This window comes from Pseudomonas sp. 14P5.3.2, from assembly GCF_057799175.1.
In genome coordinates, this window is record NZ_JBYOKU010000028.1 from 1 (window position 1) to 55,468 (window position 55,468).

The 55,468-nt window shown below is 60.5% G+C and carries 58 protein-coding genes (1 of these 58 cut by a window edge); 33 read left to right on the plus strand and 25 right to left on the minus strand.

Features of this window, described 5'->3' with window-relative positions:
* Window positions 1-14: 14 nt before the first annotated feature.
* Together AC27VU_RS20460 and AC27VU_RS20465 are read right to left on the minus strand one after the other, a co-directional pair.
* Window positions 15-416, minus strand: a complete 402-nt coding sequence (locus AC27VU_RS20460) for a hypothetical protein (protein ID WP_488724790.1) — start codon at window positions 414-416, stop codon at window positions 15-17.
* Window positions 417-540: 124 nt separating this feature from the next.
* Window positions 541-1,110, minus strand: a complete 570-nt coding sequence (locus tag AC27VU_RS20465; RefSeq protein WP_201137985.1) for a chorismate mutase — start codon at window positions 1,108-1,110, stop codon at window positions 541-543.
* A 126-nt stretch (window positions 1,111-1,236) separates the two neighbouring features.
* On the opposite strand from AC27VU_RS20465, the gene AC27VU_RS20470 reads away from it, so the two are divergent.
* Together AC27VU_RS20470 and AC27VU_RS20475 are read left to right on the plus strand one after the other, a co-directional pair.
* Window positions 1,237-2,595, plus strand: a complete 1,359-nt coding sequence (locus tag AC27VU_RS20470; RefSeq protein WP_262142393.1) for an MATE family efflux transporter — start codon at window positions 1,237-1,239, stop codon at window positions 2,593-2,595.
* A gap of 98 nt (window positions 2,596-2,693) precedes the next feature.
* Window positions 2,694-3,254, plus strand: a complete 561-nt coding sequence (locus tag AC27VU_RS20475) for a YceI family protein (protein WP_488724791.1) — start codon at window positions 2,694-2,696, stop codon at window positions 3,252-3,254.
* Between the two features lie 15 nt (window positions 3,255-3,269).
* On the opposite strand, the gene AC27VU_RS20480 is transcribed toward AC27VU_RS20475, so the two are convergent.
* Both AC27VU_RS20480 and AC27VU_RS20485 read right to left on the minus strand, forming a co-directional pair.
* Window positions 3,270-3,482 (minus strand): YXWGXW repeat-containing protein, encoded by a 213-nt coding sequence (locus tag AC27VU_RS20480; protein ID WP_003223909.1) that lies wholly within the window; start codon window positions 3,480-3,482, stop codon window positions 3,270-3,272.
* A 41-nt stretch (window positions 3,483-3,523) separates the two neighbouring features.
* Window positions 3,524-3,847 carry a YXWGXW repeat-containing protein gene (locus AC27VU_RS20485; protein ID WP_097088058.1) on the minus strand — a complete coding sequence of 108 codons (324 nt, stop codon included), beginning with the start codon at window positions 3,845-3,847 and terminating at the stop codon, window positions 3,524-3,526.
* Window positions 3,848-4,041: 194 nt separating this feature from the next.
* Here AC27VU_RS20485 and AC27VU_RS20490 point away from each other — a divergent pair, with 194 nt between their 5' ends.
* The gene (locus tag AC27VU_RS20490) at window positions 4,042-4,728 is read left to right on the plus strand and encodes a GNAT family N-acetyltransferase (RefSeq protein ID WP_488724792.1); all 687 of its coding nucleotides are present in this window, start codon (window positions 4,042-4,044) and stop codon (window positions 4,726-4,728) included.
* A gap of 192 nt (window positions 4,729-4,920) precedes the next feature.
* On the opposite strand, the gene AC27VU_RS20495 is transcribed toward AC27VU_RS20490, so the two are convergent.
* Window positions 4,921-5,559 (minus strand): TetR/AcrR family transcriptional regulator, encoded by a 639-nt coding sequence (locus AC27VU_RS20495; protein ID WP_488724793.1) that lies wholly within the window; start codon window positions 5,557-5,559, stop codon window positions 4,921-4,923.
* Between the two features lie 86 nt (window positions 5,560-5,645).
* On the opposite strand from AC27VU_RS20495, the gene AC27VU_RS20500 reads away from it, so the two are divergent.
* Window positions 5,646-6,233: an NAD(P)H-dependent oxidoreductase gene (locus AC27VU_RS20500; RefSeq protein ID WP_488724794.1), complete on the plus strand. Its 588-nt coding sequence runs from the start codon at window positions 5,646-5,648 to the stop codon at window positions 6,231-6,233.
* Window positions 6,234-6,331: 98 nt separating this feature from the next.
* On the opposite strand, the gene AC27VU_RS20505 is transcribed toward AC27VU_RS20500, so the two are convergent.
* The gene (locus AC27VU_RS20505; protein WP_488724795.1) at window positions 6,332-7,450 is read right to left on the minus strand and encodes a DmpA family aminopeptidase; all 1,119 of its coding nucleotides are present in this window, start codon (window positions 7,448-7,450) and stop codon (window positions 6,332-6,334) included.
* A gap of 173 nt (window positions 7,451-7,623) precedes the next feature.
* A complete protein-coding gene (locus AC27VU_RS20510) occupies window positions 7,624-8,739 on the minus strand; it encodes a polyamine ABC transporter substrate-binding protein (protein ID WP_488724796.1) in 1,116 nt (371 codons plus the stop codon).
* 111 nt (window positions 8,740-8,850) lie between these two features.
* On the opposite strand from AC27VU_RS20510, the gene AC27VU_RS20515 reads away from it, so the two are divergent.
* On the plus strand, window positions 8,851-9,630 hold the full coding sequence (locus AC27VU_RS20515; RefSeq protein WP_488724797.1) for a helix-turn-helix transcriptional regulator: 780 nt from the start codon (window positions 8,851-8,853) through the stop codon (window positions 9,628-9,630).
* Between the two features lie 127 nt (window positions 9,631-9,757).
* Here the strand turns inward: AC27VU_RS20515 and AC27VU_RS20520 are convergent, their stop codons facing one another.
* The gene (locus tag AC27VU_RS20520) at window positions 9,758-10,699 is read right to left on the minus strand and encodes a class I SAM-dependent methyltransferase (protein ID WP_488724798.1); all 942 of its coding nucleotides are present in this window, start codon (window positions 10,697-10,699) and stop codon (window positions 9,758-9,760) included.
* Between the two features lie 199 nt (window positions 10,700-10,898).
* Between AC27VU_RS20520 and AC27VU_RS20525 the strand changes: the two genes are divergently transcribed.
* Complete coding sequence (locus AC27VU_RS20525; RefSeq protein WP_003223923.1) at window positions 10,899-11,312, plus strand: response regulator; 414 nt, start codon at window positions 10,899-10,901, stop codon at window positions 11,310-11,312.
* A 78-nt stretch (window positions 11,313-11,390) separates the two neighbouring features.
* Window positions 11,391-12,059: an HAD-IA family hydrolase gene (locus tag AC27VU_RS20530; RefSeq protein ID WP_488724799.1), complete on the plus strand. Its 669-nt coding sequence runs from the start codon at window positions 11,391-11,393 to the stop codon at window positions 12,057-12,059.
* Between the two features lie 142 nt (window positions 12,060-12,201).
* Here AC27VU_RS20530 and AC27VU_RS20535 read toward each other — a convergent pair whose 3' ends face one another.
* Both AC27VU_RS20535 and AC27VU_RS20540 read right to left on the minus strand, forming a co-directional pair.
* Window positions 12,202-12,861, minus strand: a complete 660-nt coding sequence (locus AC27VU_RS20535) for a methyltransferase family protein (RefSeq protein ID WP_488724800.1) — start codon at window positions 12,859-12,861, stop codon at window positions 12,202-12,204.
* 202 nt (window positions 12,862-13,063) lie between these two features.
* Complete coding sequence (locus AC27VU_RS20540; protein ID WP_488724801.1) at window positions 13,064-14,026, minus strand: LysR substrate-binding domain-containing protein; 963 nt, start codon at window positions 14,024-14,026, stop codon at window positions 13,064-13,066.
* A 113-nt stretch (window positions 14,027-14,139) separates the two neighbouring features.
* Between AC27VU_RS20540 and AC27VU_RS20545 the strand changes: the two genes are divergently transcribed.
* Genes AC27VU_RS20545 through AC27VU_RS20555 form a run of 3 tightly spaced genes read left to right on the plus strand, consistent with a single transcriptional unit; the run spans window position 14,140 to window position 16,397 of the window.
* On the plus strand, window positions 14,140-15,162 hold the full coding sequence (locus AC27VU_RS20545; protein WP_488724802.1) for an aldo/keto reductase: 1,023 nt from the start codon (window positions 14,140-14,142) through the stop codon (window positions 15,160-15,162).
* Complete coding sequence (locus AC27VU_RS20550; RefSeq protein WP_226501639.1) at window positions 15,159-15,956, plus strand: SDR family NAD(P)-dependent oxidoreductase; 798 nt, start codon at window positions 15,159-15,161, stop codon at window positions 15,954-15,956. Before AC27VU_RS20545 ends, AC27VU_RS20550 begins: the two co-directional genes overlap by 4 nt.
* Window positions 15,957-15,986: 30 nt before the next feature.
* Window positions 15,987-16,397 (plus strand): SRPBCC family protein, encoded by a 411-nt coding sequence (locus tag AC27VU_RS20555; RefSeq protein WP_103520255.1) that lies wholly within the window; start codon window positions 15,987-15,989, stop codon window positions 16,395-16,397.
* Window positions 16,398-16,641: 244 nt separating this feature from the next.
* Here AC27VU_RS20555 and AC27VU_RS20560 read toward each other — a convergent pair whose 3' ends face one another.
* Together AC27VU_RS20560 and AC27VU_RS20565 are read right to left on the minus strand one after the other, a co-directional pair.
* Complete coding sequence (locus AC27VU_RS20560; protein ID WP_045122392.1) at window positions 16,642-18,036, minus strand: sensor histidine kinase; 1,395 nt, start codon at window positions 18,034-18,036, stop codon at window positions 16,642-16,644.
* The gene (locus tag AC27VU_RS20565) at window positions 18,014-18,697 is read right to left on the minus strand and encodes a response regulator transcription factor (protein ID WP_003223938.1); all 684 of its coding nucleotides are present in this window, start codon (window positions 18,695-18,697) and stop codon (window positions 18,014-18,016) included. The genes AC27VU_RS20560 and AC27VU_RS20565 overlap by 23 nt, the downstream gene beginning before the upstream one ends.
* A gap of 306 nt (window positions 18,698-19,003) precedes the next feature.
* On the opposite strand from AC27VU_RS20565, the gene AC27VU_RS20570 reads away from it, so the two are divergent.
* The 5 genes from AC27VU_RS20570 (at window position 19,004) to hcnC (ending at window position 23,939) form a co-directional block, all read left to right on the plus strand.
* Window positions 19,004-19,945 carry a hypothetical protein gene (locus tag AC27VU_RS20570; protein WP_488724803.1) on the plus strand — a complete coding sequence of 314 codons (942 nt, stop codon included), beginning with the start codon at window positions 19,004-19,006 and terminating at the stop codon, window positions 19,943-19,945.
* A gap of 237 nt (window positions 19,946-20,182) precedes the next feature.
* A complete protein-coding gene (locus AC27VU_RS20575; protein ID WP_103520252.1) occupies window positions 20,183-20,722 on the plus strand; it encodes a hypothetical protein in 540 nt (179 codons plus the stop codon).
* Window positions 20,723-20,966: 244 nt separating this feature from the next.
* Window positions 20,967-21,281, plus strand: coding sequence for a cyanide-forming glycine dehydrogenase subunit HcnA (gene hcnA, locus AC27VU_RS20580; protein ID WP_047602019.1), 315 nt, complete (start codon window positions 20,967-20,969; stop codon window positions 21,279-21,281).
* Window positions 21,278-22,687, plus strand: a complete 1,410-nt coding sequence (gene hcnB / locus AC27VU_RS20585) for a cyanide-forming glycine dehydrogenase subunit HcnB (RefSeq protein ID WP_488724804.1) — start codon at window positions 21,278-21,280, stop codon at window positions 22,685-22,687. Before hcnA ends, hcnB begins: the two co-directional genes overlap by 4 nt.
* Entirely contained in the window at window positions 22,680-23,939 is a 1,260-nt protein-coding gene (hcnC, locus tag AC27VU_RS20590; RefSeq protein ID WP_103520250.1) for a cyanide-forming glycine dehydrogenase subunit HcnC, read from the plus strand. Before hcnB ends, hcnC begins: the two co-directional genes overlap by 8 nt.
* Window positions 23,940-24,089: 150 nt before the next feature.
* Here the strand turns inward: hcnC and AC27VU_RS20595 are convergent, their stop codons facing one another.
* A complete protein-coding gene (locus tag AC27VU_RS20595) occupies window positions 24,090-25,898 on the minus strand; it encodes a monovalent cation:proton antiporter-2 (CPA2) family protein (RefSeq protein WP_003223951.1) in 1,809 nt (602 codons plus the stop codon).
* A gap of 1,264 nt (window positions 25,899-27,162) precedes the next feature.
* Between AC27VU_RS20595 and AC27VU_RS20600 the strand changes: the two genes are divergently transcribed.
* From AC27VU_RS20600 to AC27VU_RS20650, 11 genes are all read left to right on the plus strand, one after another.
* Window positions 27,163-30,810 carry an indolepyruvate ferredoxin oxidoreductase family protein gene (locus tag AC27VU_RS20600; protein ID WP_488724805.1) on the plus strand — a complete coding sequence of 1,216 codons (3,648 nt, stop codon included), beginning with the start codon at window positions 27,163-27,165 and terminating at the stop codon, window positions 30,808-30,810.
* Between the two features lie 60 nt (window positions 30,811-30,870).
* Window positions 30,871-31,947: an AfsA-related hotdog domain-containing protein gene (locus AC27VU_RS20605; RefSeq protein ID WP_488724806.1), complete on the plus strand. Its 1,077-nt coding sequence runs from the start codon at window positions 30,871-30,873 to the stop codon at window positions 31,945-31,947.
* On the plus strand, window positions 31,944-33,125 hold the full coding sequence (locus AC27VU_RS20610; protein WP_488724807.1) for an oxidoreductase: 1,182 nt from the start codon (window positions 31,944-31,946) through the stop codon (window positions 33,123-33,125). Before AC27VU_RS20605 ends, AC27VU_RS20610 begins: the two co-directional genes overlap by 4 nt.
* The gene (locus AC27VU_RS20615) at window positions 33,122-33,895 is read left to right on the plus strand and encodes an SDR family NAD(P)-dependent oxidoreductase (RefSeq protein WP_003223958.1); all 774 of its coding nucleotides are present in this window, start codon (window positions 33,122-33,124) and stop codon (window positions 33,893-33,895) included. The genes AC27VU_RS20610 and AC27VU_RS20615 overlap by 4 nt, the downstream gene beginning before the upstream one ends.
* Window positions 33,895-34,713, plus strand: a complete 819-nt coding sequence (locus AC27VU_RS20620; RefSeq protein WP_488724808.1) for an SDR family oxidoreductase — start codon at window positions 33,895-33,897, stop codon at window positions 34,711-34,713. The genes AC27VU_RS20615 and AC27VU_RS20620 overlap by 1 nt, the downstream gene beginning before the upstream one ends.
* 41 nt (window positions 34,714-34,754) lie before the next feature.
* Entirely contained in the window at window positions 34,755-35,069 is a 315-nt protein-coding gene (locus AC27VU_RS20625) for a hypothetical protein (protein WP_473019353.1), read from the plus strand.
* 18 nt (window positions 35,070-35,087) lie between these two features.
* Window positions 35,088-36,443 (plus strand): long-chain fatty acid--CoA ligase, encoded by a 1,356-nt coding sequence (locus AC27VU_RS20630; protein WP_488724809.1) that lies wholly within the window; start codon window positions 35,088-35,090, stop codon window positions 36,441-36,443.
* A 36-nt stretch (window positions 36,444-36,479) separates the two neighbouring features.
* Window positions 36,480-36,722, plus strand: a complete 243-nt coding sequence (locus AC27VU_RS20635; protein WP_488724810.1) for an acyl carrier protein — start codon at window positions 36,480-36,482, stop codon at window positions 36,720-36,722.
* Window positions 36,719-37,774 (plus strand): ketoacyl-ACP synthase III, encoded by a 1,056-nt coding sequence (locus AC27VU_RS20640; RefSeq protein WP_488724811.1) that lies wholly within the window; start codon window positions 36,719-36,721, stop codon window positions 37,772-37,774. The genes AC27VU_RS20635 and AC27VU_RS20640 overlap by 4 nt, the downstream gene beginning before the upstream one ends.
* A 97-nt stretch (window positions 37,775-37,871) precedes the next feature.
* Window positions 37,872-38,495, plus strand: a complete 624-nt coding sequence (locus tag AC27VU_RS20645) for a hypothetical protein (RefSeq protein ID WP_488724812.1) — start codon at window positions 37,872-37,874, stop codon at window positions 38,493-38,495.
* Between the two features lie 60 nt (window positions 38,496-38,555).
* The gene (locus AC27VU_RS20650) at window positions 38,556-39,470 is read left to right on the plus strand and encodes a LysR family transcriptional regulator (protein WP_045122393.1); all 915 of its coding nucleotides are present in this window, start codon (window positions 38,556-38,558) and stop codon (window positions 39,468-39,470) included.
* Here the strand turns inward: AC27VU_RS20650 and AC27VU_RS20655 are convergent.
* The 5 genes from AC27VU_RS20655 to AC27VU_RS20675 all read right to left on the minus strand — a co-directional run bounded on the left by AC27VU_RS20655 (window position 39,460) and on the right by AC27VU_RS20675 (window position 45,521).
* A complete protein-coding gene (locus AC27VU_RS20655; protein WP_003223971.1) occupies window positions 39,460-40,227 on the minus strand; it encodes a substrate-binding domain-containing protein in 768 nt (255 codons plus the stop codon). The two genes, AC27VU_RS20650 and AC27VU_RS20655, sit on opposite strands and share 11 nt — an antisense overlap.
* A gap of 12 nt (window positions 40,228-40,239) precedes the next feature.
* Complete coding sequence (locus AC27VU_RS20660; protein WP_488724813.1) at window positions 40,240-41,532, minus strand: MFS transporter; 1,293 nt, start codon at window positions 41,530-41,532, stop codon at window positions 40,240-40,242.
* A gap of 355 nt (window positions 41,533-41,887) precedes the next feature.
* Entirely contained in the window at window positions 41,888-43,828 is a 1,941-nt protein-coding gene (locus AC27VU_RS20665; protein WP_488724814.1) for a M48 family metallopeptidase, read from the minus strand.
* A 58-nt stretch (window positions 43,829-43,886) separates the two neighbouring features.
* A complete protein-coding gene (locus tag AC27VU_RS20670; RefSeq protein ID WP_488724815.1) occupies window positions 43,887-44,900 on the minus strand; it encodes a M48 family metallopeptidase in 1,014 nt (337 codons plus the stop codon).
* A gap of 24 nt (window positions 44,901-44,924) precedes the next feature.
* Window positions 44,925-45,521 (minus strand): LemA family protein, encoded by a 597-nt coding sequence (locus AC27VU_RS20675; RefSeq protein ID WP_410017541.1) that lies wholly within the window; start codon window positions 45,519-45,521, stop codon window positions 44,925-44,927.
* A 211-nt stretch (window positions 45,522-45,732) separates the two neighbouring features.
* On the opposite strand from AC27VU_RS20675, the gene AC27VU_RS20680 reads away from it, so the two are divergent.
* The gene (locus AC27VU_RS20680; protein WP_003223974.1) at window positions 45,733-46,041 is read left to right on the plus strand and encodes an RcnB family protein; all 309 of its coding nucleotides are present in this window, start codon (window positions 45,733-45,735) and stop codon (window positions 46,039-46,041) included.
* A gap of 9 nt (window positions 46,042-46,050) precedes the next feature.
* Here AC27VU_RS20680 and AC27VU_RS20685 read toward each other — a convergent pair whose 3' ends face one another.
* Window positions 46,051-47,130: a diguanylate cyclase domain-containing protein gene (locus AC27VU_RS20685; protein ID WP_488724816.1), complete on the minus strand. Its 1,080-nt coding sequence runs from the start codon at window positions 47,128-47,130 to the stop codon at window positions 46,051-46,053.
* Window positions 47,131-47,293: 163 nt separating this feature from the next.
* Here AC27VU_RS20685 and AC27VU_RS20690 point away from each other — a divergent pair, with 163 nt between their 5' ends.
* Complete coding sequence (locus AC27VU_RS20690) at window positions 47,294-47,632, plus strand: FKBP-type peptidyl-prolyl cis-trans isomerase (RefSeq protein ID WP_003223982.1); 339 nt, start codon at window positions 47,294-47,296, stop codon at window positions 47,630-47,632.
* Window positions 47,633-47,714: 82 nt separating this feature from the next.
* Here the strand turns inward: AC27VU_RS20690 and AC27VU_RS20695 are convergent, their stop codons facing one another.
* The 5 genes from AC27VU_RS20695 to AC27VU_RS20715 all read right to left on the minus strand — a co-directional run bounded on the left by AC27VU_RS20695 (window position 47,715) and on the right by AC27VU_RS20715 (window position 49,957).
* On the minus strand, window positions 47,715-48,050 hold the full coding sequence (locus tag AC27VU_RS20695) for a hypothetical protein (protein WP_045122737.1): 336 nt from the start codon (window positions 48,048-48,050) through the stop codon (window positions 47,715-47,717).
* Window positions 48,051-48,058: 8 nt separating this feature from the next.
* On the minus strand, window positions 48,059-48,202 hold the full coding sequence (locus AC27VU_RS20700) for a pyocin S6 family toxin immunity protein (RefSeq protein ID WP_342216051.1): 144 nt from the start codon (window positions 48,200-48,202) through the stop codon (window positions 48,059-48,061).
* 246 nt (window positions 48,203-48,448) lie between these two features.
* Window positions 48,449-48,898, minus strand: coding sequence for a GNAT family N-acetyltransferase (locus AC27VU_RS20705; RefSeq protein ID WP_003223986.1), 450 nt, complete (start codon window positions 48,896-48,898; stop codon window positions 48,449-48,451).
* A gap of 254 nt (window positions 48,899-49,152) precedes the next feature.
* Window positions 49,153-49,422, minus strand: a complete 270-nt coding sequence (locus AC27VU_RS20710; protein WP_488724817.1) for a hypothetical protein — start codon at window positions 49,420-49,422, stop codon at window positions 49,153-49,155.
* Between the two features lie 157 nt (window positions 49,423-49,579).
* Window positions 49,580-49,957 (minus strand): DUF6124 family protein, encoded by a 378-nt coding sequence (locus tag AC27VU_RS20715; protein ID WP_488724818.1) that lies wholly within the window; start codon window positions 49,955-49,957, stop codon window positions 49,580-49,582.
* A gap of 696 nt (window positions 49,958-50,653) precedes the next feature.
* Here AC27VU_RS20715 and AC27VU_RS20720 point away from each other — a divergent pair.
* Both AC27VU_RS20720 and dmeF read left to right on the plus strand, forming a co-directional pair.
* Window positions 50,654-50,929 carry a metal/formaldehyde-sensitive transcriptional repressor gene (locus tag AC27VU_RS20720; RefSeq protein WP_003223990.1) on the plus strand — a complete coding sequence of 92 codons (276 nt, stop codon included), beginning with the start codon at window positions 50,654-50,656 and terminating at the stop codon, window positions 50,927-50,929.
* Window positions 50,930-50,941: 12 nt separating this feature from the next.
* Window positions 50,942-51,871 (plus strand): CDF family Co(II)/Ni(II) efflux transporter DmeF, encoded by a 930-nt coding sequence (dmeF, locus tag AC27VU_RS20725; protein ID WP_488724819.1) that lies wholly within the window; start codon window positions 50,942-50,944, stop codon window positions 51,869-51,871.
* On the opposite strand, the gene AC27VU_RS20730 is transcribed toward dmeF, so the two are convergent.
* Complete coding sequence (locus AC27VU_RS20730) at window positions 51,868-52,971, minus strand: cytochrome P450 (protein WP_488724820.1); 1,104 nt, start codon at window positions 52,969-52,971, stop codon at window positions 51,868-51,870. The two genes, dmeF and AC27VU_RS20730, sit on opposite strands and share 4 nt — an antisense overlap.
* Window positions 52,972-53,049: 78 nt before the next feature.
* On the opposite strand from AC27VU_RS20730, the gene AC27VU_RS20735 reads away from it, so the two are divergent.
* The 3 genes from AC27VU_RS20735 to AC27VU_RS20745 form a co-directional block, all read left to right on the plus strand.
* Window positions 53,050-53,808: an ArsR/SmtB family transcription factor gene (locus tag AC27VU_RS20735; protein WP_488724821.1), complete on the plus strand. Its 759-nt coding sequence runs from the start codon at window positions 53,050-53,052 to the stop codon at window positions 53,806-53,808.
* 73 nt (window positions 53,809-53,881) lie between these two features.
* Complete coding sequence (locus AC27VU_RS20740) at window positions 53,882-55,102, plus strand: putative DNA modification/repair radical SAM protein (RefSeq protein WP_488724822.1); 1,221 nt, start codon at window positions 53,882-53,884, stop codon at window positions 55,100-55,102.
* On the plus strand, window positions 55,099-55,468 hold the start of the coding sequence (locus AC27VU_RS20745) for a TIGR03915 family putative DNA repair protein (RefSeq protein WP_488724823.1). Its footprint extends 452 nt past the window's final position; only the first 370 of its 822 coding nucleotides appear in the window; its start codon is at window positions 55,099-55,101; its stop codon lies beyond the right edge, outside the window. Before AC27VU_RS20740 ends, AC27VU_RS20745 begins: the two co-directional genes overlap by 4 nt.

The following is a 55,468-nucleotide window of genomic DNA, read 5'->3' on the forward strand; positions in this document are numbered from 1 at the left end:
CTGGGGGCGTCGATTCAGGCGACGCGGCGCTCGTTCAAACGATCCGCACCACCTTCGGCCACGCGGCGTTCCTGCAGACGATCCGAGCCACCTTCGGCCACACGGCGTTCCAGCAGACGATCCGAGCCACCTTCGGCCACGCGGCGTTCCAGCAGACGATCCGAGCCACCTTCGGCCACGCGGCGTTCCAGCAGACGATCAGAACCACCTTCAGCCACACGGCGTTCCAGCAGACGATCCGAGCCACCTTCGGCCACGCGACGTTCCAGCAAACGATCAGAACCACCTTCAGCCAAACGGCTTTCCATCAACTTGTCCGAGCCGCCTTCAGCGACCAGGGTGTGAGCGGGCGTTGCTGCAAAAGCGTTAACTGCGAGAACCGAGAAAGCGATGCCGAGGATGGTTTGGCGTTTCATGATCGTGTGCTCCGGGGTGTATTGGGTGGGTATGGAGCGGATGTTACGCCGCGGAGTTTTTATGAGAACTTCATTGACGTGATGGTGACTATCGACGCCAGCGATGTGTGCCAGACCCCCTGTTCTAGAGATGTTCCGCGCGAATGCACAGCTCTCCGGTGGCGCGGGTCAGGGCCAGGTCGTGCAGTGCGTCATGGGTCAGACCCTGGCGAGCCTGGGCCAGCAAGGCCGGGCAATTCGGGGCGCGGCGGAACGGCGCGAAGTCGGCGTACTGGCGCAGCAGGCGGGTCTGCAACTCGTCCAGGCGCGGACGAATTTGCCTGGCCAGATCCGGACGCGGAGTGTCCGGCGCCACACCGGCCGTTTGCCATTGTGCGAGCAATCCATACTGCACCAATTTGTTGGCCTCCATTTGCGCCGCAATCAACTGCGCAACGTCTTCGGGGTCGAGCTGGTGTTCGGTCGCCAAGGTGCGGGCATTGGCGATGACCTGAGCTTCGCGCGGGCTGTCCTGAATCGGCTTGCCGCTGTCCCATTTGGTCAGCGCTACCAGATCGCCGATGTTCAGGCGTTCGTTCAATGTCGCCAGCAAGGGGCGCAACGCTTCGGCGGGAGCGGGGGCTTCGGCGGCACCAGCGATGTGGCTGAAAACAACCAGCACGGAACAGGTCAGAGCATTTCGCAGAAGAGGCATGGCAAGGCGCGATCCAATGATAAGAGTGCCGCCATTTAAGCCTTGCGCCGAGGTCATGTCGACTGACTTTAACCCGCGCATCTAGCGTAATATCCATCGCATCTCCCACCCCGAGACGGATCCTCAATGCAAACCCCTGCCACCACCAAACCCCTCTGGCAAACCTACCTGCTGTTCCTCGCGCCGATGGTGCTGTCGAACTTCCTGCAATCGATGTCGGGCACGATCAACAGCATCTACATCGGGCAGATGCTCGGCACTCAGGCGTTGGCGGCGGTGTCGGGGATGTTTCCGATCATCTTTTTCTTCATCGCGCTGGTGATCGGTCTGGGCGCGGGGGCCGGGGTGTTGATCGGTCAGGCGTGGGGCGCACGTGAGGCGCACATGGTGAAGGCGATCGCCGGGGCAACGCTGTTGCTGGGGGTGTTGATCGGCTTGCTCGCGGCGGTGCTGGGCAGTGTGTTTGCGCGGCAGGCGTTGCAGGGGCTGGGGACGCCTGCGGATGTGCTGGATGATGCGGTGGCGTATGCGCACGTGATGATGTGGATTCTGCCGTCGATGCTGGTGTTTGTGCTGTTCACGCAGTTGCTGCGCGGGGTCAGTGACACCGTGTCACCACTGTTGGCGCTGATCGTGTCGACCTCGGTCGGGCTGGCGCTGACCCCGGCGTTGATTCGTGGCTGGTTCGGTTTGCCTCAATTGGGAATCCAGAGCGCCGCCTTCGCCGGTCTGGCGGGTAACCTGTCGGCGATGGCGTGGCTGGCCTGGCGGCTGATTCGCAAGAACCATCCGCTGGCGCCAGACCGCGAGTTCTTCGCGGCACTGCGGCTGGACGGAGCGATTCTGGGCAAGGTGCTGCGCATCGGTCTGCCGACCGGGGTGCAGATGATTGTGCTGTCGCTGTCGGAGCTGGTGATCCTGGCGCTGGTGAATCAGCACGGTTCCCAGGCGACGGCGGCGTATGGCGCGGTCACGCAGATCGTCAACTACGTGCAGTTTCCGGCGCTGTCGATTGCGATCACCGCGTCGATCCTCGGCGCGCAGGCCATCGGTGCCGGGCAACAGCAGCGCATGGGGCCGATTCTGCGCACCGGGCTGCTGATCAACGTGTGCCTGACCGGTGGCTTGATCGTGCTCGGTTACCTGTTGTCGCACTGGCTGCTGGGGTTGTTCCTGACCGAGGATTCGACCCGAGTGATGGCCGAACATTTGCTGCACATCATGCTCTGGAGCCTGCTAGTGTTTGGTTTTCAGGCGATCATCGGCGGGATCATGCGTGCCAGTGGCACGGTGCTGGTGCCGGTGGCCATTGCGATTATCTGTGTGGTTGGCGTGCAGTTACCGGCGGCTTACTGGCTGGATGGGCAGTACGGTTTGCAGGGGGTGTGGATGGCGTTTCCGGTGGCGTATCTGGGCATGCTGGTGTTGCAGACGCTGTATTACAAACTGGTCTGGCAGCATCAGAAGATCGAGCGGCTGGTCTGAGCCCGAACCACACCGGCAGACAAATGACATGGCGCATCCGCGGGTTGTTTGCTTAAGTCAGTCGAGGCCTCGAAGGTTTGGCCTGTCCGGAGAATCCCATGCGTGCCCGATTCACCGCTGTGGCCCTGTTTGCCTGCCTGTGTGCCACGAGCGCAGCGCAGGCCGCTGAGTACAACCGTGTCAACACCACCGCCAGCCAGATCAGTTTCACCTACAACCAGATGGGCTCGCTGATGTACGGCACCTTCGGCAAGTTCGACGCGACACTGCAGTTCGACAGCGACAACCTCGCCGACGCCCACACCACATTGCACATCGACCTCAACAGCATCGACGCCGGCAGCACCGACGCCAACACCGAACTGGTGAAGCCGGCGTGGTTCGATACGCAGCGCTTTCCCGTGGCGGTGTTCGAGTCCAGCCGTTTTACCCGGGTCACGGGCAATCATTATCTGATCGCCGGCCAGCTCACCCTCAAGGGCATCACCCGCGAGGTGCAGGTGCCGGTCGAGTTGAAACCGGACAGTTCGATCGGCATTTTCGACGGTGAACTGGTGCTCAAGCGTGACCAGTTCGGACTCGGGGCGGGGGAGTGGGCGGACACTGTGCTGTCCAACGACATCGCGATCAAGTTCAAGGTGGTGGCGCCACAGCAGTGACGCCACCGCTGGCGATCAATACGCGCGCCAGTGTCCCGGCGCCCAGCGCCACTCACGCCCATCCCAGCGATAGTGACCGGCGACCCAGTGATAACCGGGTGCTGGCATGACCGGCACGACTTCCACCGGCGGCGGTGGCCGATGCGGCCGGACCGGCTCGACGATGCAGCCGGACAAGGAGATCGCGACCAGAGAGGCAACGAGCAGGGTTTTCAGGTTTCGCGACATGGCGGTCTTCCCGGTAGATGAGTTGTTGTTGCCGAGCGGGTTCAACGGGCCCAGTGGCCTTCGACCCAGTACCAGTTAGGCCCGCGCGCCTGCCAGTGGCCTGGTCGCCAGTGCGCGCCGTACCTCACCGGTTGCCAATGACCGGGCATCCAGACGTAGCCGCGTCCTTCCCAGCGCCAATGGCCCTGATCCCAGACATAACCGGGGCGCGGGCCGGGCATCACTTCCATGCGCATCGGCGGCGGTGCCTGCTGAATGTAAACCGGGGGTTGTGCAAACACCGGGGTGCTGGCCAGCGCTGCCAGGGTCAGCGGCACCAGCAACAAGGCTTGCCGCCATTTGAACAGAGAACGCAAAACGTTCATGTGAACTCCTCAAGGCCTGCGTTAAAAAAGTGAACGCAGCTGAAGAATTGGACGCTAAATCGGCGAAAGATCCGAGCCTTGGCAGATGAAATTTTCTTCAGGTCAACCGTCAGCTTGCTTCGGTATTTCCTGCGACGGTGGCAGGCGTCGGGACACGGTATGATGTCGCGGTTTTCCGCCGGAGTTCAGTTGTCATGCCACGCATCACCCACTACAAATCCCCATGCCCCGAAAGCGTCAACAGCCAGATTCTGCAACTGGTGGTCGACAATCTGACCGACATCAGCGCGGTCGGTCTCGGCCCGAGCAATCTGCTGTACAACGTCTATCAGTACGCGGTCGGCTATGAGGTGCATCTGTATCTGGAAGCGTTGAATGGTGACAAGGGCACCGAGGTGGAGTTGCTGGTGGCGACGGCCGAGGATGATCCGGAGCGGGTCACCGGTTTCCTTTTGTACCTGCCGATGCAGGGCGATTGGGAAGCGTGCAGCGTCGCCTACATGGCGGTGCGCGAAGGCTATCGGCGCCAGGGCGTGGCGCGGGCGATGATTGGCGAGATGGTGACGCGTTATCCGCATGCCGAACTGAACTGCAGCGTCGGCAAGGTGCCGTACTTCGAGGCGCAGGGGTTCGAAGTGATCGGCGCTCGGGAAACCCAGGTGCTGATGAGCACCCGGCATTACCGCAGCAATGGCCTGCGCGGTTTCATCGACACCACGCCCATCTACCGCTCGCTGGAAGTGCAGCAGATCCACACCTACCTGCTACAGAAAAACGGCAAGCGCGCCATGCTCGACGCCGAGAAGCAGCGTGACCGGCATCTGGATCAGACCACCCGCCACGTCGAAGAATTTGTCCGCCAGCGCCTGACGCTGCACTGAGTCAGACGCAAAAAACAGACAAAAAAAGAGCCTCGAAGCTCTTTGATGGGGAGAAGTAGAGCCCACGAGGCTCAAGTTGCGCATGAACAAGGAGACGGGCTTGATTGGGGGTTCAGAACACCCGTTCCCTACGCAGGCGCTCAGGAGTGAAGCGCCTGCGTACCCTCATCATGGGAACGTGCCGGCTTTGACTCAAGTACCGCTAGTCGCACGGGCGGCGGCCCGTTCCACCATCGCAATGATGGTGGCGAACAATTCGTCCTTCGCTTGCTCTGCACTGATTTCTGCGCTCGCGGCAGCATTCGACAGGGCTTCGGCGGCACCGAGCATGGCGCGCAAAGCGGCCTGAGTGATTTCGCCGCCAGCAGCAAGCGGTTGTAGCACGCTACGACATTTTTCGAGGAAGATCGCCTCGTAATCGCGTTTGATTTTCTCCAGCTCCGGCGTGCTGCCCAGCGCGGCAATCACCCCCGGAATCTCGTTTCCCTGCAATAACACGCAATCGACGTACGCCGTGGCGATCACTGTCGCGGTGGCGGTCAGTGTCGGCGGACATTGGTCGATGGCAGCGTCCATCACCGCGGTCTGGCGCGTATCAAAGTCCCGGTAAAGCGCCGCAAGCAGGCCCGAGCGCGTGGTGAAGTGGTCGTAGACCACCGGTTTGGTCACGCCAGCCTTTTCCGCCAGATAGCCCAGGGTCAGGGCATCGGTGCCCTCGGCGCGGATGATCTGCCAGGCGACATCGAGCAATTGACGATTGCGATCTTCCCGCGACAAGCGTCGGCGCGGTTGGGCAGGGGAATCGGCTTCGGAGATTTCTGTGGTTGACATCACTTATATACCAAACGTAACTTACTGTTCGTAACTTACCAAGAGTATATAGCCCTTGGTCTGCGCAAACTTACAGGAGAATTCCCATGCATGCATTGATTGTTGTGGCGCATCACGAGCCGCGTTCGCTGACCCACAGCATAGCGACACAAATTGCTGAGGGCCTGACCCGCGCCGATTCGACCAACACCAGTGAAATTGCCGATTTGTACGCGGAAGGTTTCCAGCCGGTTTTCGGCGCGGCGGATTTCGCCGTGCATCACCGTGAGGCGCAGCCGCCAGCCGACGTGCTGGCTGAACAGGCGCGGATTGATCGCGCCGATGCGCTGGTGCTGGTGTTCCCGGTCTACTGGTGGTCGATGCCGGCGCTGCTCAAGGGCTGGATCGATCGGGTGTTCAGTAACGGCTGGGCGTTTGATTTCGCTGGCGACCTCCAGCATGTGAAGAAGCTGCAGCGCCTGCGCGTGCATCTGGTCGGCCTTGCAGGGGCCGATGAACGCGCTTATGAACGTCACGGTTATGGCCCGGCGATGAAGGCGCAGATCGAACACGGGATTTTCGATTACAGCGGGGCGGCGGTGGTGAGTTCGACGCTGATGGTGGAGTCGGAGGTGCGTGATCCGCAGGAGCATCTGCAAACGGCGCGGCACATCGGCGCCCAGATGTTCACCTGAGCCGTACCTCCTGTAGGAGCTGCCGAAGGCTGCGATCTTTTGATCTTGTTTTTAGAAAATCAAAAGATCGCAGCGTGCCGCAGCTCCTACAGGTGTTGTCAGCGGGCGCCTGGCCAGCCGGCTTTGGCGAGGGCGGCGAGCAGCGTTTCCTTATCCAGCCCCGGCACCGCATGGCCATTGCCTTCGGCACTGTCACTGGCGAGCAGAGCATTGATGATCGCTTCTTCGACCGCCTCGGTAGCCGCGAGGAACAGTTCGCTGATGTGGTCGTTGTTGACCATGCGCAAGCCGTCGCAGGTCGGCGCGCCTTTGCCCTCGTAAGCGGCGGGTGGCACCTGCTCGTTGCCGGTGGCAAAGGCAATGAAAATGTCGCCGCTGTGGTCTTCGTTACCGCCGCCGCTGCGCGCCAGACCGAGGCTGGCGCGTTGCGCGAGACGGGTGCATTGATGCGGCAGCAGCGGTGCGTCGGTGGCCAGGCAGACCACGATCGAACCCATGCCCGGATGCGGCAGCGAAGCACGCAGGAACGGCGAATCCACCTGCTCCATGTAGCGGCCCACCGGATAACCGTCGACCCGCAACTCGCTGCGAATACCGTGGTTGGCCTGCACGATCGCGCCCACCGTCCAGCCGCCCTGAGCGCTGCTCAAACGCCGTGACGCGCTGCCGATCCCGCCCTTGAATTCATGGCAGATCATGCCGCTGCCGCCACCGACGGCGCCTTCTTCGACGGCGCCGTCATGCGCCGAATCCAGCGCCTCGGCAACATGCTCGGGCTTGACGTGAAAACCATTGATGTCATTGAGCAAGCCATCGAAGGTCTCCAGCACCACCGGCATGTTCCAGTAAAGGCGTCCGTCGTCCGGTTGCTGCTGGCGATCCAGCGCAATCAACGCATCGCGCACCACGCCGAGGCTGTGGGTGTTGGTGAAGGCGATGGGACTGGTCAGCAGCCCGGCCTCGCGAATCCACTCAAGACCGGTGGCATCACCATTGCCGTTGAGCACATGTACCCCGGCGAAGCACGGCTGCTGGTTGGTCGAGCCGCGACGCGGCTCGATCACGGTAACGCCGGTGCAGATGTCACGCCCGACCGCGCTGCGGCCACGCACGTTGCTGTGGCCGACGCGTACGCCGGGGACGTCGGTGATGGCGTTGAGTGGGCCGGGTTGCAGTTGGCCGATACGGATGTTGAGGTCACGGGCACGGGGTTTCATGGATTGTCTCTCTATAACAAGGCAGAAATGAATGAGCGGGGCTGAACACAAAACCCTGTGGGAGCGTGGCTTGCCCGCGAAGGCGTCCGTCCAGCCAATGCATGTGTCGCCTGACACACCGTCATCGCGGGCAAGCCACGCTCCCACAGGTTTTGTGTTGTTTGCAGATGGGTTTACTGGCCGTTCTTGACCTTGCTCCACACCCGCGTGCGCACGCGCTCGGTGGCTTTGGGCAGCGGTTCCAGGGTGTACAACGTGGCCATCGCCGCCGCGGACGGATACACCGCCGGGTTTTCGCGAGTGGCCTCGGCCACCAGTGGCGTCGCGGCGCGGTTGCCGTTGGGGTACGACAGGTGATCACTGACCGGCGCGATCACTTCCGGGCGCAGCAGGTAGTCGATGAACGCCAGACCCTGAGCGCGGTTCGGCGCGTCCTTGAGCAGCACCAGCGTGTCGAACCACACCGGCGCGCCTTCCTTGGGCAGGCTGTAGGCGATCTTCACGCCGTTGTGCGCTTGCTCGGCGTTGGTCTTGGCTTCGAGCATCGCCCCGGACCAGCCCACCGCCACACAAATGTTGCCGTTGGACAGGTCACTGATGAATTTCGACGAGTTGAAGTAGGCGATATGCGGGCGCAATTTGAGCAGCAGCGCTTCGGCTTTCTGGTAGTCCTCGGGGTTGGTGCTGTTGGGCGGCAGCCCGAGGTAGTGCAGGGCCACCGGAAGCATTTCCGATGGCGAGTCGAGCATCGCCACCCCGCACTGGCCGAGCTTGGCGAGGTTCTCTTCCTTGAACACCAGATCCCACGAATCCAGCGGCGCCTTGTCGCCGAGTGCGGCGCGCACTTTGTCGACGTTGTAGCCGATACCGTTGGTGCCCCACAGATACGGCACGGCGTATTGATTGCCGGGGTCATTGTTGGCCAGTTTGCTCAGCAGATCGCTGTCCAGATTCTTCCAGCCCGGCAATTGATCGCGCGGCAGCGGGGCGAGGGCACCGGCCTTGATCAGCGTCGGCAGGCTGAAGTTGCTCGCCACCACCACGTCGTAACCGCTGCGGCTGGTCAGCAGTTTGCCTTCGAGTACTTCGGCGCTGTCGAAGGTGTCGTAAACCGGCTGAATACCGCTGTCGCGCTTGAAGTCAGCCAGGGTCGTGGGGCCGATGTAGTCGTACCAGTTGTAGACGTGCACGCTCGGCGCGTCGGCAGCATTGGCGGCACAGATGCCGCCGATACAGGCGAGCAGGCCTAGGTTGATGCCCAAGTTGATATAGCCACGACGACAACGCATGATGCGGCACTCCTGGCCTGCGGCAGGCCGGTGATGATCGGGAGTGCTCAGGCTATCGGGCCGGGCACGCCTGACCCATTCCCATCATGGGTTACTCAAAAGGGGTAGTGCGTGGACGCGTTGTTGCAGGAGTTGCCGGTGCATCAAAGTCTGGCGCGGGTGTTTGCCGCCGTCGGCCAGGACGCTTTCTGGCGGGCGCTGGTCGACACGCTGCGGTTGCTGGTGCCGCTGGACAACGCGCTGGTGGCGCTGATGAAGGCGGGTCAGGCACCGCGATTGCTGATTGACTTCGACAGCAAGGGCCGCGCCGACGAGCAGGAAGAACTGGCCAGTTACAGCGCCGGGATGTACCTGCTCGATCCGTTTTACCAAACCGCCTCGACCGGCATCGCCGACGGCTTGCACAGCCTGGCCTCGGTGGCGCCGGACCAGTTTCTGCACAGCGAGTATTACCAGAGCTATTTTCGCTCGGTGGTCGGTGAGGACGAGTTGCAGTTCATGATCAACATCGAGGGCGGCGTGCTTGGCCTGTCACTCGGACGCTCGACGACTTTCGATCTGGCGGAGCAGGGCCGTCTGCTGTGTGTGCGTGACTGGGTGCTGGCGGCGATGCGCCGACACGTGCAGCTGTTGCCGCCGCAAGGGACGGGCGCCGAGCCGGTGGCGGGAGATCTGGCAACGCTGCTCGATCGCTTCGATGCGCGCCTGACCGCCCGTGAAGTCGACACTGCGCGGCTGATTCTGCAGGGCTTCTCCAGCAAGGCCATCGCCCAGCAGATGGGCATATCGCCGGAGACGGTGAAGGTGCATCGGCGCAATCTTTATCACAAGCTCAATGTGAACGGGCATGGCGAGTTGTTTGCACTGGTGCTCCGTCCACACACTTCCTGAACCACCGCAAATCCCCCCTGTAGGAGCGAGCCTGCTCGCGAAAGCATTCTGTCAGTTGATGAAATCCTGGCTGACACACCGCATTCGCGAGCAGGCTCGCTCCCACATGGGTTATCGGGGTGCCAGGTCAATCTGTGCGTTTGAAGACGAGCGCCTTAAGACCGCTCTCAGGATCAATATCCGGAAACTCCGGCGGATTCTCCAGCCGCTGCTCAAAGCGCAGACTCGGTGCTTCCTGGGTCACGCCATCGATCAAAAAGTCCGAACCAAACGACGGATCATTCATGCACGCCAGCACCGTGCCGTGCGCCGTGAGCAATTCCGGCAAACGGCGCAGCACGCGCTGGTAGTCCTTGGTCAGCAGGAAACTGCCTTTCTGGAACGACGGCGGATCGATGATCACCAGATCGTACGGGCCGCTGTTGATTACCTTGCCCCACGACTTGAACAGGTCGTGGCCGAGGAAACTCACCTTGCTCAGGTCATGCCCGTTCAACCGGTGATTGTCGCGACCACGGCTCAGCGCGGCGCGGGACATGTCGAGGTTGACCACATGGCTGGCGCCGCCTTCGATGGCTGCCACGGAAAACCCACAGGTGTAGGCGAACAGGTTCAGTACGCGCTTGCCAGCCGCCTGCTCACGCACCCAGTTGCGCCCGTAGCGCATGTCGAGAAACAGCCCGGCGTTCTGCTTGCGCCCCAGATCAACGCGGTACTGCAAGCCGCCCTCGACGATGCTCATCTCGTCGATTTCATCCCCCAGCAACCATTCGGCGGTGCTTTGCGGCAAATACCGATGTTGCACCAACAGGGTGTGGGCGCCGGACTGGTGCCACTCGGTCGAGGTGCTGAGGTCGAGCAGCAATTGCTTGAGCGCTTCGAGCTGTTCCGGCGCGGGCTCCTTGAACAGCGAGACCAGCACCACGCCTTGCAGCCAGTCCACCGTCACTTGCTCCAGCCCCGGCCAGCAGCGCCCGCGCCCATGGAACAGGCGACGGGTTTCGCTCGGTGCGGCTGCCAGTGCAGGCAGCAGATGGGCGCGGAGGGTGGCGAGGGCTTCAGGGTTCATCAGTCACGGTCGGCAAGCAAAAGGGCCGGCATTTTAACCACAAAAACCGCCTGGCGAACGCCCGTCGCCAACGGCGGATAATGCCTGTTAAGAAAAGACCTGTATCAAAAATGAATTTATGCAGGGCGCGCCGCTCATACCAGATAAGCAGCGGAAACAAGCCGCTAAATCGTTAATGCAATTCAGGGAGTGCCAGTTCATGAGTCCAACACCGACGGCGAGCGCGCACCTTCCTGACGGGTTGATTCTGGTGGTTGAGGATGACCCGTTGATTCTGGAGTTTCTCTGCGAAATTCTTCAGGAGGAAGGTTTCAAGGTCGAGCCGCAAACCAGCGCGGATGCAGCCAAGCTGTATCTGGAAAAGCACGCGCCCGAAGTGGCGCTGCTGCTCACCGATATCACCATGCCCGGTGAAATCAATGGGGCGGGGCTGGCCAATCTGGTCGGCGAGCGCTGGCCGGACAAACCGGTGATGGTCATGTCCGGTTATGAAACCCCCGAGACTTCCGGGGTCAAGCATCCGGTGGCGTTCATCAAAAAGCCTTGGGCCATCGGCCAGTTGCTCGACTGCGTCGACAGCGCGTTCAAGTCCAAGGCGCCGCGTCTGCATTGAAGCGGCGGGTCGAATCGCCGGGCAAAAATGCTACATTGCCCGGCCAATCCGCCCAGTCTTGTCAAAGGATGCGATCTTTTGTCTGCTCACGATAACGTCTTCGATCGCGCGTTCGGCGCGTTCCTGTTCGACATGGACGGCACCGTCCTCAATTCCATCGCTGCTGCCGAGCGAGTCTGGGCGGCGTGGGCTGAGCGCCACGGAGTTGATGTCGAGACTTTCCTGCCGACCATTCACGGTGCCCGCGCCATCGATACCGTCCGCCGGCTGAACCTGCCGGGTGTGGACGCCGAGGCGCAAGCCGCGTTCATCGCCCAGGCAGAAATCGATGATGTCGATGGCATTGTGCCGATTCCCGGAGCAGTGGCGTTTCTCGATGCCTTGCCAAGGGAGCGCTGGGCGATGGTGACCTCGGCACCCCGGGATCTGGCCTTGCGGCGAATGGCGGCGGCGGGGATTCCCCAGCCTGCGGTGATGATCACGGCTGAGGATGTGACGGCCGGCAAGCCGGATCCGGCCGGTTATCGTCTGGCAGCGAAACGCCTCGGGCTTGAGCCCGCTGATTGCCTGGTTTTCGAAGACGCCACCGTCGGTATTCAGGCCGCTGAAGCGGCCGGGGCGGCACTGATGATCGTCACCACGACGCACCAGCATCCTCTCGAAACCCGCCACGCGACCCTCGCCAGTTATGAGGTGCTGAGCGTCGCTGTCGACAGTGACGGCCAACTACACCTGCAAATAACCTGACACAACACAGACCCCTGTGGGAGCGGGCTTACTCGCGAAAGCGCTCGGTCAGTTGCAAGTGATGTCGACTGATCCTGCGCCTTCGCGAGCAAGCCCGCTCCCACACTGGATCGATGTCGCAGCCAGCCTGTTGGCGATAGCGTCAGTAAACCCCCGGCAACAACCGCCAGCTACGCGCGCAGTAAGCCTCATACTCAGCGCCAAACTGCCCGCGCAGCAGCGCCTCTTCCGAGTGGATGCGCGCGATCAGCGGGATCAACGTCAGCACCGCCAGAATCAACCCGACGCTGGAGCGAAACGCCAGCGCCCAACCCACGGCGTTGACCACCAGACCCAGATAGCTTGGATTGCGCAGGCGCGTGTAAATGCCGTCAGTGACCAACCGATGCCCCGGCTGAATCGCCACCAACCCGCTGAACCGCCGCCCCAGCACAAACACCGGCCACAGCCGCAGCGCACCACCGACGATAAACAGTAACGCGCCGAGCCAGCGCACGCCTTCAGCGCCGAAGGTCCAGAAGTCGATGCGGTCGCAGTACGCCGGGAGAAATCCGCTGACCAGCCCAATCACCCCGAACGCTGGAATCACCCAACGATTGGCCCGATCCTCGCGCTCGCCAGAACTCATGTTCACATCGGTAAACAGTGACGCCACCACCATCAGCACCGTGGCCAGCGCCACCAGCACCAGCGCCCCATGCGCAAAGAACACCGCCGGCCCGCCGATGCCCCACACCGCAAGGCCCAGGTAGGCGAGGGTGGCGAGCACCGCAACCACGGTCATTTGCGCAGACATTTTCATGGTCATCTCTTGAAAAGCGGCTGATCCTTTCAGTGTAGGACGCCGCTGAACCCGTGAAGGCGTCGGGTCAGTCACCATTGATGCCGGATGTCCCGGCCCCTTCGTGAGCAAGCCCACTCCCACCCTCGATCCGGGCCAGCCCGAGAACCTCCATCCACCGACAATCCCCAGTGGGAGCGGGCTTGCTCGCGAATGCGGACTGTCAGCCGGCAGTGATGCTGGATCTGCCAACGCTATCGCCCGCAGGCTGGCTGCCAAGGGGGAGTGTGTGATGGTCGTAGGGGACTGGGTCGGTCAGGACCTTGCGAAAGGTCTCCACCAATGGTCGCAGGTTGATCCGGTGCCACGCCGCCCACAGCGGTGTGGTAAATGCCAGCCATGGCACTTCCCGCAGTATTACGCCGGGCGGGGCGTTGTGGCTCAGGCCTTTCTGGATCATCGCGATCCCCAGCCCGGACGCCACCAGTCCCAGCGCGGTGAACGGCTCGGTAGCCTGCATGCGCACATCCGGAGTGAACCCGGCGCGGATGCAGGCACTCACAAACTCATTGTTCGCGCCCTGACGCGATTGCACGCCGATCCATTCCTGATCGGCCAGGTCTTCCGGGCGCAGCGCGGTGTGTCGGGCTAGCGGGTGCTGTTCCGGCAAAGCCAGCAGCATCGGGTCGTCGAGCACCTGAAAACCCAGCAGATCCGGATCGTCGTCACTCGGCGGCTCGCTCACCAAGGCGATATCGAGGCTCCGCTGACGCAGGCCTTCAAGTTGTTCGGTGGAACTCAGGTTGTACAGCGCGACATGCACATTCGGCCGATCGACCCGCAACACCCGCAGGGCATTGGGCAGCACCCCGGCGTGCATGGCGTTCTCGCTATAGCCGATGCACAACCCGCCTTCTTCGCCCCGGCCCAGGCGTTTGCCAAGGGACTCCAGGCGACTGGCGTGGGTCAGCAGGGCGCGGGTCTCGGCGAGAAAGGTCTGGCCATCGCGGGTCAGACGGATGCGCTGCTGGCTGCGCTCGAACAGAGTCAGGCCCAGGCGTTCTTCGAGCTGGGCAATCTGCCGGCTCAGCGGCGACTGGGAAATATGCAGCCGTTCGGCAGCGCGGCCGACGTGTTCTTCTTCGGCGACGGCAACGAAGTAGCGCAACTGGCGGATGTCGATCATGTCAGACCTATAGGGACTCAAGTGCTGCGCATTATGTCTTGGACGGTCTCGGTGTCGCAATCTACGATCTGCTCAACGGTCACACCGACCCAGACACCTGTGAGGACAATTCAATGAGCTTGAAAGACAAACTGCCCGGCCAGCTCGGCTTCGGCACCGCACCGCTGGGCAACATGTTCCGCGCCATCCCGGAAGACGAAGCGCAAGCCACCGTGCATGCCGCGTGGGATGCCGGCGTGCGCTACTTCGACACCGCGCCGTTCTACGGCTCGGGCCTGTCGGAAATCCGCCTGGGTGAGGCGCTTAAACAGTACCAGCGCGATGACTATGTGCTCAGCACCAAGGTCGGCCGAGTGATTCTCGATGAAGTGGAAGATGCAGCCGCTCGCGATCTGGGCGAAAAAAGCGGCGTGTTCGAACACGGTCGCCCGAACAGGATCGTCAACGACTACAGCGCTGACGCCACGCTGCGCTCGATCGAAGACAGCCTCAAGCGCCTGCAGACTGATCGCCTCGACATCGTCTGGGTCCATGACATCGCCCAGGACTTCTATGGCGATCAATGGCTGGAATACTTCAATCAGGCTCGCACCGGCGCGTTCAAAGTGCTGACCCGACTGCGCGAAGAAGGCGTGATCAAGGGCTGGGGCCTGGGTGTGAACAAGGTCGAGCCGTGCGAACTGACGCTCGACCTGACGGAAGCGCAACCCGATGGCTTCCTGCTTGCCGGGCGCTACACCTTGCTCGATCACGAACGTGCGCTACAACGTCTGATGGATTCGGCACGGGCGCAGAACGTCGAGATCGTGGTCGGCGGCCCTTACAGCTCGGGGATCCTGGCCGGCGGCGCGCACTTCGAATACCAGAAGGCCAGCCCGCAGGTCATCGCCAAAGTCGAGCAGATCAAACGTATCGCCGCTACTTTTAACGTCGATGTAAAAGCGGCAGCCCTGCAATTCTCGCTGGCCAATCCCGCCGTTGCTGCGGTGATTCCGGGTGCGAGCAAACCGGGGCGCATTGCTGAAGATGCCGCGGCATTGTCGGCGCTGATTCCCGCCGGTTTCTGGCAGGCCATGCGTGACGCAAAACTGGTGTCCGAACGTGCACCGTTGCCAATCGATGAGGTGAAAGCATGAAAATAGATCTGAGTGGAAAACTGGCCATCGTCAGCGGCAGCACGGGTGGTATTGGTCTGGGCATCAGTCAGTCGCTGGCCGAAGCCGGCGCCACGGTGGTGGTGATCGGGCGCGAAACGGCCAAGGTCGATCAGGCGCTGGCGAGCATTCGGCAGAAGGTACCGGGTGCGCAACTGCGCGGTCTGACGGCCGATCTGGGCACTGCCGAAGGCGCGGAAAAATTGTTCGCTGCCGAACCCCGTGCGGACATCCTGGTGAACAACCTGGGGATTTTCGACGCGGTGGATTTCTTCGACACGCCGGACAGCGAGTGGACGCGCTTCTACGAGGTCAACGTGATTTCCGGCGTGCGCCTGTCGCGCCATTACGTGCCGGCAATGGTCGAGCAGGGCTGGGGCCGGGTGATCTTCCTGTCTTCGGAATCCGGCGTGGCGACTCCGGCCGACATGCTCAACTATGGCGTAACCAAAAGCGCCAATCTCGCGGTGTCCCATGGCCTGGCCAAACGTCTGGCTGGCACTGGCGTGACGGTCAATGCGATCCTGCCGGGGCCGACCTTCACTGATGGCCTGGAAAACATGCTCAAGGACGCCGCTGCCGAGTCCGGTCGCAGCCTGCGCGATGAGGCCGACGCCTTTGTGCGCAAGGCGCGTCCGACCTCGATCATCCAGCGCGTGGCCGATGTCGCAGAAGTCGCGCATCTGGTCACTTACATCGCTTCGCCGCTGTCCTCGGCCACCACGGGCGCGGCCCTGCGGGTCGATGGCGGCGTCGTCGACAGCATGGCGATCTGAACCCGAACTCATCTGGAGAAACCTTTATTTATGGCAACTGCATCAGCAACGATCGACATCCCGGCCTCGGCCGATCAGGTCTGGCAATTGATTGGCGGCTTCAACACGCTGCCAGACTGGCTGCCGTTCATTCCCAAGAGTGAGCTGAGTGAAGGCGGACGTGTGCGCACCCTGCAAACCGCTGATGGCGGCGTGGTGATCGAGCGCCTGCAAGCGTTCGATAACGGCGCAAAGACCTACAGCTATTCGATCGAACAGGCGCCGTTTCCGGCGACTGATTACCTGGCGACGATCAAGGTCGAAGCCCAGGGGCAGGGCGCCCGGGTGACGTGGTCGGGACGCTTCAACGCCAAGGGCGTGAGCGAGGAAGAAGTGGTGGCGCTGTTCAACGGCATTTATCAGGGAGGCCTTGAGGCGCTGCGGGCCAATTATCCGGCCTGATCTGACAAAGATCTGAATGTGGGAGCGGGCTTGCTCGCGAATGCGCAGGGTCATCCAATAAAGATGTCGACTGACCCGACGCCTTCGCGAGCAAGCCCGCTCCCACAGTGGGTCACATTGTTTGCAGGACCACGGATTGTAGGAGTGAGCCTGCTCGCGATAGCGGTGAGTCATACAACAAATATGTTGGCTGATTCACCGGCATCGCGAGCAGGCTCACTCCTACATTGCATCGCGGTGATTCTCAGGACTGCGAGATCAAACTCTGTCGACAATCCAGCACCAGCTTCGCGCCCCCCAGCTCACTGCTGCCGACCTCAAGACTGAAGCCATGCAGGCTGACAATCGCCGCCACAATCGACAAACCAAGGCCAAAACCACTCTGCGGTTGCCCACCCTCGGCCCGATAGAAACGCTGAAATACCGCCTCACGCTCGGCCTCGGGGATCCCCGGTCCGGAATCGTGGACCTCGATTCGCGTATGCCCGCCATCATTCACGCCACGCAAAATCACCGTGCCGCCCGCCGGGGTGAACTTGATCGAGTTGCTCAGCAGATTCGCCAGCGCCTCGAACATCAACGCCCGGTCGCCATTCAACGGCGGCAGAGTTTCCGGCATGTTCAGTACGAACAGCAGTTCGCCTTCCTCGGCCAGTGGCAGGTAGAACTCATGCAGTTCTTCGAGCAGTTGCACCGGATCGAGCTCGACAAATCCTGAGCGCCGTTGACGGTCTTCCAGCTCGGAAATCCGCAGCAATCCGCGAAACCGCGCCATCAGCGTATCCGCCTCGGCCAGCACCAGATCCAGTTGCGCCGCCTCCTGAGAACCTTCACCGGCCTGTTGCTGCATCCGATACAACTGCGCGCGCAAACGCGTCAGCGGGGTGCGCAAGTCGTGGGCGATGTTGTCGCACACGCCTTTGACTTCATGCATCAGCCGCTCGATGCGATCGAGCATGGCGTTGACGATGGCGGCGAGCATGTCCAGTTCGTCGCGGCGATTGGACAGCGGCAAGCGGTGAGTCAGGTCGCCGGCCACAATCGCCTGGGCGCTGTCCTGAATCGCCCGAATCCGCCGCATCGGACGACGGCGCAGCAGATGCCAACCGGCAATCCCCGGCAGGATCGTCAGCGAAACACCCCAGAACAACGCGTGCAGAATGATCCGCGTCACGGCGAACAACGAACCGTTATCGCGCAACAACACCAGCCAGCGACCGTCGCGGGTCTGGGTTGCCACCGCGTCGCAGCTGTCAGCGGGCAGGGTCGGGTCGTCGGAATCGGCGCAGTCATCCAGGGTGTGGATCTTGCCATCCAGCGGCAGGCCTTCGGGCAACTGTTGCAAGGCACCGCCGAGGTACACGCCCTGGGCGTCGAACAGGCCGTAGGCGTCGATGCCGCGGATGTCGAAGGTCATGCTCGCGGCGAGCGCTTCTTCCAGTTGCTCACCGCGAAAGTGCGAAAACAGATGCTGACGTTGCATCAGCGAATGCTTGGCGAGGTTGTCGAGGTAGCCGGAAACCTCGAAATACATGACCCCCATGAGGATCGCGCTCCATGCCACGAACAGCGAACTGTACAGCGCCAGCAAGCGGCTGCTGGAGGAGCGCCAGCCGTCAGACGGGTTCGGCAATGACATAACCCGAGCCCCGTACCGTGCGAATCAGCGGGACATTGCCGGCCGCGTCGATCTTCTTGCGCAGACGACCGATGTGTACGTCGATCAGATTGGTGCCCGGGTCGAAGTGGTAACCCCAGACTTCTTCGAAAATCATCATTCGCGACAGGATCTGGCCGCTGTTGCGCATGAGGAATTCCAGCAGCTTGTACTCGGTCGGCAGCAGCGTCAGCACCTGCTCGGCGCGGCGCGCTTCGTGGCTGATCAAGTCCAGTTCGAGGTCGGCGACCTGCAATGTGGTGGCCTGAGTGGCGACGCTGTTCTGGCGGCGCAGCAGCACCTCTACGCGCGCGGCCATCTCGTCGGTGGCGAACGGTTTGGTCAGGTAGTCATCGCCGCCAGCGCGCAAGCCGCGCACACGTTCATCGACATCGGAGAGCGCGCTGATCATCAGAATCGGCGTGGCCACGCCCATGGTCCGCAGCGTGGTAACGATGGCCAGGCCATCGAGTTCCGGCAGCATGCGGTCGAGGGTGATCAGGTCGTAGTTGCCGCTGACGGCACGGTCCAGGCCTTCGCGGCCATTGTCGACCCAATCCACTTCCAGGCCGTGGCTGCTGAGTTCGGCAACGATTTCACGGGCAGTCACGGCGTCGTCTTCGATGGTCAAAATACGAGTCATAGAGCAGGCCTTGATCGGTTCAAACGGAATGGCAGCATTTTGCCAAGTATTTTCCGGCGCGCTTTAAATTAACTTTCATGTATAGCCTGTCACAAACGCAAATCCGGACGTCTGCGCGATTTGGCAGCAATGCAGAAAACCCGCCGAATTGCGTGGTTTGTTGCAAATTGCATGGTCTTAGGAAGTTCATTCTTTTTAACTGATTGAAATCTAACGATTTATTTAAAGTTGGCAAATGGCACGGTCGCTGCAATTCCTCCGATGACGAGTTGTAACACCATTTTTCATGCCTGGAGCACTACAACAATGAATAGATCCTCTGATGGGTTTTATCCTGCCTTCGAAGGAGAGTCGAGCAACGTGTCAGGCGTGTCCTGGGGCGCGATTTTCGCGGGCGCAGCGGCGGCCGCAGCACTGTCGATGATTTTGGTGCTGCTTGGTTTCGGTTTGGGATTCTCTGCCGTTTCACCTTGGGCCGGAGAGGGCGTCAGCGCCAAGAGCCTGGGGATTTCCACGATTGTCTGGCTGGCGGCGACGCAAATCATTGCCTCGGGTCTCGGTGGTTACATCGCCGGTCGCCTGCGCGTGAAGTGGGCCAACATGCACGGTGATGAAGTGTATTTCCGTGATACCGCCCATGGCTTCCTCTCCTGGTGTGTTGCCACATTGGTTACTGCAGTGCTGGTGATCGGCTCGGTCAGCAGTGTGATCAGCGGTGGCGTTCAGGCCGGTGCCAGTGTCGCCGGTGGCGCAGCAAGCGCGATGACTCAGGCTGCCGGTACCGCAGCGGCCAACACCGACAGCAATCAGTACGGGTATTTCATCGACAGCCTGTTCCGCGATGATCGTCCGGCGTCCGTCAGCGATGACGCCGCCCATGGCGCTGTGGCCCGGATCTTCGCTCAGAGCCTGGCCAATGGTCAGCTCAGCCCTGAAGACCGTACCTACCTCGCACAACTGGTTGCGCAACGGACCAACCTGAGTCAGGCCGACGCCGAGAAACGTGTCGATGACGTGTATGCCCGTACTCAGAAAGCCATCGCCGATGCCAAGGTCAAGGCTCAGCAAGCTGCCGATACCGCCGCCAAAGTCGCTGCCTGGACTTCGCTGTGGACATTCATCGCGCTGTTGGCCGGTGCGTTCTTCGCCAGCCTCGCCGCCACTTACGGCGGTCGTCGTCGGGATGCGGTGGAGTACGTCGAAGTCGAGACCTACACCGCCACCACCACACTGCCTCCAGTTCGTTAAACAAGGAGAATCACCATGCGCTCTCTACTACTGTTTTTCCTCGGTGTGCCGATCCCGATCATTATCCTGATCGCCCTGTTCGTACACTGATCCAGATGCTCTATTGAGGTTCATGCCTCGGCCGCTTTCACTTCACGGTGAAAGCGGCTTTTTGCTTTCCGGGGTTCAACAAGGCGAGAATTGGCGGCTGGAGCGCAACGCTCCGTCCCGGGATCTCTCTACTTAAGGAAAAGCACGTTGGACAAGAAGGAAATCAAACGTCAGGCAATGCAGATGCTGGAGGCAGGGCGCTCGAAAACCGAGACCTTCAAGGCGTTGTCTGGTGGTGTGGTCAAGGACAAGGTGCTGGCCTACTGGATCGGCTCACGCCCGGATCCGCAATTGCTCGAGCGGCATGCCGGCAAAATCAAAATACTGCTCGGGCTGATCTACGCGCAGGCATTGTTCGGGCTGGTGGGCGGTTATTTTCTGGGACTGACGATCAGCGCCGGTTTTGCAATCGTCCTCGGATTGCTCGCCGGGGGGATTTCGCTATTGTTCGCCTGGGGTTTTTATCGCAACTCGGCGCAGACCTACACCGTGTACACGTTGCTGTCGATCAGCCAGGTGCCACAGATGTTCAAGGATTACGCCGAAGACCCGGTGTCGGTGATCATCGGCGTGGTGACGACGCTGGCCATGGTGTTTTTCGTGGCCTGGGTGAAAAACCTGCTGTTTCCCGACCTCGGTTTCATGGGGTCGAAGAAGATCAAGGGCCAGTTTGTCTTCTCCAACTGAATCGTTGAACAATCCGACCACTTTCACTGGCCTGGATCAATATTTGCGCCGGCAACTTCGCCTAACGTAAATGATCCAGGCCTTTGCTGAGGTATGAACTACAGTGCTTCACGCGCACTTTGCTGCGCTGACGAAGTACCCGCGAGCCCGCCCCGAACCAACAATTAAACGGGCCGCACGGTGTAGAGCAGCAAGGAGCTGACGTAACACTTACCCCTGAACCTTTTCACGGATGAACATCGTAATGCACTGCCTAGAACGCACCTTCGATATCCAGCCCCTGACCCAGGCGGATATGACCGTCCACATCAACGGCCAACCGGTTACCGCGGCCATCGGCGAAACCGTCCTCAGCGTCATTCAGTCCCTCGGCGTGCGTCAGGTCGCACGCAACGATCACAACCAGATCAGCGGCGCCTACTGCGGCATGGGCGTGTGCCAGTGCTGCCTGGTGAAAATCAACGGTCGCCACAAGCGCCGCGCCTGTCAGACCGTGGTGCGCGACGGCATGCAGATTGAAACCCAGGTCAACCGCATCAACGAGCAGGAGGTCGTATGAGCCTGCAACCGGTGATCGTCGGCGGTGGTCCGGCGGGGATGGCGGCGGCCATTGAACTGGCTCGCCACGGTGTGCGCTGCACCTTGCTCGAAGAAGCCTCGCGCCTTGGCGGCGTGGTCTATCGCGGGCCGCTGCGTGACGGCGTGCAACTGGATTATCTGGGGCCGCGCTATTCCGAAGCACTGAACAAACTGCACGGTGATTTCCAGGAGCAATCCGGGCTGATCGATGTGCGCCTCAATCACCGCGTGGTCGGCGCCGAAGGCACCCGTGCGCTGGTGGTGCTCGACGGCGATGAGCAACTGCACGAGATCGCGTACCCGCAATTGCTCCTGGCTGCCGGTTGCCACGAGCGCAGCGTGCCGTTCCCCGGCTGGACCCTGCCGGGGGTGATCATGCTCGGCGGCCTGCAGCTGCAAATCAAAAGTGGCGTGGTCAAGCCGCAAGGGCCGGTGATCATCGCCGGTACCGGGCCGCTGCTGCCGCTGGTGGCGACGCAGTTGCACGCGTCCGGGGTCAAGGTCGCGGGCGTGTATGAAGCCTGCGCCTTCGGCAAGATCGCCCGCGAAAGCCTGGCGCTGCTGAACAAACCGCAACTGTTTCTCGACGGCCTGAGCATGCTCGCGTATCTGAAACTGCACGGTATCCCGATGAACTACGGCTGGGGCGTGGTCGAAGCGCACGGCGAAGGCGAGCTGAAGAGTGTCACTGTCGCGCCGTATTCGGCCAGTTGGGAACCTGATCTGACTCAGATCGAGCGCTTCGAAGCCCAGACCCTGGCGGTCGGTTACGGCTTCATCCCGCGCACGCAACTCAGTCAGCAGATGGGCCTCGATCACGGTTTCAGCGACGACGGCTACCTGCGCGCCAACTCGAACAACTGGCAGCAAAGCAACGAGCCGCACGTGCACCTCGCCGGCGACATGGGCGGGATTCGTGGCGGTGAAGCGGCGATGCTCGCCGGCAAGATCGCGGCGACCTCGATCCTGCTGCAACGCGGGGTGATCGAAAAAGAACTGGCGCGGGTACGCCGCGACCGTTATCTGGGCAAACTCAAATCCATCGTGCGCTTCCGTGCAGCCATCGACCGCTACACCGAACGCGGCGTCGGCCAGACCGCTTTGCCGGCCGCCGATACGGTGATCTGTCGCTGTGAACACGCGACCCGCGCCGACATCGATCTGGCGCTGGAGCAGGGCGTGCAGGACATCGCCAGCCTGAAAATGCGCACTCGCGTCAGCATGGGCGATTGTCAGGGACGGATGTGCGTCGGCTACTGCAGCGACCGCCTGCGCCAGGCCACCGGGCGCAAGGACGTCGGCTGGCTGCGCCCGCGCTTCCCGATCGATCCGATTCCTTTTTCCGCGTTCCAGTCCGTCGGCACGGAGGCCACTTCCCATGAGTAAGTTCTACGACGTGATCATTGCCGGCGGCGGCGTGATCGGGGCGTCCTGCGCCTATCAATTGTCCAAGCGCGAAGGTCTCAAGGTCGCGCTGATCGACGCCAAGCGCCCGGGTAACGCGACCCGCGCTTCGGCCGGTGGCTTGTGGGCCATCGGCGAGTCAGTGGGGCTGGGCTGCGGGGTGATTTTCTTCCGCATGATGTCGGCCAACCGCAAACGCGAAACCCAGGGCGCGGCGGTGGCGGTGGACGCCAGCACCCCGCACATCCTGCCGGAGTCGTTCTTCGATTTCGCCTTGCAGTCCAACGCGCTGTACCCGGCGTTGCACCGCGAGCTGAAAGACAAACACGGGATGGATTTCAAGTTCGAAAAGACCGGGCTGAAATTCGTCATTTATGACGACGAAGACCGGCTCTACGCCGAGCACATCGTCAGTTGCATTCCGCATCTGGCCGATCAGGTGCGCTGGCTCGACCAAGCGGCGCTGCGCGAAGCCGAACCGAGTGTCAGCCACGAGGCCCGGGGTGCGCTGGAGTTTCTCTGCGATCACCAGGTCAGCCCGTTCCGTCTCGCCGATGCCTACATGGAAGGCGCGCGGCAGAATGGCGTCGACATTTACGTCAACACCAACGTCACCGGAGTGTTGCACCACGGCACCCGCGTGACTGGCGTGCAGACGGCCGAGGAGGGCGTCTTTCACTGCAAGACCCTGATCAACGCCGCTGGTGCCTGGGCGGCGGATTTGAGCGAGTGGGCCACCGGTGTGCGGATTCCGGTGAAACCGGTCAAGGGCCAGATCCTGCTGACCGAGCGCATGCCGAAAATCCTCAACGGCTGCCTGACCACCAGCGACTGCTACGTGGCGCAAAAGGACAACGGCGAGATCCTGATCGGCAGCACCACCGAAGACAAAGGTTTCGACGTCACCACCACCTATCCGGAAATCGCCGGGCTGGTGCAGGGCGCGGTGCGTTGCTTGCCGGAACTCAAGGACGTCAATCTCAAGCGCACCTGGGCCGGGTTGCGTCCGGGTTCGCCGGATGAACTGCCGATCCTCGGGCCGATGCGTGGGGTGGAGGGTTACCTGAATGCCTGCGGACACTTCCGCACCGGCATCCTGACTTCGGCGATTACCGGGGTGCTGCTGGACAAACTGGTCAACCACGAAGCGCTGCCGCTGGATATCACACCGTTCCTGGCGGACCGGTTTGAGACTGCACCGGTCAAGCAAGAGCGTGAATTAGAGCTGGCCTGATCCCAGTGACATTGATGTTGAATGTGCAGGCCTCTTCGCTGGCAAGCCAGCTCCCACAGGGTTTTCGGTCGTTCACAAAACCTGTGGGAGCGGGCTTGCCCGCGAAGGCGTCAGCGCTGTAGGCCTGAAGCTTGGATCTGTGCAAGGAGATCAGGCCTTGCGCGCTTCCTCTTCCAGTTGATCCGATTCGAACAACCGCGCCAGCTCCGCCCGGGCTTCCTGGGCGGTCTGCAGGACTTTGGCGGCATCGTCGTAGACCGCGTGCTGGGCTTCCAGCACCTGTTCGTCGTGGTGCTTGAATCGCTTGATCCGCGCATCGGCCTGGGCCTGGGTCAGACCGAGGCCGACCAGCGTGCGGCGGCTCATCTCCAGACTCGAATAGTAGGTTTCCCGAATCGGCTCGGCGCCGACATCGACCAAGCGGTGTACGTGCTGACGGTTACGTGCGCGGGCGATGATCTTCATGTGCGGATACAGTTTGCGCACGATCTCGGCCGTCTTGATGTTGGTCTCCGGATCGTCCGTGGCAATCACGAAATACTCCGCCTCGCCGACCTTCGCCGCATGGAGGATTTCCGGGCGCATCGGGTCGCCATAGAACACCGGCACACCGCCAAAACTGCGCGACAGCTCGATGGTTTCCACCGACGTGTCCAGCGCCACGAACTTGATGTTCTGCGCGCGCAGAATTCGCGCCACGATCTGGCCCATCCGACCCATGCCGGCGATCACCACGCGCGGAGCCTCGGTGTCGATCTCGCGGAATTTCTCCGGCACCTCCACCGGCTGCACCTTGGGGCTGACCAGTCGCGCACAGATCAACAGCAGCAAAGGCGTCAACGCCATCGACAGGGTGATGGTCAGCACCAGCAGGTCATACAGGCGCGGCTCGAACAGGCCCTGATCGCGCCCGATCTTGAACACCACAAAGGCAAATTCACCACCCGCCGCGAGCACGATACCGAGGCGAATCGCACTGACCTTGGTCAGCCCGCCGGCCAGACGCCCGACCACAAACAGCAGCGGCAACTTCAAACCGATCAGCAGCAGCGTCAGGCCCAACACGGTGATCGGTGCGCTGAGCAGCAGACTGAGGTTGGCGCCCATGCCGACGCTGATGAAAAACAGCCCGAGCAGCAGGCCCTTGAACGGCTCGATCTGCGCTTCCAGTTCATGCCGATATTCCGAATCCGCCAGCAGCAGGCCGGCGAGGAAAGCCCCGAGCGCCATCGACACGCCGACCAGATCCATCAGCCACGCCGTGCCGATCACCACCAGCAATGCGGTGGCGGTAGACACCTCCGGCAGACCGGTTTTTGCCACCACGCGAAACACCGGACGCAACAGATAACGTCCGCCGACCACCACCACGGCGATCCCGCCGAGCACCTGCAAACCATGATTGAGGCTTCCCGCACTGCTGGTTTCGTGGCCGCCGCCAGCGAGCATCGGCACCAGCGCGATCAACGGGATCGCGGCGATGTCCTGAAACAGCAGAATCGCAAACGCCAGCCGCCCATGCGGGCTGGTCAGTTCCTTGCGCTCGGCCAGGCTTTGCAGGCCGAAAGCCGTGGACGACAGCGCCAGGCCAAGACCCAACACAATCGCACTGTTCAGTGGCTGACCGAACACGTACAACGCCAGCACGCCGATCACCGCCGCCGTCAGTAGCACCTGCGCCAGGCCCACACCGAATACCGACTTGCGCATCACCCACAAGCGGCGTGGCGACAGTTCAAGGCCGATGATGAACAACAGCAACACCACGCCCAGTTCCGAGATATGCGCAACGCTCTGCGGATTGCCGATCAGGCCGAGCACCGACGGGCCAATGATTACCCCCGCCAACAGATAACCGAGCACCGCGCCCAGTTGCAGACGCTTGGCCAAAGGCACGGTGAGCACGGCTGCGAAGAGAAACACGACAGCGGCTTGTAACAGGTTGCCTTCATGGGGCATGGACTGACTCCTGACAGCGATACGGCGGGGGTGACAAGGATAAAGGCTGACTTCCTGCCACACCACAAGCACTGTCGGGCAGCGATTCTTTAATCAATGTCTTTTTTTGCGCTAGAACGGCTTGGCATCGATGAGCATCAGGCGCCTTGAAAGTTGTTGCACGGGAAAAGGCACTTTTCCTGTTATCCGCTTATGTAAAGTAATACTTTGGTCTTAGGGTGCCCGGGCGTGATATTGCCGAGCCATTGCGTGACTAACCGATAATTGCTGGCGATGGACGAAGTTTTGCATTGAGCAATCGATTGAAGAATGACCGTGTGTTAATCCAATAGTTGGACAGCTGATTCGATAATGTAAAACCTGGAGCGCCATGCCACGGACAATGCACTGTGATGATTGCGTGAACCAGATAGTTCACAGTTTGCGATTTACCATTAAATGTTTGTTACAACGATTGACAAGATGAGCGCTCCGAACCTACTATTTTTTGCCCGAGATGCTGGCCGTTTTATAACGGCTGTAATAAAGCGACCAGGACGGTCGTGTGAAGTTTTCATAAGGAATGAAACTTTGTATCTGGATTCCATTGGATCGGAACCGCTTCGATTTCGGCTCGATCAGCTCGTCCCCGGCATTTGCTCGGGAGCAGCTCAGGATCGTGCAGCGGCTGAAATCGCGACGTCATTGTCACGTCGCCAAAATCATGACAATCATTCGATAGAACCCCGGGAATTCGTGGGTTCAGCCGAGAACATCTCCTTTTCAAAAAGCCGAAAAGCCCCTGTGCACTCGCTTGTTTTCCAAGCCGCAGGTGACGCATTCGGCCGTGCGGGTCTGTGCGTTGAAAGTAAGGTTTTCACAAGGATTTGAGACTTTTTACTTGTATTTGATGGGGCAGTAACTCAAGTCAATCATTTTGTGGTGAACAACTGTTTGCGTGTTTTCCATAACTATCGCCTGTGCAAAATGGCGAGGCTGAGTTGTGCTCGCATTGGTGAAAATACAAGTATGTTTAAAGTAAAGTTTTCATAAGGAATTGAAGATTTGTACCGGGTTCTGCGCTGACTATTAAGAAAGATTGAATTAAGACGATGTGTTCCCGAGATGTCGCGGAACCGTGCGAGTGCGTCTTTCTGCGCGTCTGATCAGGTATTCATATCGCCCGAATCACCGTCGTGTTGCGGTCGAAAGTTTTGATGCAACCCTCTGCTGTAGTGCGCAAATAAGCACATTCAATGTGAAGTTTTCATAAGGATTTGAAACTGTGTACTTGGATTCCATTGATTCAGAACGTCAACGCCTGCAACCCGACAAACTCGCCGCTGATGAGGCGCAAACCACCTTATCGCGGATCGAAAACTATGACAGCCGATCGATGTACTGCCGGGAACACGCGCAGCCCAACGAGCGCATCTTTCTCAGCGGCCAGCAGGCCCTGGTGAGATTGCTGCTGTCCCAGGCTGCCCTTGATCGATCCAACGGCATTCGCACCGCGGGATTCGTCAGTGGTTATCGCGGCTCGCCGCTGGGGGGCGTGGACCGCGAGCTGGTCAAGGCCAAGAGTGTTCTGGAAAACGCGAACATCCGCTTTCTGCCGGCGATCAACGAGGATCTGGCGGCAACGGCCCTGATCGGCACCCAGCGCGTCGAAACCGATCCGCAGCGTCTGTATGACGGCGTGTTTGGCATGTGGTACGGCAAGGGCCCGGGCGTCGATCGATCCGGCGACGCGATTAAACACGGCAGTTCCTATGGCTCGTCGCCCAACGGCGGGGTACTGGTGGTTACCGGCGACGATCACGGTTGCGTGTCGTCGTCGATGTCCCACCAATCCGATCGCACGCTGATGGCCTGGGGCTTGCCGGTGATTCACCCGGCGGGACTGGCTGACTACGAACGCTGCGGCCTGTGGGGCTGGGCGCTGTCGCGTGTCTCCGGTTTGTGGGTGGGTTTCAAGGCAATCACCGAGACGGTCGAGGCAACGACTTCGGTTGAGTCCTCGCCGCTGCCCGAATTCGTCACCCCCGAGATCAATCCGGGACCGGACGGTCTGCACTGGCGCTGGCCGGATCTGCCGGGCATGCAGATCGAACGCCGCACCGCCTTCAAGTTCGATGCCGCCCGGGCCTTTGCCCTGGCCAACCCGATCGACACGGCGGTCACCGCGCCGGCACAACCGACACTGGTCATCGCTGCGGTCGGCAAGGCCTATGGCGATGTACGTCAGGCCTTGCAGCAATGCGGCATTTCCCTCGAACAGCTGGAAAATGCTGGCGTCGCATTGCTCAAGATCAACCTGGTTTATCCGCTGTCGCCGGTGCTGGACGCCTGGACCCAGCGGGCCGGCAAGGTGCTGATCATCGAAGAGAAGCAGGCAATCGTCGAAGAGCAGCTCAAGCAGAAGTATTACAACGCTGCCCACGACCAGCGTGCGGTGATCATCGGCAAGACCGATGAAAACGGCGCAGCGCTGATCTCCGATCACGAAGAGCTGCGCCCGTCGCGCATCGCCGCGCTGCTGCAGCAGCGCCTGCCAGCTCTGGGTATCGAGCCGAGCCTTCCGGATTTCTGGCTTACGCCCTGCGTTTCGCGGGTCGAAGACTGGATCCGCCGCACGCCTTATCTGTGTTCGGGTTGCCCGCACAACACCTCGACCCAGGTGCCCAAGGGCAGTGAAGCGCGGCTCGGTATCGGCTGCCATGCCATGGCCGCACGCATGCCCGAACGCTCGACCACCGGCAGCGTGCAGATGGGCGGGGAAGGGGTCGACTGGCTGGGGCAGGCGCCGTTTGTGCAGACCCCGCACATCTTTCAGAACATTGGCGACGGCACCTTTTTCCACTCCGGATTCCTCGCGGTACGGCAGGCTATCGCGGCCGGCGCGACCATCACCTACAAACTGCTCTACAACGACGCGGTGGCCATGACCGGCGGCCAGCCTATCGACGGCAAGCTGACGGTGAAAAAAGCCGTCGAGCTGCTCAAGGCCGAAGGCGCCCAGCGAATCGTGGTGGTGGCGGACGACCTGCAACGCTATCAGGCGCATGACAGCCTGCCTCAGGGCATCGAAGTGTTTCACCGGGAAAAGCTCGAGCAAGTGCAGCAGCAGTTGCGCGACACCCGTGGCGTCAGCGTGCTGATTTTCGATCAGGTCTGCGCGGTCGAAGGGCGTCGACGCAAGAAGCAATTGCCGGCGCCGTTGGTGAAGACCGAAGTGGTGATCAACGAAGCGGTCTGTGAAGGCTGTGGCGATTGCCAGGTCAAATCCAACTGCCTGTCGGTGATCCCGGTGCAAACACCGTTCGGCGCCAAACGCCGCATCGATCCGCACTTGTGCAATACCGATCTGTCGTGCATCAAGGGGTTCTGCCCAAGCTTCGTGACGGTGACCGGCAAGCCACGGCAACGTCCGCGCAAACTGGCCGACAGCGCCGAAGTGCTGGCGCGGGCCGAAGCGCTGGCGCTGCCGCAGGCACCACGGTCGCTCGATAGGCCGTATGAAATGCTTCTGGCCGGTGTCGGCGGTACCGGCGTCGTGACCGTGGCGCGGGCCATTGCCATGGCGGCCCACCTCGACGGCCGCGCCGTCAGCGTGCTCGATTTCACCGGGTTCGCGCAGAAGGGCGGTGCGGTGTTGAGCCATGTGCGTCTGGCCGGTCATGCCGATGCGCTGCACCAGCACCGCATCGATATCGGCGGCGCCGACCTGCTGCTCGCGGCCGATCTGGTGGTGGCCAGCGAAGACGATGCACTGGCAACGCTGCGGCGGAAAAAAACCGTGGTCATCGCCAACAGTGCGCTGACCCAGACCGGCGCGATGCTGCGTAACACGCAACTGAATATTGAAACCGACGCGATACAAGCGTTTTTGAAAGAGAAGGTCGGCGCCGAGCAGTTCCACAGTCTGGACGCCGGACAGTTGGCGAACGCACTGGTCAGCCCGCTGCAGGCCAACATGTTGTTGCTCGGTTACGCCTGGCAGAAGGGCACGGTGCCGGTGTCGCTGCCGGCACTGCAGAAGGCCATCGATCTGGCCGGCAGCGCCGCTACCAACCATCTGGCTTTCGCCTGGGGACGGTTGTGGGCGCAGGACCCGGCGTATGCCGCGCCTTATCTCGATCAGCCAGTGGATGCCGTGTCGACGATTGCGATCCGCGACATCAGCGACATGCGCGGCCGCCGCGAAAGCCTTGAGCAACTGATCGACAACCGCAGCGAGTTCCTGACGGGCTATCAGAACGCAGCGTATGCGGCGCGTTATCGCAACGTCATCGAGCAGCTGCGGGCGCTGCCGGCGGCCGGTGATGAGAGTGCCCTGACCGAAGCGGTGGCACGCAACCTGTTCAAGTTGATGGCCTACAAGGACGAGTACGAAGTTGCGCGGCTGCTCACCACCCGCAGTTTCACCGACTCGCTCAAAGCCCGGTTCGACGGTGGCATTCGCCTGAAATTCCACTTTGCCTTGCCGCTGCTGCGCAAGAAGCAGGAAAGCACCGGCGAGCCGAAAAAGGTCGCTTTCTCCGGCTGGATTCTGCCGCTGCTGAAGGTGCTGGCCAAGGGCCGAGTGTTGCGTCACACCCGGTTCGATCCGCTGGGCTTTTCCGCCGAGCGCCGCGAAGAACGCCGCTTGCTGAGTGACTACGAGCAAACCCTGCAACGCCTGTTGCCGAAACTGAACTCGGACAACCTGTCGGCGTTCGTCGCATGGGCGAACCTGCCGGATTCGATTCGCGGTTACGGCCACGTCAAGGAGCGTTCGATCGCGGCAGCACGTCTGCGCGAGCAACAACTCATTGAACAGATTCTGGCGGACAAACCGGTCATTCACGGTGTCGAGTCGTGGCAGCCATCCACCGTCATCGCCAGGCAACTGAGCGCAGAAGAGGAACGCGACGTGATGGAAGCCTCCTGACGGAGGCTGGCGCCAGCCCCGCACAAGAAAAAATACAACAACTACCGAGATGAGCTGACCATGATGAATAACGACAGCATTTCCCCCGACCTTCTGCACAAGGGTTCGGCTGACGACGTTTTGATTTGTGCACCGAGAGACGCTTTGCCGCTGTATGTGAACGAAGCACTGATCGAGGCCAATGGGCATAACCCGTTGGTGCGCAATTACGTCGCGGGCGCCAACCAGCAGCGGCGCTTCGAGATTGCGCCCGTGTTGCAGAAGAAGAGCCGGATGGACGGCGTCGGTGCCGATGATGAATGGAACCAGGTGCGAGCACTGCCTTACCAGATCGTCGCCGCGCAACTGGAATCGGCTGAAGCAAGGATCGACAACCTGGAGTTTGCCGTCGCTGCCCTGTGCGAATCGATCGCGCCGATCCGCCGCGCCAGTTCGTTTCGCTTGATCAATAACGCCGACAACTACTTCTTCTATCGCAAGGCGCACGAACATGTGCCGGGGACGATGTTCATCGAAGCGGCGCGTCAGGCGGTCTATCACCATTTGTACCATCACACCGATCATGCACGCGGCGCCGTCACCATCAGCGTCAATGAGCTGAACGCGAGCTTTTTCGCCTACGCCGAGCTGATGTACCCGATCGAACTGGTGGTCGACAACATGACCCCGAGCGATGCCACGTCGCCAAAGAAAATCCATCTGCGGGTTGCGTTCTATCAGCGCCAGACGCTGTTCGCCACGGTCGATACCAAGGCCACGGTGATCGATATGCCGCTGTTCGAAAAGACCCGCAATATCTTCATCTACTCCAATGACTGGTTTGCACCGCTGCAGGCGTCGAAGCTGGCCTGCACGGTCAGCGACCAGCAGGGGCGCAAGGCCCAGGTGCAACTGTTGGGTCTGGGCAAGACCGGTTGCGTAACCACCACGGCGGATCTGCCCGACCCGGTCACTCTGCACATCGTCTACGAAGGCAAGCTGAGTTTCACCGCCAGCATCCGTGGTGCCGGACAGGGCGAGCATGCGTCGTGGGAGTTTGCCGAGGTGGATTTCAGCGGTTTGCAGGTGATCAGCGACATGATCAAGCGCGGCTTTGTTCACCTCGATGAGCCGGCGCTGGCGGCGCTGAAGCAATGAGCAAAGAACACCCAAGCGTGCAGGCGGCCACCCAGGCGCTGCATTTCGGCGCGCATGCAGTGGCGAAAAACCGACTGTATTTTTCTTCGCTCGGCATGGATCTGTGTGACGAACACGGCTTTCCGCTGCCAGCGTTTTTTTCGGTTTATCAAGCCTTGATGGACGGCGGCGCCGGCTTCGGTTTTCTCGGCAATGCCAGCGTGGACGCCGATGCGCGGTACAACAGCCGCGGTCTGCGCCTGACTTCGGCAGCCCACGCGCAGGCCCTGCGGCCGCTGTTTGAAGCGGCACGGGAGCGTGGTTTTCCGCTGGGGGTGCAACTGCAGCATTACGGGCCGCAGTCTTTGCCGTCGAAGCAAGGGATCATTCTGACGCCCAGCGGTATCGCCTCACCGACGGTGCTCAGTGCCCATCCCCAGGCACGGGCAGTGGCGATGTCAGAGGCGCAGATTCAGCGCTGCATCGAGCAGTTCTGCGCTGCCGCCCGTTACGCGCAACAGGCCGGCGCCACGCTGATTCAGTTGCAGGCGTCCAACGGCTATTTGATCAGCAGCTTTCTCTCGCCAAAGACCAATCAACGCGAGGACGACTGGGGCGGTACGCCGCTCAAGCGCGCCAAGTTGCTGCTGGCGATTGTCGAAGGCATTCGCCAGGCCACCGACCACAAAGTGGCCGTCACCGTGCGCCTGGGCATGGACGACGGCCTCGGTGAAGAAGGCCAGCACGCGGCGCTGTTGGGTGACGTCGTCGCGGCGCTGGAAGCCAGCGGGGTCGCAGCGATTACCTGCTCGCTGGGTATCAGCGAGACCTTCCGCTTCTTTTTCAAGAACACCGAACAAGCCTTGGCCATGTCGCGGGAGGGCTGCCGCTATCTGAAACGCTTCGTGCGCATTCCGCTGGGGTTTACCGGCTCGGTGGCAGACGTGGCGCAAGCCAACGAAATCATCGCCAGCGGCGATGCCGATTTTGTCGGCTTCGGCCGCGCCATGCTCGCCGACAACCACTTTGTCGCCAAGCAACTGGCGGGGCGAGCGGATCAGGTCAACCGCTGTCGAGGCGATGCCTTTTGTTTTCGCGACAAAAAAGAACCGATGGCCGAGCGCGTCTACTGCTGCGTCAATCCTGACTATCGACGGCCAGAACAACTACAACAGCACTACGAGGAAAACCTGAAATGAACTTCACCGCCAAGATCGCCCTTGTTGTCGGGGGCACACGCGGGATCGGTTTCGATGTCAGCCAGAAACTCATTGAAGCCGGCTGCATCTGCTACATCACCGGCCGCAACGAAGACGACGGCCTGACGGCGCAAAGTCGCCTCGGCGACAACTGCACGTTCATCAAAAGTGACGTCACCGACGAAGCCTCGGTCATCGAGCTGTTCCGCATCATCAATGACAAACACGGCCGACTCGATCTGGCCGTGAACAATGCCGGCGTCACCTCCAGACATGCACCGATCCGCGACATGGATTTCCCTGACTGGAAACGCGTGCTGGAGATCAACCTGCTGGGCCCGCTGCTGTTGCTCAAGCACGAGACCAATCTGATCTCGAAGCATGCGGGTGGCTCGATCGTGAACGTCTCCTCCTGCGCCGGTCTGCTGGGAGTTGCCAGGCAAAGCGCCTATTCCACCAGCAAGGCTGCGCTGAACATGTTGACTCAGGTTTGCGCGATTGAATGCGCTGAAGAGGCTTTGCCTGAGCGGCATTCGATTCGCGTCAACGCCGTGTGCCCGGGCCCGACGTTGGGCGGCATGAACTCCGAGGAACGCCTGAAAGCCAATCCGGAATCCACCAGGCACAAGTTGCAGGTCACGGCGATGAAGCGCTTCGCCAATCCCGGTGAAATCTCTGCCGCGATCCTGTGGCTGCTCAGTGATGCCTCTTCGTTTGTCACTGGCACCGTAATGCCGGTAGATGGCGGCTTCTCCGCCGGTAAATTCTGATGCACACGGTCAAACGCAATCCCGGCGCTGGCTCGCGCGAGAAGGGCAAACACCGGGTGTTCATCACCGGTGTGAGCAGCGGTATCGGTGAGGCGCTGGCGCAGCTGCATTTGCAAAACGGCCATACGGTTTTTGGCACCGCACGGCGTCAGCCCTATGCACTGATGGACCATCCGAATTTCCGTTTTCGGCCGTTCGATCTCTCGCGGCCAAGTGAGATGGGCGAGCTGTTCAAGGACAACTTTGCCGAGGTTCTGGAGCAAGGCGTCGACCGGTTTTTCCTCAATGCCGGGGTCAGCGGCAACGTGCCGGGACATGGCGGTGACTTCACCCTGGACGAATTGCAGCATGTGCTCAACGTCAATGTGCTGGCCAACAAGGCCATTCTCGATCTGATGTTGTCTTCGGCCCAGCGGCCGGCGACCTGCGTGCTGTCGGCCTCGATGGCTGGCGTGCGCTTTCGCGCGGGTACGCTGCCGTACAGCCTGTCGAAAGCCGCGCTGGCGGCATTGGCCGGCGTCTACGCCGAAGAAAACCCGGAGATCTTTTTTGCCGTACTCGGCCTGTGCAACGTCGACACCGGTTTGTCGCGGCAGGTGAGTTTCAGCCAGCGCACCGCTGACTTCGCCGACCTCAAGTCGCTGCAACAACGAGCCCTGGCGCCCGGCTACATGGTGTCGCCGGCGCAACGTGCGAAAGACATCCTGGCGGTGATTGACGCGCCCGAGGCTTACGGGATCAAGAGCGGAATCTTCGTCGACATGCGCACGGCGCTGGCCGATCACCAGAAAGCGCACCCGCCATTGTCCCAAGCGTAGTGAACGCAGGGACCTGCATCAGCCAATAAAGGAATGTTGGAATGTTCAATCAAGTCAAAGCGCTGACCGAGTCAGCCGTTCGGCAACAGGATCTGTTGTTGAGCACCCCGATCGATTTGTCCCGTGGGGAAGACAGCCGTCTCTATGGAGTGGACGGCAGCATCGACTCCCTGACCCTGGTTTCGATCATCGTCGATGTCGAGGAAAAACTGCGCAGCCAGCTGGGCGTTGACGTGCGTCTGGCCGATACCACCGACCTGCCCGACACCGCCACACCGTTTGCCACGCTGGGCACGCTGATCGCCTACATCATGGATCGGCTGTCGGCGGCGCAAGCACAAACTCAAGCGGTTTGATCGAACGACGGGGTGTGTATGCAAGTTGAAGAATTTTTGGCTCATCTGCAAAGCGCCGGCAACCAAACGGCGATTGTCAGCGATGAGGGCCGCTTTACCTATGATCAGTTGCATCAGCAGATAACCGCCTACGGCGAAGAGCTGGCGGAAAAATCCGTGCGCGATTCGAGTGTGTTGCTGGTCGACAACTACAGCTTCAACAGCGTGTGCATGCTGTTCGCGCTGTGGCTGCACAACAACGTGGTCGCGCTTTCCGTACCCAAGGACGAGGAGCAACTGGCGAATCTGGCGGGCGCTGCGGGGGCACGGTTTTCCGTGATCGGCGGGGCGCCGGAGTTTGCGGTTATCTCTCACGACAACAGTCGGGTGCCGCCGACCGTCGACGGCCTGCTGTCGCGCCGTCAGGCCGGTTTCATCGTGTTTTCCTCTGGTTCGACAGGTCCGGCCAAAGGCGTGGTGCATGCCATTTCGCCGTTCTTCGAGCGCTACCGGAGTGCCGAGCGTTGCGGCGCGATTCTGGCGTTTTTACTGTTCGATCACATCGGCGGTCTGGTCACGGTTCTGCAGGCGCTGGCTACCCACGGCACGTTGATCCTGCCCAAGGAGCGCTCGCCGCAAGAGGTCGGTCGCTGCATCGAATCGTTCAATGTGCAGACCCTGCATGTATCGCCAACGCTGCTCAATCTGGCGACGGTCACCGGCGTCTTCCAGAAGTGGGACACCCGTAGCCTGAAGCGCATCTATTTCGGCTCGGAGCCGAGTTCACCGCAAGCGATTCAGCGCATTGCCAGCCTGCTGCCACAAGTGCAGTTGCAGCAGTTGTACGGGATGTCGGAAATCGGCGTGCTGCCATGTCGCAGCAAGGACGGTGACAGCGCGTGGATGAAGATCGACGACCCGAACTACAGCCTGCGGGTGGTCGACGGCATTTTGCAGGTGCGCGGGGCGACCAACATGCTCGGCTACCTGGCCAGTGCCGGTGACCTGTCGAGCGATGGCTACCTGATCACCCACGATCTGGCCGAGGAACATGAAGGCTACTTTCGGGTGACCGGGCGGGCGGTCGATCTGATCAATGTCGGCGGCAAGAAGGTGTTTCCGTCGCACGTGGAAAGCGTGCTGATGGGCCTGGAAAACGTCTCCGACGTGGTCGTCTACGCGCAGCCGAATCCGCTGCTCGGGCAGATCGTTGCCGCGCGGTTCACGCTGATCGAGCCGGAGGCAGTGGAGGCGTTCAAGGTTCGCTTGTATCAACACGTTCGCGGTGTCCTGGCGCAGGAGCAACTGCCCAGGGTGGTGTCCATTGCCGAGACCCCGCTGTACACCAGCCGTTTCAAGAAAATGCGTCACCCCGGCGTTCTCGCCCAGTCGTGAGACCGGTTTACTCATCACGTTATAAGGAAATGACAAATGGTTGATCTGGTAAAAATGCGCGAAAGCATCGCTGAAATCCTGTCCATCCCGGTGGACAAACTGCACGGTGAGACTCGGCTGGAAAACAGCGAGAACTGGGACTCGATGGCGCGAATCGGGATTATCGCGCTGGTGTTCGAACAAGTCGGTGTGAGCGTGTCGGGCGAGGAGATCGAGCGCGTGATCATGCTGCAGGATCTGTTCGATCTGATCGACGGGAAAATCAAGGACGCCGCATGAGCCTGCTGACCATTGAGGGCGTCGCCATCCGTGCGGTCTCGGCGGCACTGCCTGAGCGACGGTTGACCGAGGCGGACTTCGCCGAACTGTTCGGCGCCAAGGAAGTCGAGCGCATCGCGAAAAGCACCGGCATCCATTCGATCCGCGAAACCAAAACCCTGTACACCTCCGATCTGATCATCGCCGCGTGCCGCAACCTGCTCGATCAAGGGCATGCTGCGGCAGAGGAGATCGATGGTTTGATCGTGGTGACCCAAACCCCGGATTCCTGGGTGCCGGGTGTCGGTTTCGTGGTGCAGCAGGCGCTCGGCCTGCCACAGCATTGTCTGGTGCTGAACGTGGCCGCTGGCTGCTCCGGCTACATCAGTGCGCTGGTCCAGGCGGGTGCGCTGATCTCCTCCGGCGCCTGCAAGAAGATCCTGCTGTGCACCGGTGACGTCACCACGCGGATCCTCGACGAGCGCGACCGTCACGTGAAAATGCTCTTTGGTGACGCCGCTTCGGCGACCTTGCTGGAAGCGGGTGAAGGCAAATTCGAATTCATCTGCGGCGCCGACGGCAGCGGCGGTACTGCGCTGCAGTCCGACATTGCCTACGCCAGAGAGGAGGGCAATCCGGTCTGCGCGACTATCCAGCGCTTGCAGATGGACGGCACGGCGGTGATGAACTTTGCCCTGAACCGGGTACCGCAGACCGTCAAGGCCTTGCTCGATGCCACGGGGTTGAGTCCGGCTACGCTGGACTTGCTGGTGCTGCATCAGGCGAACGAGTTCATGCTCAACTACCTGCGGCGGATGATTGGGGTGGCGCCGGAGAAAATGCCGGTCGACATCGATGGCGTCGGCAACACTAGCTCTACCTCGATTCCGATCGTGTTGTCGCGCCACGCCGCGATGGGTACGCCGCAGGCTGAACACGTTGTGCTGTGCGGTTTCGGTGCCGGGTTGTCGTGGGGCGCGTTGAAGGCGGACCTGCGCCAGACCGTCGCCGTGGCGCCTTGCGATGTGCCGGAAAAAATCGCTCAGGCAGTCAGTGAGCGTTTGCAAGCCTGAATAAGGCAATACACGGCAGCTTCGCGGCGATGCCCGCATCCACCCGCAAAGCTGCCGTGCCCGGGTTCAAATCGACTGATCGAACGAGACAGCTGTCATGAGCCGCACCTTTTTCAACGCACTGGGCATCATCGGGCGCAAGGACAATCTGCTATGGGAATATCCTTCGCCGTTTCTTCCGCTGTTCCAGTTTCACGAGCGCCATGAGTCAGGCCCGATTCGTGCGCAACCCGAGGCCATCATCGCCGCAGTTTGCGCGCTGAACATGCGCGATGACCGCGTCGTCGATGCGCTGCTGTCTCTGCGCGAACTGCCGGGGAAAATACTGCGCACGTTTGGCGACCGAACAGTGCCGCAGGAACCTGCGCCGTTCGGCTTTGACGCTTTCACCTTGCTCGAACGCACTTCGACTGAAGTGTCTCTAGGCCTGGCCGGACGCTTCTGGCGCCCTGATCTGAAGACCGGCCACATCGCTGACGCTCATGCATTCAAAGTTCTGGATGACCCACACGTAGCCAAACTGCTGCTGCGTTTTCAGGTCGTCGAACATCCTCAAGGCATGCGTACGCTGCGCACCGAAACCTTCGTGTATTGCGCCACCACGCGCAGCAAAATGCTGTTTACCCTTTACTGGCTGTTGATTCGTCTGGCCAGCGGCTGGATTCGGCGGCGCAACCTTGCTGCCATCCAGCGGCAATTTTCGACGGAACGGGTTGTGTAAAAACCCGCATCAATTGGTTACATTGATAGCCTCTGCGAATCAGTCTCTCCGAGTCCCGCCATGGCCATCAACTTCGACCTCAACGACCTGCAAGCCTTTCGCGCTGTGGTCGAACAGGGCAGTTTCCGCAAGGCCGCCGACACTGTGCGCCTGTCTCAACCGGCCCTGAGCCGACGTATCGAAAAGCTCGAAGATGCCCTCGGTGTAAAACTGTTCGAACGCACCACGCGCAAGGTCAGCCTGACCCAGGCCGGGCGCGGCTTCATGCCCAGCGTCGAGCGTTTGCTCGATGACCTGGACGTGGCGTTGCTGGGCATCAGCGAAGTGGCTTCGACCCGGCTCGGTCATGTCACCGTGGCCTGCGTGCCTTCCGCGGCGTACTACTTCATGCCGCGAGTGGTCGCCCGCTATCACCAGCAATTCCCGCGTATCAAAGTCAAAGTCCTCGATTCCAGTGCCCACGACGTGCTCAGTGCAGTGGTCAACGGCGAGGCGGATTTCGGTTTGAGTTTCATGGGGACCCAGGAGGCCAAAGTCGAATTCGAACCGCTGGTGCAGGAAAGCTACGTAGTCGCGTGTCGTCGCGATCACCCGTTGGCCGGACGCAGCAGCGTGACCTGGGACGAGTTCTATCAGCAGGATTACATCTCGCTCGACAAGACTTCGGGCAACCGTTTTCTGCTCGATCAGGCCTTGAGCGGCGTCGTGCCGCAACGCCCGAGCATCTGCGAGACACGGCATGTGACCACGATGATTGGGCTGGTGGAGGCGGGGCTAGGGGTGGCGGCGGTGCCGCTGATGGCGATGCCCGGGCCGGATCATCCGATCCTGACCCGGGTGCCGCTGACCGATCCGCAGGTGATGCGCAGTGTCGGCATCATCAAGCGCCGGGATCGTACGTTGACCCCGGCAGCACTGGAGCTGGAACGGCTGGTGGTGGAAATGAAAGTCCAGCCGCCAACGATCACTGCTTGACCGAATCCAGTCCGGTGGCTTGCACGTCAGCCTGGGCGGCAGGTGCGGCGAGGTAGTCGAGCAAGGCCTTGGCCTCTTTTGGATGCTGCGCGCCGACCGGGATGCCGGCGGCGAAGCGGGTCACCGACTGCACCGACTCTGGAATCTTGCCGACAAAACTCACCCCTGGCACCGGCAGCAATTCGCTGACCTGCTGGAAGCCCAGTTGATAATCGCCCGTGGCGACCACCGAACCCACCGGGATTTTCGGGATCATCTTCGCTTTCGGTTTCAGTTGATCCTCGACGCCGAGTTTCTTGAACAACTCCTTCTCGATGTACACGCCGCTGGCGCTGTCGGAGTAGGCCACCGATTTTGCGTCGAGCAGGGTTTTCTTCAGGCTTTCGACGTTGCTGATGTCCGGCTTCGGCGCGCCTTCACGCACCACCAGACCGATCCGCGAATCCGCCAGTTCGACCCGCGAGGCCGGGTCGACCTTGCCTTGCTTGATCAGGTCATCGAGGGCGTAGCCGACCATGATCACCACGTCGGCGTGCTCACCCCGGGCGAGGCGATTAGGAATGGCTTCCGGGGCTTTGCCCATCGACGGCCCGAGCTGGGTATCGAGGGTATTGCCGGTGGCGGCCGCGAATTTCGGGCCGAGGATTTTGTAGGCGGCGGTGAAGCCGCCCGATGTCATCACGCTCAGCTGTTCAGCATGGGCCAGGGCGCTGAAAGCGAAGAGGGCGATGGCGCTGAAATTGATCAGTTTTTTCAAGGTGATTGCTCCTTATGCGGCAACCGGTTGCAAACGGCCGCCTGCGCGGCGATAGAGGTACAGCGTGGCGCACAACGCGCACAGCGCACCGACGCTCATCCAGTAACCCGGCGCCGCCTTGTCGCCGGTGTACTGGATCAGGAAGGTCGACATCGCCGGAGTGAAGCCACCGAAAATTGCGGTCGCCAGGCTGTAAGCCAAGGAAAAACCGGCCACCCGCACCTCCACCGGCATGATCTCGGTCAGCGCCGGAATCATCGCGCCGTTGTACATGCCGTAGATGAACGACAGCCACAACAGCGACAGCAACATGTGGCTGAAGCTCGGTGCTTGCACCAGGTACGACAGCGCCGGATAAGTCGTGGCCAGGGCCAGCAGCGACATGGCGATCAACACCGGACGCCGGCCGATACGGTCGGACAACATGCCGCCAATCGGCAGCCAGAAGAAGTTCGAAACGCCCACCAGCAAGGTCACCAGCAGCGCATCGGAAGTACTCAGGTGCAGCACGGTTTTACCGAAGGTCGGCGCGTACACGGTGATCAGGTAGAACGCGGTGGTGGTCAGCGCGACCATCAGCATGCCGCCGAGCACCACCACCCAGTTCTGGCCGAGGGTGCGGAACACTTCTTTCATGCTCGGACGGTGTTTGCGCGCGGCGAACTCTTCGGTTTCCGCCAGGTTGCGGCGCAGCAGGAAGATGAACGGCACGATCATGCAGCCGACGAAAAACGGAATGCGCCAGCCCCAATCGGCAATCACATCCGGTGCCATCCACGCGTTCAGCGCATAGCCCAACGCCGCAGCGACAATGATCGCCACTTGCTGACTGGCCGACTGCCAAGCCGTGAAAAAGCCCTTGCGGCCAGGGGTGGCGATTTCCGACAAGTACACCGAAACACCGCCCAATTCCGCACCGGCGGAGAAGCCTTGCAACAGCCGTCCGATCAACACCAGCGCGGGCGCGAACAGACCAATGGTTTCGTATCCGGGCACCAGCACGATCAGGATCGTACCGCTGGCCATGATCGACAGGGTGACGATCAGACCTTTGCGCCGACCGACATCATCGATGTACGCGCCGAGCACAATCGCCCCCAGCGGACGCATCAGAAAGCCTGCGCCGAATACGGCAAAGGTCATCATCAGGGAAGCGAACTCACTGCTCGCCGGGAAGAACACCGCCGCAATCTGCGTGGCGTAGAAGCCGAACAGAAAGAAGTCGAACTGTTCGAGGAAGTTGCCCGAGGTCACCCGGAAAATGGCGCCGGCCCGCGAGCCGCCGTGTGGGATTGAGGCTGTCATAGAAAGAACTCCACCGCTTTTATGACGTGCGCGACGTGGAAGCGGCGCACGGTTGTTATTGCGGCGGATGGTCGCGCAGGTGTTACAGGATGTTAATTGCATTGTTGGCATGGATTGATGTGCAGAGCGGATCAATCCTTTGGAACACAGCCTAATCTGTAGGAGTGAGCCTGCTCGCGATGGCTCTGGCTCAGGCGATGAAGCAGTGAATGTGCCGACCTCTTCGCGAGCAAGCCCGCTCCCACAAGTTTCCAGGTTGACTGAAAACCTTGTAACCACCAACTGCCCCTGTGGGAGCGAGCTTGCTCGCGAAAGCGTTGTGTCAGATAAAGAGAATGCTGGAAGTGCCGGCCGTTTAGCTTGCACTCTCATTCATGCTCGTTCCCGTGTCGGACTCTGTGATCAGAAAGGGTGGCAGCGGGCAGTCGAGCAGATCCGCCACCGCACGAAACAACTCGGCTTCCGCCACAGTGATCACCCCGTCATGCATCACACAGCGGGTCATGGCATTGAGCAGGGCAGGCCGTTCTTCTGGCATTAAGTGGCGCAGGCGTTTGATTGCGGCTTCGAGCCCTTGCAGATCCTCAAGTTCGACCGGTAATTCCGACGGTCGCTCGAACGGCAATCCCTCCCAGGCAAAGTACAGCGCCTGCAACGCCACTTGCTGATTCTGCTGACCGGCGCGCGCCATCGCATTCAGCAGCACCAGCAGTTGTTCGGCGCACTGGAACAAACCGAACTTGAACTGAACCGCTGGCGCGCCCTCGACATTGCGTTCGACGATGCGCAGCAGTGTCCACTCCAGCAGCTCGGTTTCGTTATCGGCGTCAATCAGCAGGTTCATGTTCTGCTTCATCGTCGCGAAAGGTTTCTTGCCAAGGCGCTTCAGGCTGGGAATCAGCAGATCCAGCAACGGCAGGCGCAGGCCCGGATTGAGTAGTGACAGCTGCTCGCGCATGGCATTGAGGGTGTTGAACAGCGTGCGGTCGAGGCTCGACTCCAGCAGAGATAATTGCAGCGCCCGCAGCGAGTCGGAGCGCGATAACAATAGGCCGTAGACCAGCGCTTGAGCGCTATCGGTACTGCGTGCCGCAAGTTTGAGCTTTTGTGGAATATGCTTCAGCACCCGGCGCGCTTCGATCAGATGTTCGGCGCGTGGCGCACCGATAGCGGCCACGGATGCCTGCACGGCGTTCATGTCGTACACCACAGACATCGCTGTGTCCGGCACGCCGCTGAAGGCATCCGGTACCGGCAGCACGGCTCTGGCCACCATTGAGTCCTGCGGCGGCGCGGCAATTTTCACGAACGTGCCATCCCAACTGGCATCGATGCGACGAATACGCTCGCTCAGATCCGGATGACTGGACATCAAGTCAAAGCTTGAAGTGCCCGAACCGAAATACAGATGGCTGAACTCGGCGGCGCGCGCCGCGTTGATCTTCGCGCCCAACGCGTAGCCGCCGATCTTCTTCAGTGCACCGGCAATGCTTTGTGGATCGCGGGTGTACTGCACCGCCGTTGCATCGGCAAGGAATTCGCGCTGCCGGCTGACTGCCGCCTTAATGAGATTGCCGAATACGGTTCCGCCATACCCGACGATGCACAGCACGGTGCCAAACATCACGGTGAGGATGGCCGGTTGAGTGCGATTGACTGGGGAGCGACGCACATCATCCATGCCGCGCAAAATGAAGCTGCCAGTCAGGCCGATCACCAGGATGCCGTGGACAACTGCTACCAGGCGCGTGTTCAAACGCATGTCCCCGTTGTAGATGTGACTGAACTCGTGGGCGATCACACCTTGCAGCTCATCGCGCGACAGTAGGTTGATCGCGCCCTGCGTCACGCCAATGACCGCGTCTTGCGGAGTGAAACCTGCGGCAAATGCATTGATAGCCAAGTCCGGCAACAGGTATACCGAAGGCACGACGGTGCCGGACGCGAGGGCCATTTCCTCTACCACATTGACCAGGCGCTGCTCTTCCAGAGTTTGCGCGCTGTGATTGATCAGACGTCCACCCAGCCGACGTGCGACCACTTTGCCGCCGGCCGATAATTCGGCGTATTTGACCAGGCCGCCGACCAGCACAATGCTTGTCACCACCACCGAAACGGCGGTGAACATTTCCCAGCTTAACTCAAGGTCCATGACCGTATTGCCGTCGCCGTCGGAAACCGGCAGCGTCATCAGCAAGCACGACATGAGGATCAGACTGAGTACAGCGAGGCCCATCAAAATAACGAGCAGCACCGAGCGGCGCTTGGCCTGGCGCTGTTGCTGGAAGAAATTCATCGTAAAGTCCGGAAGATGTCGGGTGCGCCTGTCGCATCGTGTTCAGGCGTGCTGGCGGTTACTGCGCGGGCGGCTCAGTAAATTGGCCGTCCCACTGCGGATCAATCCGCCGTATGCGTTCACTCAGGTCAGGATGCGTAGCGAACAGGCTCTTGAAGAATGTTTTCGAGCCGGCGCTGAAATACAGATGGCTGAACTCCTTGGCCCGTGGCGAACTCAGGGTAGACCCCTGGCTGCCGATCTTTTTCAGAGCGCCGGTAATGCCTTGCGGGTTGCGGGTGAATTGCACAGCGCTGGCGTCAGCGAGGAATTCGCGTTGTCGACTCACGGCAGCCTTGATCACGTTGGCAAAGAAGCTGCCGATAAAACCGGCCACGCACAACACCACGCCCATGCTCATGCCCACCAAAAGCCAAAAATACTCGTCATCTTTCTTCTTACTTTTCTTCGACTTGGTCAGGCCAAATAGTAAATAAGCACCGGTCAGACCTACCACCAGAATTCCGTGCACAGTTGCCACCAATCGGGTGTTGAGCAACATGTCGCCGTTGTAAATATGGCTGAACTCATGAGCGATCACCCCTTGCAGCTCCTCGCGCGTCAGCAGTGACATAGCGCCTTGGGTGACACCGATCACCGCATCCTTGGGGTTGAAACCCGCCGCGAACGCATTGATGGTTTCGTCGGGTAGCAGATACACCGCTGGCACGGTGACGCCGGAGGCCAGCGCCATTTCCTCGACCACGTTCATCAGTTGGCGCTCATCCGGTGTGCGCATGTTGTCGTTGATCGGACGCCCGCCAAGCTTTTCCGCGATCACCTTGCCGCCGCCCAACAGTTGAAAAAACTTGAACAGACTGCCGAGCAATACGATGCCGGAAACGATCATGGCGACTACACCTGTGGTGTGCAGGGCTTTGGACTTGGCCTCGCTGTCATGCTGGCCATCAAACACGCCAATGATAAACGGCATGCTGGTAAGAGCGATCAGGCAGAGCACTGCGATGATCATCAGCACGATGAGCAAGGCAGTCTGGTGGCGCGCCCGGCGTTGTTGTTCAAAGAAATTCATGAAGCCATCCGTGGACTGAGAGGATCAGAAGGAGATTTTCGGGGCAACCTTGATCGCCAGCGTGTCAGCGAATTTCAGCGGCGCCGCGTCGCTGCCGTGGCCGAAGCTGGGGGCCAGCAGCAGCGCCGGAAAACTCTGCTTGAGCGTGTTGTAGTTCAACACCGCATCGTTGTAGGCCTGACGCGCAAAACTGACTCTGTTTTCAGTGCTGCTTAATTCTTCGCTGAGTTGCTGCATGTTTTGCGAAGACTTGAGTTCGGGATATGCCTCCATCGTCAGAGTCAGTCGCTCCACCGCGTTGCAGAATTTGCTGTCGACCAGGCCTAGCTGTTCGATATTTTTTGCACTGCCCGGTTGCGCCTTTGCGGCTTCAAGCCCGGCCACTGCGGCATTGCGCGCAGCAATCACGGCCTCGAGGGTTTCCTGCTCATGGGCAAGGTAGCCTTTGGCAATGGCCACCAGATTGGGGATCAGGTCGTAGCGGCGCTTTAGCTGGACTTCAACCTGAGCGAAGGCATTTTTGATTTCATTGCGTCGGGCAACCAGCGAGTTGAACAAGTACATGCAGTAGAAAGCGCAGAGTCCAAGCAAAACCAGATTGACGACAAGATAGGTGTTCACGGTGATGTCCTTATTCACTCGGCGGGATTTTGCGCGGCATGTTAGCGCAAAAGCGCGCTGTTGAGCCCGGATCCTTTGGGAGTGCGCTTGCTCGCGAAGGCGGCTGTCTACTAACTACAATCCCCCAACCAGCCCAGGCAAAAAAACAAGGAATGATTCCCTGACTCAGCAGTCGGAGTACAGGCAAAACCCATCTGAAGGAGGTTCACCGATGAACAGCAAAACCCTAATCGCCAGTCTGGCCCTCGTTGCCGGCATTGCCGGGATCAGCCCACTTGTTCAAGCGGCGCAAACCTCAAGCGAACAGGCTGTCCAGTCGCCGACCAGCGACCGCGAGTTGAAGGTCAACGACCGGGCACCAGACATTTATCAGCGCAGCGACAAAGCATTGAAAAACTGGAAACAGAAAGGCTTGAAAGCCCCGGTCGATCAGGCGCAGTGGGTGCAGATCAACGACAAGTACGTGATGGTCATGATCACCAACGGCACCATCGTTGAGATGCAGCCTGTCGAGCGTTAATCCCCGGACTCAAAGGCCCTGCGCATGCATCCGTGCAGGGCTCTCGCTCCCCAACCGATACTGATTATTCCCACTGCGCTTGGCCTCATACATCGCCAGATCGGCAATGTGCAGCAGCCGATCCATGGTTGGCGCATGGTCCGGAAACACCGCGACCCCAAGGCTGGTACCGACATGGCGCTGGTCGTTGCCGATGCTGATCGGTGGGGACAGTTCGATGAAAATTTTCTGACAGATGCTGCGGGCTTCGTCCTGCAGGTTGAGGCTCGGGGCCAGGCCTTGCAGAATCACCACGAATTCGTCGCCGCCAATCCGCGCGACGGTGTCGGTGGCGCGCAGGATGCGTTTCAGACGAGTCGCAGTGGTGATCAGCACGCGGTCGCCGGCGGCATGACCGTAGTGGTCGTTGATCGCCTTGAAACCGTTGAGATCGATAAACACCAGTGCCACCCGGGTCAGGCTGCGGCGCGCCTGTTCCAGTGCTTCGGATAAACGCTCTTCGAGCACCAGACGATTGGGCAGTCCGGTCAACGGGTCGAAGTGGGCGAGGTGCTGGAGGTAACTCGCCGAGGCTTTCTCCTCGGTAATGTCGCGCACCACGCCCATCATTTTGATGACGGCGTCGTGGTCGTTGCGCACCACATTACCAGTCTCGCGCAGCCAGCGAATCGTGCCGTCGGGCCAGACCACGCGGTATTCCTCATCGTGGTTTTCACCGGTCTCCAGGCAACGCAATTCACCGTCGCGCACTCTGACGCGGTCGTCCGGGTGTACGCAGGAGCAGAACAGCGCATAAGACGGCGTGATCTCGCCGATCTTGAACCCGAACATGCCGTAGATCGCGTCTGACCAGTACAGCCGATCGGTGTCGACTTCCCAGTCCCAGGTGCCGATCCGCGCGAAATATTGGCTGCGTTTGAAACGCTCGGCGTCACCGTCCTGGTGGATGTTCTGGCGTTCGGCGGCGCGGGTCAGCAGCTCGCGGTATTCGTCCAGTTGCTTGCGCAAACCGCGCGCTCGCCAGATCAAGACGACGATCAATCCAATCATGACAACGCCAAGGGCAAGGCTGATCCAGAGGTAAGTCATTCGGGAACTGCCAGCATGAAGAATCGATCCGTGAAGTAATGGCGGTTGGCTATCTTAATGGGTTGTCAGTCACTTCGGATACAGCGCCAATTTTCGTCAATGAGTTGCGAACAGCCGATATTTCTGGGAAAACGGCGACCAGTTGAACAATAGAGTGAATGTCATGAATGATGAACTGCAGGTAATCGATCTCCAGGTGGGCGAGGGCAAGGCTGCCGTCAAAGGCGCGCTCATCACCACCCACTACACCGGCTGGCTGGAAGACGGCAGCGAGTTCGACTCTTCCCACAGCCGTGGCAAACCTTTTCAGTGCGTGATTGGAACGGGCCGGGTGATCAAGGGTTGGGATCAGGGACTGATGGGGATGCAAGTGGGCGGCAAGCGCAAACTGCTGGTGCCGGCGCATCTGGGCTATGGCGAGCGGACGATGGGCAAGATTCCGCCACATTCGAATCTGGTGTTCGAGATTGAGTTGTTGGAGGTTTTGACGCGGGAGGATTGAGAGGAACAAGTGTCGAAGCTGTCCGGATGAGGGGCGGGGACCCTCATCCCAATCTCTGTAGTTTGAGTGTTCGTTTGACGGGTCAGGTGAATGTGTCGATATCGTCAAGCGTGTCCTCAATGATGCCCTTCAGAGCAGGGAACTTCCTCTGAACGGTTTCGAGCGCGGGCAGGACGGTTTCAGTATTCATTTCGCCATGGCGGCGAGCGATATGACCGAGAGCGGTGACCGCAGACGCCACAATCGCTTCGGTTTTGTGGGTGAGATATTTCAGGCAGGTGTCTTGAGCCCAGGCTCTGTCGGTTTCATTCAGACCGATAGACACCAGCGCGGAAATGACTTTCTCGTCCAGGTCGCTGGCAAGATGTCTTATGGCTTCATCATGGCTGAGTGATGGGTCTTGATAGATGAGGCTCATTGTCAACGTTACCCCCTTACGCCAATTAACAGGTCAAGTTCCGTCGGTCGCTGTTCGTTCAGTTCTTTGGCAATTTGTTGAATTTGGGATTCTGTAAGCAGCCATTCGCCATCCGGACTTTCGTCAAAGTTCTTCCAGCCTAGGACAGCCAAAACCTTAGGCTCGAATTGAGGTTTGACTGCAGCTCATATTTTAAGGCGTCATCCTCGACGTCACCTTTTAGAAAACCGCTAATCCATAAAAAACATAAATATCCTTCGCCTTGTTTTGGGTCGATCTTTGGGGGCTGCGGGATCGATCTGTTCCCCAGTTACGTGGTTGAACTCGCCAAGGCGTTTGCCTTGCTTGTTGCATAACTCGATCGCCGGATAGAACTGGGTAAATAGTTTGGGCTAATCCTACAGCCGTTTCTCCATAACGATGGTGCGCTCCGCCCCATGAAACTCGTCGCGGATTTTCTGATAACCCAACGCGGTATAAAATCTTTCAGCTGTAATCGACGATGGCACACGTACAGTTCCAATACCTGCGCTGGCAGCAGTTGTATGAATGAAATCCATCAAGTACCGCCCGATACCCCTTTTTTGGTGAGCTGGGTCAACGAAAACACTTCTGACGACATCACCGTCGAGACCGGCAGTACCGATAATGTTTTCGCCCAATAAGGCTACGAAGACCTTACGCTTCGTAAGCTGTGTGGTGATGGCTTCAGGATAAAAGCTCTGCTCAACCTGAGCGATCACATCAGGCGGATAGTCCTGTGAATTTGACTCCCGCAGGGTGGTGATAACTACGCGGCTTATCGCTGCTGCATCTCTGCTCGTGGCGGGGCGAACGTGGCATTCCATGCTGAGATCTCAATCCTAAAGGATTACAGCTTAGCGCTTCGCAATGTGCCTTCCCCGGACGCTTACGCTTAATTAACTTATTCACCCGTTAAGTAAATCGTTGAGACTTGACTGAGTAAGTGTGCGCATCAGTCAGGCGAGCAGACGCTTGAAAAGGCACTTGGCGTCGGGTGAGTAACTCTTCATGGGTTAGCCTGTTTTCTCGGGTTTGACCTTCGGATATTCGATAGCAGAAAGGGCGTCTTCGCGATCACTCAGGCTGCAATTGCCATCGCGTCTAGCATCTCAGCCACTGTCTTTGCAAGTGACGGAAATCGGCGTTTCACCCGCTGTAGCGCTGGCAGCACAGCCTCCATTTCAAGCCCATCAAGTTTCCCTAGAGCGTTCACGGCCGAGGCCACAATTGTTTCCTGCTCGCTTTCAAACAACACCAGGCATGCGTTCTGAGCCCAGTGCCGATCCCGTTCGTTGAGGCCCATGGCGACTAATGCGGCGACGACATGGGCATCTGGTTTATTGGCCATGTGAAATTCTCCTTTGCGTCGTTTTCCTTGTGGCGAGGGAGCTTGCTCCCGCTGGGTTGCGAAGCGACCCCAAGCCCCATCGATCCGGTTCGGATCCGGATTTTCGACTGCTGTGCAGTCGAGCGGGAGCAAGCTCCCACGCCACAGGGACGCTTTTTCAATTGCTGATCGGGGGCTCGAGGTTGTCGAGGGCGCGGCTGACGGCGAGTTCGCCGAGCATGACTACTTGCTGGATGCCGAGCACGGTGTTGCGGTAGGGCGTGTCGAGCAGGCTGGCGAAGTCGCTGAGCATGATGCTGGCCGAGGCCATGGATTCGCAGGCGTGGGCCAGCAGTTCTTCGTTGTCCATGTTCGGGGCGACGACGAACATGTGGCTGGGTTTGCGCTCGGGCGGGGCTTGCGGTTTCAGGTAGTGATCGAGGGCGCGTTCGGCGGCTTCGTGGAGTTTTCTGGAATTGGGGTCGGAGTAGGGGGATGTTGATTCCGGGTCCGGTATTGCGTCCGCTTCTGGCGGATTTGGTGTGACTTTGAACATTTGCGAGACCTTTATATAGAGGCTGCCCACCATCGCGACTAAACGAAGAGAGAGGCAGCTATGCGCAGGTTAGTCGACCGGTGGTCTCACAATTTCCGGCGCGCCCGAAGGCGCCCTGCGCACAGCCACCATTGAGTTCAGGCGTACGAGCGGCCTGAATGTATGGATGCTTTACGAAATGTGAGACAACCGAGCGACTAAACCCGATCACTGACCATTCAGTGACGCGAACCAAGTTACCGATGCCCCCCAAACCGCACAAGCCGGCGGATTCTGGCGTAGTTGTAGGCAAAGGCGCAAGGCGATGTAGCCTCTTGGATGATGCTGAAATGATGCTGCGTTTTTCAGTCCGCCATCGCCAGCAGGCTGGCTCCCTCAGGGGATTTGTGATGGGCGATGAACCTGAGCACTCCACCGGACAATTGTGGGAGCGGGCTTGCTCGCGAAGAGGCCGGCACATCCGGCATCTTTGTTAGCAGACACACCGCCTTCGCGAGCAAGCCCGCTCCCACCGGGGGATTTGTGTTGGACGCTGAACTCGAGCGCACCACCGGACAATCATGGGAGCAGGCTCGCTGCTATAAAGGGATTGAGGTCGCCTTCAGCTTCCCGTTCATCCTTTGAATGCTCACCGAACTTGCGATTGCCCAAGCCATCGGCGAACATGCACGCCATATAGGGGTAGGGGGTATAGGTATGTCGCACATTCATGAACATAAAGACGAGCTGCTTAACCGCGTGCGGCGCATTGCCGGGCAGGTGCAGGCCGTTGAAAAAGCGCTGGAGGGCGATGCCGATTGCGCCAAGACCTTGCACCTGGTGGCGGCAATTCGTGGGGCGGTCAACGGTTTGATGGAGCAGTTCATCGAGGCCCACACCCGTGAACATGTGGCGCATCCCGACCTCACTGACGAACAGCGTGCCCAGGGCGCCGAAGATCTGCTGCAAGCCATCCGCCGTTATTCCAAATAGAGCACCAGCATCATGAGCCTGACCCCAAGCGCTGACCGTTTCAGCCACGATCACCAGTTTCTCGGCGCGTCCCACGATGAAAACGCCCGCCGCACCTTGTGGGTGGTGGCGCTGACGTTTGTGATGATGATCGGCGAGATCGCCGCCGGTTACCTCACTGGCTCCATGGCCCTGCTGGCCGACGGTTTTCACATGGCAACGCATGCCGGCGCGTTGGGCATCGCCGCCGCCGCGTATGGTTTCGCCCGGCGCAACGCCAACAACCGTCGCTACAGTTTCGGCACCGGCAAGGTCGGTGATCTGGCCGGTTTTGCCTCGGCGATGGTGCTGGGGCTGGTGTCGCTGGGCATTGCCGGCGAATCGATTTTTCGATTGTTCGAACCGACCACTGTGGCGTTTGGCGAAGCAACCGTGATCGCGATTGTCGGGTTGGGCGTAAACGTCCTCAGCGCCTTCCTGCTGATGGGCCATCATGGCCATGACCACGGCCATCAGCATGACCACGGCCACGATCATCACCACCATCACGACAACAACCTGCGCTCGGCCTACGTCCATGTACTGGCCGATGCCCTGACCTCGGTACTGGCGATTGCCGCGTTGCTGGCCGGGCGCTACCTCGGTTGGGTGTGGCTGGATCCGGCGATGGGTATTGTCGGCTCGATTGTCATCGCGAAATGGGCCTGCAACCTGATGCGCGACAGCGCCGCGGTGCTGCTCGACACCACCGACGAGCCGGTGGCAGCGGAGATCCGCGAGCTGCTGGAAACCTCGGACGATGTGCGCATCAGCGATCTGCATGTCTGGCAGGTCGGCCCGCAGGCGCGGGCGGCGATTGTCAGTGTGGTCGCGGCGGCGGGCGTGACGGCGGAGGCTATTCGCGAACGGCTGGCGCCGGTGCATGAGCTGTCGCACCTGACCATCGAGCTGCGCAACGCTTAAGGCTGCACCGCGCTGAACAGTGGAATCCGCCCATTGAGGGATGGGCGGTAATGCCACGTCAGTTGTTGCAGATTCACACCCTGATCAAGGATTTCTCTGACAGTCGCAGCGGCAATGCTCAACGCCAGCGTCTGCCCCGGACACTGATGCCGCCCGCTGCCAAAGCTGAAACTGCGCCAAGTCGGCCGATCCAGCACAAATCGCTCAGGCTCCTCATTTAACGAGGGATCGCGGTTGGCCGAGGCCAGCAGCAACAGAATCACTTCGCCGGCCTCAAGCCGCACACCATCGATCTCACAAGTCTGCGCGACAAAGCGCCGAGTGTTCTGCACCGGCGGATCAAAGCGCTGAACCTCGGCCAGCAACACGTCCATTGCGGCATCGCGCAATTCGGGCTGACGTCGCAGCGCAATCAGCGCATTGCCGATCAACCCGGCAGTCGCTTCAAACGTCTGCGAACAGAGACCGATCAGGTTGGCGATCAGGGTTTCTTCGTCTCCTGCAAATCGCTGCTCGATAGCCTTGAGCAACTCGCTATCGGCTTCGGCCAGCAACTCGATGAAATAGCCGTGCAATTGCTCCGCCGCCGCATGCGCCGCCGCCAGTTGCAGGTCATTGCTCAGCGGCGACAGGCAAGCGACGAAGTCCGCGGTCAGCTCACTGATCGCCCGGCCCTGCGCCGGGGTGAAGCCGAGCAGCGCCGCGACCACGCACACCGGGCCGCGAAACATCGCCTTATATAAGCCATCGGCGTCCGCCGTCATCAATCGCGCCGCCACCAGCGTGCGTACCAGGTTGTCATCGATCAACTGCAGCGCCGGTTCCACCGCAGAGCGTGGGCAGCGCTGACGTTCGCCATCGTTCATCCGCATCAACTGCCCGAACACCTTGCCGGCCATCCCCGAGGCAATCGCCTTGGGCACCGGTTCCTGCAGCGGTCGCACCCGACAGTCGGCATGCGTCAGCACTGCGCTCACCGCGCGGGCGCTGCTGGCGACCCACAGTTTCAATCCGTGATCAAAGGTCAGTCCGCCCTCGGCGCGCAGTTTGGCGTAGTAGGGATAGGGATCGGCATGCGTCGCAGCGATGATCGGGTCCATGGTTCACAGCCTTGTCGTCGGGAAAGTGATGCGAGTATCTTCAGTTCGCAGCGACGACGATTCGTCGGGGAGCGAAATATGCACGCAGAACATCAAGACATCGGCGTCTCGCAAGTAGCCGCCGCTATTGCCGAACCGGCACGCACGAAAATCCTCTGCTCGCTGATGGACGGCCACGCCCGCACCAGCACGGAATTGGCCGCCGTCGCCGAGGTCAGCGCCTCCACCGCCAGTGCGCACCTGGCCAAGCTCAAGGATCTGGCACTGGTGCGCTTGCATGTGCAGGGCCGCCATCGCTATTACAGCCTCGCCGATCAGCGCGTGGCCCAGGCGCTGGAAGCGTTGATGGTGATCGGCCAGAACGCCGCGCCGATCTTCAAACCGCACACCCCGGATCGCCTGCAATTCGCTCGTACCTGCTACGACCACATGGCCGGTACGCTCGCGGTGTTGTTGCACGACCGTATGCTTGAGGCGGGGTGGCTGGTGGAAACCGACGGGCGGGCTTATCGCTTGAGCGACAGTGGCGAGGCGTTGTTTGCGAGCTTGGGGGTTGAGGTGCAGGACTTGAGCACCTTGCGCCGCAAGTTTGCTTGCCCGTGCCTGGACTGGAGCATGCGCCGGCCGCATCTGGGCGGTTCGCTGGGGGCGGCGCTGTTGCAAATGGCGTTGAAGCGCAAGTGGGTGACGCAGGATCTGGACAGTCGGGCGCTGGCACTGACTGTGGCGGGGCGAAAGGAAATGGGCATGCGATTTGGTCTTGAGTTGCCATTAGACGCGCAGAGCAAAAGATCGCAGCCTGCGGCAGCTCCTACAGGTAACCGTGCACCTTTGTAGGATCCTGTATTTGCACCTTGTGCCAATCCAATAGACTCGATACTGTACGCATAACCAGTATCGAGTCTTCGCCATGCAACTCATCGACAAGCTCAGCATTCTCGCCGACGCCGCCAAGTACGACGCCTCCTGCGCCAGCAGCGGTGCGCCCAAGCGCAGCTCCGAGGGCAAGAGCGGGTTGGGCTCGACGGACGGCATGGGCATCTGCCACAGCTATACGCCGGACGGCCGTTGCGTATCGTTGCTGAAAATTCTCCTGACCAACTTCTGTCTCTACGACTGCCAGTATTGCGTCAACCGCCGCTCCAGCGATGTACCGCGTGCACGCTTCACCCCCGAGGAAGTGGTGACGTTGACCCTGGATTTCTACCGACGCAACTGCGTCAGCGGACTGTTTCTCAGCTCCGGGATCATCCGCTCGGCGGACTACACCATGGAGCAACTGGTGCGTGTGGCGAAGCTGCTGCGCGAAGAGCATGAATTTCGCGGCTACATTCACCTCAAGACCATTCCCGAGGCCGATCCGGCATTGATCGAGGAGGCCGGGCGCTACGCCGATCGCCTCAGCGTCAATATCGAACTGCCCACCGATGCCAGCCTGCAAACCCTGGCCCCGGAGAAACACATCGGCTCGATCAAGCAGGCGATGCACACCATCTACACCGGCGAGCAGACCGTGCTCAACGAGCCGCGCTCGGCGAAGTTCGCCCCGGCCGGGCAGAGCACGCAGATGATCGTCGGCGCCGATGACACCGACGACAGCACGATCCTGCATGGCGCCCAGGCCTTGTACGGCAATTTCCGCCTGCGCCGGGTCTACTATTCGGCATTCAGCCCGATTCCCGACAGCCCGAAAAGCGTGCCATTGGCCGCGCCACCGCTGATGCGCGAGCACCGTTTGTATCAGGCCGACTTCCTCTTGCGCAGTTACGGCTACAGCGCCGATGAGCTGCTCAAAGGCCCGGGTAATCTGGCGCTGGATATCGATCCGAAGCTGGCCTGGGCGCTGCAGAATCGCGAAGTGTTTCCGCTGGATCTGAATCGCGCCGAACCGGCGCTGATCGCGCGCATTCCCGGCATCGGCCTGCGCACCACCGAGCGTTTGGTGCAATTGCGCCAGCAACGGTGTATCCGCTATGAAGACGTGGCGCGCATGCGCTGTGTGTTGGCCAAAGCCAAGCCGTTCATCATCACCAGCGATTACCACCCACAACAGGCCGAAGTCACCAGCCAGATGCTCTACCAGCAATTGCGCGACCGGCCGCAGCCACAGCAGATGGGGTTGTGGGGATGATCAATCTCGATTGCGACGACCTGTTCGACACTTGGCGCCAGCAGGCGCGCTGGCTGCTCAGCCATGAAGTCGACCCGTGTCTGGTGAGTTGGGCGTCGGAAGGTGTGAGCGATCTGTTTGCCAGTGACGTACATGTCCCGGAGGGGCAGGGGCCGTTTCAGGCACGCATCCCCCGTGCATTGCTCGACACCCTGGAACAAGCTGCACGCTACCGGGGCGACCAGCGCTGGAGTCTGTTGTATGAAGTGCTGTGGCGAGTCAGCCATGGTGATCGCACGGCGATGATGGCTGGCGACAAGCTCGGCAGCGAGTTGCAGCGGCGGATCAAGCAGGTGCAGCGCGAAGCCCACCATTTGCATGCGTTCG

Coding starts and splice junctions, on each gene's coding strand:
- AC27VU_RS20460 (WP_488724790.1), bottom strand. CDS start 416: ATGAAACGCCAAACCATCCTCGGCATCGCTTTCTCGGTTCTCGCAGTT.
- AC27VU_RS20465 (WP_201137985.1), bottom strand. CDS start 1,110: ATGCCTCTTCTGCGAAATGCTCTGACCTGTTCCGTGCTGGTTGTTTTC.
- AC27VU_RS20470 (WP_262142393.1), top strand. CDS start 1,237: ATGCAAACCCCTGCCACCACCAAACCCCTCTGGCAAACCTACCTGCTG.
- AC27VU_RS20475 (WP_488724791.1), top strand. CDS start 2,694: ATGCGTGCCCGATTCACCGCTGTGGCCCTGTTTGCCTGCCTGTGTGCC.
- AC27VU_RS20480 (WP_003223909.1), bottom strand. CDS start 3,482: ATGTCGCGAAACCTGAAAACCCTGCTCGTTGCCTCTCTGGTCGCGATC.
- AC27VU_RS20485 (WP_097088058.1), bottom strand. CDS start 3,847: ATGAACGTTTTGCGTTCTCTGTTCAAATGGCGGCAAGCCTTGTTGCTG.
- AC27VU_RS20490 (WP_488724792.1), top strand. CDS start 4,042: ATGCCACGCATCACCCACTACAAATCCCCATGCCCCGAAAGCGTCAAC.
- AC27VU_RS20495 (WP_488724793.1), bottom strand. CDS start 5,559: ATGTCAACCACAGAAATCTCCGAAGCCGATTCCCCTGCCCAACCGCGC.
- AC27VU_RS20500 (WP_488724794.1), top strand. CDS start 5,646: ATGCATGCATTGATTGTTGTGGCGCATCACGAGCCGCGTTCGCTGACC.
- AC27VU_RS20505 (WP_488724795.1), bottom strand. CDS start 7,450: ATGAAACCCCGTGCCCGTGACCTCAACATCCGTATCGGCCAACTGCAA.
- AC27VU_RS20510 (WP_488724796.1), bottom strand. CDS start 8,739: ATGCGTTGTCGTCGTGGCTATATCAACTTGGGCATCAACCTAGGCCTG.
- AC27VU_RS20520 (WP_488724798.1), bottom strand. CDS start 10,699: ATGAACCCTGAAGCCCTCGCCACCCTCCGCGCCCATCTGCTGCCTGCA.
- AC27VU_RS20525 (WP_003223923.1), top strand. CDS start 10,899: ATGAGTCCAACACCGACGGCGAGCGCGCACCTTCCTGACGGGTTGATT.
- AC27VU_RS20535 (WP_488724800.1), bottom strand. CDS start 12,861: ATGAAAATGTCTGCGCAAATGACCGTGGTTGCGGTGCTCGCCACCCTC.
- AC27VU_RS20540 (WP_488724801.1), bottom strand. CDS start 14,026: ATGATCGACATCCGCCAGTTGCGCTACTTCGTTGCCGTCGCCGAAGAA.
- AC27VU_RS20545 (WP_488724802.1), top strand. CDS start 14,140: ATGAGCTTGAAAGACAAACTGCCCGGCCAGCTCGGCTTCGGCACCGCA.
- AC27VU_RS20550 (WP_226501639.1), top strand. CDS start 15,159: ATGAAAATAGATCTGAGTGGAAAACTGGCCATCGTCAGCGGCAGCACG.
- AC27VU_RS20555 (WP_103520255.1), top strand. CDS start 15,987: ATGGCAACTGCATCAGCAACGATCGACATCCCGGCCTCGGCCGATCAG.
- AC27VU_RS20560 (WP_045122392.1), bottom strand. CDS start 18,036: ATGTCATTGCCGAACCCGTCTGACGGCTGGCGCTCCTCCAGCAGCCGC.
- AC27VU_RS20565 (WP_003223938.1), bottom strand. CDS start 18,697: ATGACTCGTATTTTGACCATCGAAGACGACGCCGTGACTGCCCGTGAA.
- AC27VU_RS20570 (WP_488724803.1), top strand. CDS start 19,004: ATGAATAGATCCTCTGATGGGTTTTATCCTGCCTTCGAAGGAGAGTCG.
- hcnA (WP_047602019.1), top strand. CDS start 20,967: ATGCACTGCCTAGAACGCACCTTCGATATCCAGCCCCTGACCCAGGCG.
- hcnB (WP_488724804.1), top strand. CDS start 21,278: ATGAGCCTGCAACCGGTGATCGTCGGCGGTGGTCCGGCGGGGATGGCG.
- hcnC (WP_103520250.1), top strand. CDS start 22,680: ATGAGTAAGTTCTACGACGTGATCATTGCCGGCGGCGGCGTGATCGGG.
- AC27VU_RS20595 (WP_003223951.1), bottom strand. CDS start 25,898: ATGCCCCATGAAGGCAACCTGTTACAAGCCGCTGTCGTGTTTCTCTTC.
- AC27VU_RS20605 (WP_488724806.1), top strand. CDS start 30,871: ATGATGAATAACGACAGCATTTCCCCCGACCTTCTGCACAAGGGTTCG.
- AC27VU_RS20610 (WP_488724807.1), top strand. CDS start 31,944: ATGAGCAAAGAACACCCAAGCGTGCAGGCGGCCACCCAGGCGCTGCAT.
- AC27VU_RS20615 (WP_003223958.1), top strand. CDS start 33,122: ATGAACTTCACCGCCAAGATCGCCCTTGTTGTCGGGGGCACACGCGGG.
- AC27VU_RS20620 (WP_488724808.1), top strand. CDS start 33,895: ATGCACACGGTCAAACGCAATCCCGGCGCTGGCTCGCGCGAGAAGGGC.
- AC27VU_RS20625 (WP_473019353.1), top strand. CDS start 34,755: ATGTTCAATCAAGTCAAAGCGCTGACCGAGTCAGCCGTTCGGCAACAG.
- AC27VU_RS20630 (WP_488724809.1), top strand. CDS start 35,088: ATGCAAGTTGAAGAATTTTTGGCTCATCTGCAAAGCGCCGGCAACCAA.
- AC27VU_RS20635 (WP_488724810.1), top strand. CDS start 36,480: ATGGTTGATCTGGTAAAAATGCGCGAAAGCATCGCTGAAATCCTGTCC.
- AC27VU_RS20640 (WP_488724811.1), top strand. CDS start 36,719: ATGAGCCTGCTGACCATTGAGGGCGTCGCCATCCGTGCGGTCTCGGCG.
- AC27VU_RS20645 (WP_488724812.1), top strand. CDS start 37,872: ATGAGCCGCACCTTTTTCAACGCACTGGGCATCATCGGGCGCAAGGAC.
- AC27VU_RS20650 (WP_045122393.1), top strand. CDS start 38,556: ATGGCCATCAACTTCGACCTCAACGACCTGCAAGCCTTTCGCGCTGTG.
- AC27VU_RS20660 (WP_488724813.1), bottom strand. CDS start 41,532: ATGACAGCCTCAATCCCACACGGCGGCTCGCGGGCCGGCGCCATTTTC.
- AC27VU_RS20665 (WP_488724814.1), bottom strand. CDS start 43,828: ATGAATTTCTTCCAGCAACAGCGCCAGGCCAAGCGCCGCTCGGTGCTG.
- AC27VU_RS20670 (WP_488724815.1), bottom strand. CDS start 44,900: ATGAATTTCTTTGAACAACAACGCCGGGCGCGCCACCAGACTGCCTTG.
- AC27VU_RS20680 (WP_003223974.1), top strand. CDS start 45,733: ATGAACAGCAAAACCCTAATCGCCAGTCTGGCCCTCGTTGCCGGCATT.
- AC27VU_RS20685 (WP_488724816.1), bottom strand. CDS start 47,130: ATGACTTACCTCTGGATCAGCCTTGCCCTTGGCGTTGTCATGATTGGA.
- AC27VU_RS20690 (WP_003223982.1), top strand. CDS start 47,294: ATGAATGATGAACTGCAGGTAATCGATCTCCAGGTGGGCGAGGGCAAG.
- AC27VU_RS20695 (WP_045122737.1), bottom strand. CDS start 48,050: ATGAGCCTCATCTATCAAGACCCATCACTCAGCCATGATGAAGCCATA.
- AC27VU_RS20705 (WP_003223986.1), bottom strand. CDS start 48,898: ATGGAATGCCACGTTCGCCCCGCCACGAGCAGAGATGCAGCAGCGATA.
- AC27VU_RS20710 (WP_488724817.1), bottom strand. CDS start 49,422: ATGGCCAATAAACCAGATGCCCATGTCGTCGCCGCATTAGTCGCCATG.
- AC27VU_RS20715 (WP_488724818.1), bottom strand. CDS start 49,957: ATGTTCAAAGTCACACCAAATCCGCCAGAAGCGGACGCAATACCGGAC.
- AC27VU_RS20720 (WP_003223990.1), top strand. CDS start 50,654: ATGTCGCACATTCATGAACATAAAGACGAGCTGCTTAACCGCGTGCGG.
- dmeF (WP_488724819.1), top strand. CDS start 50,942: ATGAGCCTGACCCCAAGCGCTGACCGTTTCAGCCACGATCACCAGTTT.
- AC27VU_RS20730 (WP_488724820.1), bottom strand. CDS start 52,971: ATGGACCCGATCATCGCTGCGACGCATGCCGATCCCTATCCCTACTAC.
- AC27VU_RS20735 (WP_488724821.1), top strand. CDS start 53,050: ATGCACGCAGAACATCAAGACATCGGCGTCTCGCAAGTAGCCGCCGCT.
- AC27VU_RS20740 (WP_488724822.1), top strand. CDS start 53,882: ATGCAACTCATCGACAAGCTCAGCATTCTCGCCGACGCCGCCAAGTAC.